Genomic DNA, 57,671 nt, shown 5'->3' on the forward strand with positions numbered 1-57,671 from the left:
TCAGGCTATTGCCCATAATCAGCTCTTTACTATTCAGATAATCGGGCAAAATGGCGTATTTCAACGGCCCGAACAAGGTAGATTGCGCTCCCATCATAAACAGGCAAGCCAACAGCAGAGGAGCGGACTGAATCAGAAAACCGTAAGCGGCTACCAACATAATCAAGATTTCCAATATCTTAATTATGCTGGCAAGTTTCGCTTTATCGAATTTGGTGCTAAATTCACCGGAAATCGAAGAAAACAAAAAATAGGGCAAAATAAACAGCAATGCCCCCAAATTCAGCATTTGGCTGGGCTGCAGCCAAGCATTATCGCCCAAACCGTAAAAGCTAATAGACACAAACAGTGCGGTTTTAAACAGATTATCATTGAATGCGCCGAGAAATTGCGTGCCGAAAAGCGGCGCAAAACGGCGACCGACAGCGAAATTAAGATTGTCTTTGATCATGTTTCTCTTCCGCCGCAGAATCAACCGGCTTGGATTTACCCTCTTCAGGATGATATTCGTCATCGTCCATAATAATCCGGTGCGCCGGGCCTTCCAAATCATCAAACTGCCCGTTTTTGCCTGACCACCAGAAAAAATAGCCGATTAAAAATGCCAGAATGATACTCAATGGTATCAGAATATAAATGCTTTCCATGGTTTACATCATTCCTGTCATATCGCCCAATATCAGCGATTGTGTGCCGATTCTTAAAAATTCGTTACGCAAGCTGCCGATTTTCTCCGATTCTTTATAAAGATTAATCCGGTCTTTTTCCACGCGCCAGCAAAACGGCTGCGTTAAATCGCCAAACTCTTCCAGCACTCTCAAAGCCGCCTGATCTTGAGGCTTCGTTTCGCTTTGCAGCTTAACAATAAAACGCCCGCTCTGCGGGTGTGCGTTTTCATCATCCGGCAACATAATAAAAAAGCCTAAATGCTCGCCCGCTTGGTTATGAATACTGAAATAATGCATGGCTTAAAAATGCCTGTCTGAAAAATCATCAAACATGAGAATTTAAACCCCTTTAAGCCAAGCTGCAAGACACAGATTATATTCGGCTTGTAAACAATATGTTATTTTGTTAAGCCGTTTGCAAAATCTAACAAATAGGAATATTACGGCTTATAAATGCTAAAATTAAAACGTTTTTTCTTATTTCAATTATCATCGCATCTCTCAGTGCCTGCCAAAGCCTGCCTAAATTTTCAAACAATTACGCCGATTACGATAAGCTTCCGCTCAGCGAAGCCGAGTTTTTAAAACGCACCGCAGATATTCAGAAAGCTGCCGCCAGACTTGAACCTCAACACACGATTTATTTCGACAAAGATTGGCAAGAAATAGAAGGGGCTGATCCAAAAGCTTATATTGCACTCTACAACAAACACAGATGCTCAATCATGAAGAATTTGTTAACGCCAAGGACGAATGGCTGATTCCGTCGGAGTTCGCCTTTACCCGCGCACAATTTCCAACTATGCATACGATGAATTTGAATCTCTTCAATATAATCAAGAGTTCGCGCTGAACCAACCGGCAAGCAAGTATTCCGTGCTTTTCCCCTCGTAAGATTTATTGAGCCGCACGGCTTGATTGTTGTCTCACACAAAAACAAACAAAACAAGAAAGGCGTACTCAACCGGCAAGGCCGATGGGGAGTACAACCTGAATTTGATGAGATTTACCTCTCCGAAGAAGAGCCTTCCATCGCAGTAAAAAATGCCCAAGGCTGGGGAACTTACGATTTCAGCGGCAAGCAGATTATTCAGCCATAAACATTTGTTTTCAGACAGGCATTATTCCCAACAATGCCTGTCTGAAAACTTGTTTATTACGCAGCTTCAAATTTTTGCATATCTACCATCTCGCTTTACCCCAAAATAGACTCTTAAACTTAAGCCGCCTACGACATTTGCATACCATTAATCTTTAAACAATTAGCAAAAAATATAATTTGTTTACAATGTTTATACAAAAGCAATGAAACTATATTAAACCAATAATAATGGCGGTTTGCTGTTCTACAACCTATCGACTGTTTGAGTCTGACCACATTGATTATTGCTTGAATAATCCAATCAAACCATACACAAACTAAATTCCAAAAATAAAGATAATTTTAAATTGAGAAAATATATAAATAAGTTTATTATAATTATCAAAACTATATCAAAATAACTAATTCGCAATACAACGGAAAAAGGATTTGCATTATGAAAAAATATTTATTTGTTTGTATGTTATTTCCACTTGCCCTTACCGCTTGCCAATCCAGCTCGCCAAGATTTGTCCACTTAGAGCAGCCTGAATATAACCACGGCAAGCTCTATATTTATCGCCCGCATAACTACAAAAACGCCAAAGTTGTTTACGAAGTTTATGCCGGAGACATCAAAATAGGCCATATACACAATGGCCATCACATCCATAAAGATCTCCCCTTCGGCATCCATAAAGTCCATTTAAAAAATGCACAAACATCACTAAACGTACCTCTACGTATTGATGAAATAAAATGCCTGCGCCTCACATTTAACGAACAGCAGCAGCCCGTGTTGCAAAAAATGCTCTATGAACAATGCAAAGTAGACATTCTGTCCACCAAATCATCAATATAGTAAGCAATAAGCACTAAAATTACAAACTTTCATATCCTCAATAAAGGGAAAACTATGTATTTTGTCCCCCTGCCCAACCGGAACGGCATGCTTCAGGTATCGGATACCCACCAAATCTATTGGGAAGAGTCAGGCAACCCAAAAGGCATTCCCGTGATCTTCCTGCACGGCGGCCCCGGGGCGGGAGCATCGCCTTCATGCCGTGGATTTTTCGACCCCACCGCCTACCGCATTATTATCATTGATCAGCGCGGCTGCGGCCGCTCCCTGCCTTTTGCCGAAACCCGAGAAAACACCACTTGGGATTTGGTAGAGGATATTGAAAAAGTCCGCGAAATGCTCGGCATCAACAAATGGCTGATATTCGGCGGCTCTTGGGGCAGCACGCTCTCGCTGGCCTATGCCGAAACCCATCCCGACCGCGTGCTCGGCCTGATTTTGCGTGGCATTTTTCTGTGCCGCCAAAACGAAATCAACTGGATTAACGAAGCCGGCGGCGTCAGCCAAATTTATCCCAAGCAGTGGCAAAACTACATTGCGCCCGTACCGAAAGAAAAGCGTGGCAACCTTGTTCAGGCTTACCACGAAATGCTGTTTTCCAAAGACCACACCGTTGCTCTTCACGCAGCTAAAGCCTGGGCAGATTGGGAAAGCTGGCTGATTCAGTTCGAGCCCAAACCCGTAGATGAAGATGCAGAAAAATCCCTCGCGATCGCCCGCATCGAAAACCATTATTTTATGCACTTGGGCTGGCTGGAAGGCGAACGCGCCATTTTGCGCAATATCCGAAAAATCCGCCACATTCCCACCATCATCGTGCAGGGCCGCTATGATATGTGCACCCCCATGCAAAGCGCTTGGGATTTAAAACAAGTATTCCCCGAAGCAGAGCTTCGTATAGTCCAGGCTGGCCACTCCGCTTTCGACAAACCCTTATCTGCCGCCCTAATCAAAGCATGCGATGAATTTGCCGCCCGCCTGCAACACAACGAAGGGCAGGATTATGCAGACTAAAGCAGATTCTGATAAGATTCAGCAGTTTTAAACCATTTAGCAACACACTTTCAGACAGGCATATGCCTGTCTGAAAAACATTCCAGCAGAAAGCAGCCTGATCATGACTAAAAAACGCGTGCTCACCGGTGTTACCACTACCGGCATTCCCCACTTGGGCAACTACGTCGGCGCCATCCGTCCCGCCATCCGCGCCAGCCAAAACGAAAACACAGAATCTTTTCTCTTTCTGGCTGATTATCACGGCATCATCAAATGCCACGACCCGGAAACCATCCACCAATCCACCCAAGCCGTAGCCGCCACCTGGCTGGCCTGCGGCCTCGATCCCGAGCGCACCACGTTCTACCGCCAAAGCGATATTCCCGAAATCCTCGAATTAAATTGGATTCTCACCTGCATTACCGCCAAAGGCCTGATGAACCGCGCCCACGCCTACAAAGCCGCCGTGCAGGATAATCTCGACAAAGACCAGGAAGACCAAGACCATCAAATCGAAATGGGCTTATACAGCTACCCCATCCTGATGAGTGCCGACATCCTTATGTTCAACGCCCACGACGTACCCGTAGGCCGTGACCAAATCCAACACGTTGAAATGGCGCGCGACATCGCAGGCCGTTTCAACCACCGCTTCAAAGAGCTGTTTGTGTTGCCTGAAGCCAAAATTGAAGAACATGTAGAAACCCTGGTCGGCTTGGACGGCCGAAAAATGAGCAAAAGCTACGGCAACACCATCCCGCTTTTTGAAACCGAGAAAAAGCTGCAAAAATCAGTCAACAAAATCATCACCAACCTGAAAGAGCCAGGCGAACCTAAAGAACCGGGTGAAAGCCCATTATTTGAAATCTACAAAGCCTTCGCCACCGAGCAGGAAACCCAAGAATTCACTCGCATGCTGGCCGAAGGCTTGGCCTGGGGTGAAGCCAAAAAAATCCTCGGTGCCAAACTCAATGAAGAATTAGCGCCCAAACGCGAACGCTACAACGAGCTTACCGCCAACCCCGCGCAAATCGAAGACATCCTGCAAGCCGGCGCCGCGCGTGCACGCAAAGAAGCCCGCATTTTGTTGGATAAAGTGCGCGATGCAGTAGGCATCCGCGCGCTGAAATAACACGGCCGCCACGCAGCAATGCCTGTCTGAACACTTTTTTCAGACAGGCATTGCATATTAGAAAATATCAACTTTCACAGCTATAATACACACCTTTCATTGTTTTCAGCGAAACCCACACCATGAAACACATCCACATTATCGGCATCGGCGGCACCTTTATGGGCGGCCTGGCAGCAGTTGCCAAAGAAGCAGGCTTCAAAGTTACCGGCTGCGATGCCAAAATGTATCCGCCGATGAGTACCCAGCTTGAAGCTTTAGGCATAGGCGTACACGAAGGATTCGATGCCGCGCAGTTGGATACCTTTCAAGCCAATGTTTATGTAATCGGTAATGTGGCCAAGCGCGGCATGGACGTGGTTGAAGCCATTTTAAACCGCGGCCTGCCTTATATTTCCGGCCCGCAATGGCTGTCTGAAAACGTATTGCAAGGGCGTTGGGTGCTCGGCGTAGCGGGCACACACGGCAAAACCACCACCGCTTCCATGTTGGCCTGGGTGTTGGAATATGCCGGTTTGGCTCCCGGCTTTCTGATTGGCGGCGTGCCGCAGAATTTCAGCGTATCCGCCCGCCTACCGCAAGCGCCGCGCCAAGATGCGGATTCCGTTTCGCCGTTTTTCGTCATTGAAGCCGACGAATACGACACCGCATTTTTCGACAAACGCTCCAAATTTGTTCATTACCGCCCGCACACCGCTATTCTGAATAATCTGGAATTCGACCATGCCGACATTTTCTCCGATTTGGCCGCCATCCAAACCCAATTCCACCACTTGGTGCGCACCGTTCCCGCCGAAGGCCTGATCGTCTGCAACGGCACTGAGCAAAGCCTGCGCGACACACTCGATAAAGGCTGCTGGACGCCTGTCGAATTTTTCGGCGGCAAAGAAGGCTGGCAGGTCGGCGCAGTAGACGCAAACGGCGCGTTTGACGTGTTGCTCAACGGCGAAAAAGCCGGCCATGTGGCTTGGGACATTATCGGCGAGCACAACCGCATGAACGCGCTGGCCGTGATTGCAGCCGCCCGCCATGCCGGCGTGGACGTAAAAACCGCCTGCGAAGCCTTGAGCCGATTCAAAAATGTGAAGCGCCGCATGGAAACCAAAGGCCAAATCAACGGTATCACCGTTTATGACGATTTCGCCCACCACCCCACCGCCATTGCCACCACCGTTGCTGGCTTGCGCCAAAAAGTCGGCAGCGCGCGCATTCTGGCCGTATTGGAGCCGCGTTCCAACACCATGAAACTGGGCACCATGAAAGCCGCCCTGCCGGCAAGCCTGAGTGAAGCCGACCTGGTATTCTGCTATTCCGGCGGAGTAGATTGGGATGTGGCCGAAGCCCTGTCACCGCTCGGCAGCAAACTGCATGCCGGCAGCGATTTCGATGCCTTTGTTGCCGAAATCGCTAAACAGGCGCAAAGCGGCGACCATATCCTGATTATGAGCAACGGCGGCTTCGGTGGCATTCACGACAAGCTGCTCGCTCAATTGAAGTGATTCGCCCAAGCAAATACACAATGCCTGTCTGAAAGTTTCAGCTTTGCAGAAAACTTTCAGACAGGCATTTCTATTTATTAAATCGTAATCACACGGCAGTTATATTCAGGCTTTAAGCATGCATAACGAAACCACGGTGAAATAACCATTCGCTGCACACAACCGCGCCTCACTCGGAAACCGCGCCGCCGTCCGAAAGCCCGTTCAATTCATCCTGTGCTTTTTTCACTTCGGCTTCCAAACCTGCAATGCGCTCAAGATAGCGTACATAATTGCGTTCGTTGCCGTAGCGTACTTTTTTCCCTTCTTCCAAAGCGCGCTGCGCATCTTTCACTTTTTTCTCCGCAGCCTGATAAGCCGGATCGGGAGCAGGCTCGGGTGCAGGAGCCGGCGGCGTATAGTGTACCGGCTTGGCCGGTTCTGCCGAATAAATGCTCGGGCGGCCTATATCGGCTTTTTTGCAATTCGCCGAACCTGCATTCTGCGTATACACTTTATTGCCGTAGCGGTCGGTGCAGGTAAACACTTCCGCGTGCGCAAAAGGCAGCGTAACCCAATACAGCAAAGACAAAATCAGAGCTTTTTTCATACGTTTTTCCATGTAAATTATTTTTTGATTATAGCCGAATCCGCCTCCCAACGGTTCGCAGCCCGTTTCACGCCCTGCACAAGTTGTGTAAAAAGGCGGCATATTCGGTAAATGCCTGTCTGAAAGCTTTTTCAGACAGGCATTTATCTTCAATAAATCCCAAATGTAAAGCCGCATACAAGCCGCCGGTATGGTAGAATATCGCCCATTTTTGACAACAGCTTTTTAGGGTATCTCAACATGATTTCTACCAACGGCATAACCATGCAGTTCGGCGCCAAGCCGCTGTTTGAAAATGTATCCGTCAAATTCGGCGAAGGTAACCGCTACGGCTTGATTGGTGCCAACGGTTCGGGCAAATCCACCTTCATGAAAATTCTCGGCGGCGATTTGGAGCCGACCAGCGGCGAAGTGGCCATTGAAAACGGCGTGCGTTTGGGTAAGCTGCGTCAAGACCAGTTCGCTTACGAAGACATGCGCGTATTGGACGTGGTGATGATGGGGCACACCGAAATGTGGGCGGCAATGACTGAGCGCGACGCCATCTATGCCAACCCCGAAGCCACCGAAGACGACTACATGCGTGCCGCCGAATTGGAAGCCAAGTTTGCCGAATACGACGGCTACACCGCCGAAGCTCGTGCAGCCGAGCTATTGAGCGGTGTAGGCATCGAAGAATCATTACACAACGCCCAAATGAGCGAAGTGGCTCCCGGTTTCAAATTGCGCGTGTTGCTGGCGCAGGCATTGTTTTCCAAACCCGACGTATTATTGCTCGACGAGCCGACCAACAACTTGGACATCAACACCATCCGCTGGCTCGAAGGCGTGTTGAACCAATACGATTCAACCATGATCATCATCTCGCACGACCGCCACTTTTTAAACGAAGTGTGCACCCACATGGCCGACGTAGATTACAACAGCATCACCATCTACCCCGGAAATTATGATGATTACATGCTTGCTTCCGCACAATCCCGTGAACGCGCCCTGAAAGACAACGCCAAAGCCAAAGAAAAGTTGCAAGAGCTGCAAGAATTCGTGGCGCGCTTCTCTGCCAACAAATCCAAAGCCCGCCAAGCCACCAGCCGCTTGAAGCAGGCCGACAAGATTAAAGCCGAAATGGTGGAAGTGAAACCCTCCACCCGACAAAACCCGTATATCCGATTTGAAACCGACGAAAAAGCCAAGCTGCACCGCCAGGCAGTGGAAGTGGAAAGTTTGGCAAAATCTTTTGAAAACACCTTGTTCAAAAACCTCAGTTTCATGCTGGAAGCAGGCGAGCGTTTGGCTGTTATCGGCCCGAACGGCGCAGGTAAATCCACCTTGCTGAAACTGTTGGCAGGCGCATTCAATCCCGAATACAGCGAAGGTATCCAGCCCGATGCCGGCACCATCAAATGGGCGGAAAAAGCCAATGTCGGCTACTATCCGCAAGACCATGAAAACGATTTCGATGTGGATATGAACCTCACCGAATGGATGCGCCAATGGGGTCAGGAAGGCGACGACGAACAAGTTATCCGCGGCACACTCGGCCGTTTGCTGTTCGGCAGCAACGACGTGGTGAAACAAGTGCAAGTGCTTTCAGGCGGTGAAAAAGGCCGTATGCTCTACGGCAAACTGATTCTGCTGAAACCGAACGTGCTGATTATGGACGAGCCGACCAACCACATGGATATGGAAAGCATCGAATCCTTAAACATGGCATTGGAAAAATACAAAGGCACCTTGATTTTCGTATCGCACGACCGCCAGTTTGTATCTTCACTGGCCACCCAAATCATCGAGCTAGACGGCAAAGGCGGTTACGAACATTATCTGGGCGACTACGAAAGCTATTTAGAGAAAAAAGGTTTAGTGTAAAGCCCAACTCAATCCACAAATAATAATGCCTGTCTGAATAACTTTCAGACAGGCATTATTAAAGGGGCTAATCTAATTCGGCCCATATTTTCAAGTTAATTCACTATATGGAATTCCACCATGTTCAATAAATAAAGTGGCTTTCAAAGTTCAACCGCTTTATCTTTTCAATGCTTACAATACTTTCACTATGCTTTCGCACAAATAGCGGATATTGTCTTGTGTGATACCCGCCACATTGATACGGCCTGAACGCACAGCGTAAATTGCAAACTCATCTTTTAAGCGGTCAACTTGTTCGGGTGTTAAGCCTGAAAATGAGAACATACCGTTTTGTTTCACGATAAAGCTGAAATCCTGCTTCGCGCCATATTCTTTCAGCAAATCTACAAATTGCTGACGCATCTCTTTGATACGGCCGCGCATTTCATCCAGTTCGGCAATCCATTGCCCTTTCAAGGCCTCGTCTTTCAACACCAAAGCCACTGTTGCACCGCCGTGCGAAGCCGGGTTGGAATATATTGTGCGGATAATGGTTTTCACTTGGCTGAACGCGCGGTTGGCTGTTTCTTCATCGGCAGCCACCACGGTAAACGCACCCACTCGCTCGTTGTACATACCAAAATTTTTGGAATAAGAGCTGGCCACCAGCAATTCTTTGTTCAGCTTGGCAAAAGCACGCAGGCCGTAAGCATCTTCTTCCAAACCATTGGCAAAACCTTGATAAGCAAAATCAAATAATGGCAGCCAGCCTTTTTCGGCAGACATTTTCGCCAAGGTTTCCCATTGTTCGGGCGTCGGGTCGATACCTGTCGGGTTATGGCAGCAGCCGTGCAAAAGCACCACATCACCCGCTTCGGCTTGGCTCAAATCTTCAATCAAGCCGCCCCAATCCAGGCCATGCGTGGTTTTATCATAATAGCGGTAGTCGCGGATATTAATGCCCACAGCTTTAAAAATCGCATTATGATTCGGCCACGTGGGTGATGAAATCCAGATGTTTTTAGCGTTGGTTTGACGTTTGATAAATTCAGCCGCCACACGCAACGCGCCCGTGCCACCCAAGCTTTGCGCAGTCTTGGCTCTCTTGGAAGCAATGATTTCACTGTCTGCACCAAAGAGTAATTTTTGCGTTTGTGCGTTGTATTCCGCTACACCGTCGATGGTTAAATAATTTTTGGTATTTTCAGTTTCCAACAGACGCTTTTCAGCCTCTTTCACGGCTTTTACAATCGGGGTTTGGCCTTTTGAGTCTTTGTAAACGCCAATACCCAGATTGACTTTATTTTCGCGGGTTTCTGCTTTAAATGCTTCGCCCAAACCCAAAATGGGGTCGGCAGGTGCGGCTTCGATTTTGTCAAAAAACATGATAAATACCTTTTTACACAGATGAATAATCGTTAATGATAATGCCTGTTCGGTTATACTGCTAAAGCAGTAGGCTTGACAAGCCATTACAGCAAATTACTTACAGTTTTTTTCAGACAGGCATTTGTATAGCTGTGAAAATCAATATTTCATGCAAAACGAGTAAATCCTTAAGATGATCTAAAGTAGAAATAAATAATCTCCGTTTAATATGTAAAATATTTTTTCCAATTTATAAAGGAGAAACTTATGCGTAAAGCCATTGCTCTGCTATTACTGCCACTAATTGCCGCTCCGGCATGTGCCGAACCTTTGAACTACAATGTAGTCTCTTTTTCGGAAAGTGCAAGCACAACTGCCGATAACGACTTAATGCGCGTTATTTTTGCTATTGAAGAAGAAGGCAAAGACCGTCACGCGGTCAGCAACCGGATCACCCACCGTCTCAACGCGCTCAACGCTCGAATTTCAGCCAACAAAGCGTTTAAAGGTGCGGTAATCAATCGCAGCACCCAACCTCATTACGATGAAAAAGGCAAAATAACCGGCTGGTACGACAGTGCGTATGTCAGCGTGGAAAGCAAAGATTTTCAAGCATTAAACAAACTGATTGCCGCCGGCCAAAACGATGCTGCCGTAATGCGTTTAAGCTTTACAGTATCGCCTGAAAAACGCAGCGAAATCACCAATGAGTTGAGCAAGCAAGCTTTAAAAAATTTTAAAAACCGCGCCGAGGTAATCAGCCAAACTTTAGGTTTTAGGGGCTATAAAATCGTGAATATCAAAATCGACAGCAATTTCCGTACACATCAAACTGCGGCCATGAAATCCCAAACTATGGAAGCTGCACTTTCCGCCGCACCGGAAATGACAACCGACAACCCGGGCACCGAAGAAATCATACAAACCGTAAGCGGTTCTATTCAAATGTAAGCATGATGCCAAACCCTACCGGGATAACCTTTCATCGAAAAGCATTAATTAGCCCGTTTATTTATGCTATGTTCTTTAAAACTCAGAAAGTGTGAATTTTGATCAAAACCCAACATACTATTGTGCGGGCCTTCACATTATCTTCCGTCTTACTTTTACTCGGCGGTTGTAATGTCGTTGCAGAGATGGCCGGCCATGATACGGCTTCTCTCAACCAAACCGCCGCCAAACAATACCGCCAAATGATGAGGATTGCCGACGGCCGCTATCTTGTAGATACTGAGTCGGAAACTGCCCGCCGCGTCCACCGAATTTTCAACTGCATGAAACCCTATGCAGAACAATCAAACCAAACCGGCACGCCATTCGACTGGCAGATAACAGTTATCAAATCCAAAGAGCTGAACGCATGGATTATGCCCGGTGGAAAAATGGCGTTTTACACCGGAATGGCCGACACGCTTAAGTTAAGCGATGGAGAAATCGCAGCCGTTATCGGCCATGAAATGACCCACGCATTAAAAGAACATGGCAAAAAGAAAGCGGGTCAACAAGTGCTCACCCGACTTGCCGGCAAAACGGCAGGCATCGCTTTACAGGCCACCACCGGCGTAAGCGGCGGTTTTGCCAATCTCGGCACAGATGTCATTACTCACTATGGGGTTAAAATGACCTATTCGCGCAGTCAAGAAAATGAAGCCGACAAAGGCGGCATGCAATTGATGGCACAAGCAGGTTATCATCCGCAAGAAGCCGTGAACCTGTGGAAAAAAATGGAAAGCCTCAAAAGTAACCATAATTTTAAAAACATAGTAGCCTCAAGCCACCCTACCAATAAGCAGCGGATAGACAATCTGCAAAAATTGTTGCCCGAAGCAACAAAATATTACAAACCAAACGGCGCATGCAGCCAAACCGCAAACCAACCATAACGATATTTTCAGACAGGCATTTGATGATTAATGCCGAATTTGCAGGAGTTTATATACATGAAAAAAACCACCTTTACAGCCTTGATCGCTACGATAAGCTTAAGTATGTCGGGCTGTACCGGAATAGCCGACGTCGTCGGCTATGACACAGCCACACTGAATCAGGCAGCAGCCAAACAATACACCGGCGTTGTGACTGCCGCGCGCAATAAAAACATGATCGATAACACATCTCAAACTTCCCGCCGGGTACATACCGTGTTCAACCGCATGAAGCCTTATGCCAACCAAGCCAACAAAACCGGCGTGCCTTTCGTATGGCAGATGACTGTTATCAAATCGAATGAAATGAATGCTTGGGCTATGCCCGGCGGCAAAATGGCCGTTTACACCGGCATCGTTGACCGCCTGAAACTCACCGATGACGAAATCGCTGCCGTTGTCGGCCATGAAATGACTCATGCCCTGCTCGAACACAGTAAAAAAGCCGTCGGCCAGCAAGTCTTAACAGGTTTGGCTGCCGACATCGGCGGTGCCGTATTGCAGTCTTCCACAGGTGCCAGCAGCGACATGGTTAATTTAGGCACAACACTGGTCAGCGATCTGGGCATCACCAAACCTTTCTCGCGCAAACAGGAAGACGAAGCAGACGAAGGCGGCCTGCGCCTGATGGCTCAAGCCGGCTACAATCCTGAAGCAGCCATCACAGTTTGGGAAAAAATGAATCGTGTAGCAGGCAGCAACGGCGGCTTGGGTACCATATTGTCCACCCACCCATCTAATAATGCCCGCATGAAAAACCTGCGCAGAATGATGCCGGAAGTCATGCCTATTTACGAACAAAGTAAAAAACGCTGATAACCCGGCACTCAAAACCGTCCGTTTGGTTTCGGGCGGTTTTACTTTTGCCAATCCCCACTAAACCACACTACAGCCGCTTCGCGCCCGGTTATCCGGCCTTTCACAGCAAATCCCATGAAGCTTTCAGACAGGCATCACCCTCAAAACACCACTTCGTGAATCAAGCAAAAACTAAGCTTTATAAACTCTTCCTGTTTCATAAAATTTAGTTTATGATAGCTGGTAAGTCCGCATGACTACATGCGGTTTCAGAAGAAAAACACGCATAAAGGAACAAATGATGTTAGAAGCCTATCGCAAAGCCGCCGCAGAGCGCGAAGCTCTGGGCATTCCCGCCCTTCCGCTCACCGCCCAGCAAACCGCCGATTTGGTTGAATTGCTGAAAAACCCGCCCGCAGGCGAAGGTGAGTTTTTGGTAGACCTGCTCGCCAACCGCGTGCCGCCCGGTGTGGACGATGCCTCCAAAGTCAAAGCATCTTTCCTCGCAGCCGTAGCCGAAGGCAGCGCAACCAGCCCGCTGGTGTCTCCCGAATACGCAACCGAACTCTTGGGCACCATGCTCGGCGGCTACAACATCCACCCGCTGATTGAGCTTCTCGACAACGACAAACTGGCGCCCATTGCCGCCGAAGGTCTGAAACACACCCTGTTGATGTTCGACTCTTTCCACGACGTTCAAGAAAAAGCTGAAAAAGGCAATGCACACGCCAAAGCCGTTTTGGAATCTTGGGCCAACGCCGAATGGTTCACTTCACGCGAAAAAGTGCCTGAAAAAATCACCGTTACCGTATTCAAAGTAGACGGCGAAACCAATACCGACGACCTCTCTCCCGCTCCCGACGCATGGAGCCGCCCCGACATTCCGCTGCACGCGTTAGCCATGCTGAAAAACCCGCGTGACGGCATCAGCCCCGACAAACCCGGTGAAGTCGGCCCCATCAAGCTGCTGGAAGAATTGAAAGCCAAAGGCCACCCCGTTGCTTATGTGGGCGATGTAGTAGGTACCGGCTCTTCCCGTAAATCCGCCACCAACTCCGTAATCTGGCATACCGGTTTGGACATTCCTTTTGTACCGAACAAACGCTACGGCGGCGTATGCTTGGGCGGCAAAATCGCTCCGATTTTCTTCAACACTCAAGAAGACTCAGGCGCATTGCCGATTGAGGTTGACGTATCGCAACTGAAAATGGGCGATGTAGTCGATATCCTGCCTTACGAAGGCAAGATTGTGAAAAACGGCGAAACCGTTGCCGAATTCCAATTGAAATCACAAGTATTGCTGGACGAAGTACAAGCCGGCGGCCGTATTAACCTGATTATCGGTCGCGGCCTGACTGCCAAAGCCCGCGAAGCTTTAGGCTTGCCCGCATCTACCGAATTCCGCCTGCCGCAAGCACCTGCCGAAAGCAATGCCGGCTTTACCTTGGCGCAAAAAATGGTCGGTCGTGCCTGTAGCCTGCCCGAAGGCCAAGGCGTGCGCCCCGGCACTTACTGCGAACCGCGCATGACCACCGTGGGTTCCCAAGACACCACCGGCCCGATGACCCGCGACGAGCTGAAAGACTTGGCTTGCTTGGGCTTCTCCGCCGACTTGGTGATGCAGTCTTTCTGCCATACCGCCGCTTATCCGAAACCGGTGGACGTGAAAACCCATAAAGAGCTGCCCGAATTTATTTCTACCCGCGGCGGCGTGTCTCTGCGTCCGGGCGACGGCGTGATCCACTCGTGGCTGAACCGCTTGCTGCTGCCCGATACTGTCGGCACCGGCGGCGACTCGCACACCCGTTTCCCATTGGGTATTTCCTTCCCGGCAGGTTCCGGCTTGGTGGCGTTTGCCGCCGCCACCGGCGTAATGCCTTTGGATATGCCTGAATCCGTATTGGTACGCTTCAGCGGCAAATTGCAACCGGGCGTCACTCTGCGCGACTTGGTCAACGCCATTCCGTTGTACGCCATCAAACAAGGTTTGCTGACCGTGGCCAAAGCCGGCAAGAAAAACATCTTCTCCGGCCGCATCTTGGAAATCGAAGGCTTGCCCGATTTGAAAGTGGAGCAAGCATTTGAATTGTCGGATGCCTCTGCCGAACGTTCTGCCGCAGGTTGTACTGTGAAGCTCAACAAAGAGCCGATTATCGAGTACATGAAGTCCAACGTGGTGTTGATGAAAAACATGATTGCCGACGGCTACAAAGATCCGCGCACGCTGGAGCGCCGCATCAAAGCCATGGAAGCTTGGCTGGCAGATCCTCAGCTCTTGGAAGCCGACAAAGACGCGGAATACGCGGCCGTGATCGACATCAATATGGACGACATCAAAGAGCCGATCATTGCCTGCCCGAACGATCCGGACGACGTGTGCTTCATGTCTGAAAAATCCGGCACCGTGATCGACGAAGTGTTCATCGGTTCGTGCATGACCAACATCGGCCACTTCCGTGCCGCTTCCAAGTTGTTGGAAGGCAAGAGCGATATTCCGGTTCGCCTGTGGGTGGCGCCGCCGACCAAAATGGATGCGCAAGAGCTGACCAACGAGGGCCACTACGGCGTATTGGGTCGTGCCGGTGCGCGCATGGAAATGCCGGGCTGCTCATTGTGCATGGGTAACCAAGCACAAGTGCGCGAAGGCGCTACCGTGATGTCCACTTCCACCCGCAACTTCCCGAACCGTTTGGGTAAAAACACCAACGTGTTCTTGGGTTCTGCGGAATTGGCTGCCATTTGTTCGAAACTGGGTAAAATCCCGACTATTGAAGAATACCAAGCCAACATCGGTATCATCAACGAACAAGGCGACCAAATCTACCGTTACATGAACTTCAACGAAATCGACAGCTACAATGAAGTGGCTGAGACTGTTAAAGTTTAAATGTTAAACGGTACGCTGTTAATTTTTCAGACAGGCATTAAATAAATGTTTATCTGAACAAAAACGGGATAATTAATATCCCGTTTTTTTGAGGAGCTGAAGTAGATTAGCCCTAAATTTTGATAACAGCATCCGCAAACTCGAATCAAACCCGAGTATGACGAGTAGCCGAACTAATGAAAATGCCTGTCTGAAAACTACTTTTCAGACAGGAATTCTTTAAGTATCTTGAGTTCCGACCATCTTAAGAAATGAGATGTTCACTTCAAACCTGGGTATGACGCTATCTTGATTATGTAAGTAGATGACTATACCAATCAAAAAATGCCTGTGTGAAAAAAGCCCCGAATTCTTAATACGGAGCTTTTTTCACAGGCATACGATTTATTTATTCGCTTTAAACTGCTGCCACAAACGGGTTTGCAGCTTCACACCTTGCGGAGACTTCGGCAACACCACAAAGCTCTTAGCTTTAACCTGCTCATTCGGGAAAATCGAATTATCTCCAGAAAATTCTTTTTCCATCAGCTCACGCGCAGGTTTGCTGGCCGGAGCGTAAGTGACAAAATTACCGTTTTTCGCTGCCACTTTCGGATCAAGCGTGTAGTTGATGTATTTATGGGCATTGGCTACGTTTTCAGCACCTTTCGGAATCATAAACGAATCAATCCAGATACCCACACCTGTTTTAGGTGTCAGCACTTCCAGGTTCACACCATTACCCGCTTCTTTAGCACGGTTTTTAGCAATGTTTAAATCGCCGCCATAACCGATTGCCACACACAAGTCACCGCCCGCCATATCATTGATGTAGCCGGACGAACTGAAGCGTTTGATATCGCCGCGCACTTTCTTCATCATCTCGGTAGCCGCTTGCAGATCTTCTTCTCTTTCACTATTCGGGTCTTTACCCAAGTAATTCAAAGCGAGCGGATATTGCTCGGTCGGGCTGTCGAGAAAATTGATGCCGCAAGATTTCAGCTTGGCTGTATATTCGGGATTAAACACCAAATCCCATTCGTTTTCAGGCAGTTTGTCTGTTCCCAAGGCTTTGGCAACTTTATCTTTATTGATTGCCAGCGTATTGATGCCCCAAAAGTAAGGCACGGCATATTTATTGCCCGGATCGACTTTCGCCATCATGGTCAACAATTCGGGATCGATATTGTTGTAGTTGGAAATCAAGCTCTTATCCACCGGCTGATAAGCACCGGCTTTAATCTGACGGCCCACATTGGCGATCGAAGGCGCCACCAAATCGTAACCTGATTTGCCGGTAAGCACTTTCGCTTCCAGCGTTTCATTGCTGTCGTACACATCGTAGCGCACTTTCACACCGTTGGCCTTTTCAAACTCGGCCACAGTTTCCGGATCAACATAATCCGACCAGTTGTAAATATTCAGCTTGCCCGTAGCGGAAGGTGCCGCCGCTTGTTGTTCGGTACTTGCTGCACGGTTTTCTGAGCCGCTTGCTTTTTGGCCGTCTTGCGTGTTGCCGGAGCCACCGCATGCCGCCAAAAACAAGCCTGCAAAAGCAGAAACCAACAGAGTTTTTTTCATTAGTTTGTCCTTCATCGAAATAAACAAAAAAACATTCCCAAAAGTGCATCGCCTTATATCGCTTCCGCGTTTAAGGGCGCATACAACAAGAGTGGCCGGCCGCTAGTTTGATCAATACGCAAGCATGAATTCGACTACACGGCGGTTGCAGGCAATTAAACGGCAAAAACTTTGTCAATGCAAGCAAAAACAGCACAAATATCAACATTTTTTAACGCTTGTCGCATAAAAAGCAGGAAAATATTCTATTCAATTGTCATTCATGATTCCCAAGCCATCTGATTCCGCCCAAGCCTTTTCAGACAGGCATATATATGGGAAAATCGCAGGGTTAATTTTTATTTATGATAAGGGCGACACTATGTTGGACAGAGAAGGATATCGCCCCAATGTCGGCATCATCTTAATCAACGACCGCAACGAAGTATTCTGGGGAAAACGGGTTCGCGAACATTCCTGGCAATTCCCCCAAGGCGGCATCAAGCCCGGAGAAAGCCCGGAAACCGCCATGTACCGCGAGCTGCTGGAAGAAGTCGGCCTTTTGCCGCACCATGTCAGAATCCTGGGCCGCACGCGCGACTGGCTGCGCTATGATGTGCCTACCCATTGGGTGCGCCGCGAATGGCGCGGTTCCTACCGCGGCCAGAAGCAAATCTGGTATTTGTTGAAACTGATCGGCCGCGAAAGCGATGTGCATTTACGTGCAACCAGCCATCCTGAATTTGACGGCTGGCGGTGGCATGAATACTGGGCACCGATAGAAGAAGTAATTGATTTCAAAAGGGATGTTTATCAGGGCGCATTAAGCGAACTTTCCCGATTCCTGAGAAATTTGGAAAGCTTGGAAGATTTCAACATCCGCCAGCGCCTGCTTCAGGAAAAATAATTCTGAACACGGCAAATAAAACAATGCCTGTCTGAAATATGGTTTCAGACAGGCATTGTTTTATTTGACTATGTTTGGGTTTGATATAGTTCTGAAACTGGTTCATGCTCCAAAATTCAAAAATATTTAATTTCAAGCCTGTTCGTATAATTCCGGAAAGTTAATTTAGATAACCAAACCGCAAACGAATATTGACGGCTTGGCTATCAAAAAAGTTTTCAGACAGGCATATAGTTAACTATAGTAATTACTCAGCTTCACCATCATTTGTTTGAGATGCTTCATTTTCTACAGCTTGTGCTTCCAATTCAGCCGCTTCGCTCTCCAAGCCCTCTTCTTCCGGCTCTTCTGCCACCCGCTCCAAGCTAACCAGTGTTTCGCCTTCATCCAGATTAATCAGCCTTACGCCCGCTGCTGCACGACCGGTTTCACGGATTTGGTCGACTTTGGTGCGGATAAGCACGCCGCCGCTGGTAATCAACATCAAATCGTCAGTTTGGGCAACCAGTGTCGCTGCCACTAATTCCCCGTTGCGTTCGCCGGTATTGATGGCAATATTACCTTGCCCGCCTTTGCCTTTGCGGCTGTAATCCGCAATCGGCGTGCGTTTGCCATAGCCGTTTTCAGTTGCCGTCAACACTTGGAGCGTTTCATCCTGCTCACACTCTGGAGAGAATGTAATCAGGCTGACGATGCGGCCTTCTGAAGGCAAGCGCATACCCCGCAAACCGCCACTGCCTCGTCCGGACGGACGGACGCCGTTACCTTTGAACGCGGAAGTATCACCGTTTTCTTCGCCCTCATGTTCCAGCACGTTGTCTGAATCTTCGTTTTCCACTTCGTCGGCATCACCGTTACGATCGTAATATTCATTGAAACGGATCGCTTTGCCCAAGTTCGAGAACAACATAATATCGCTGATGCCCGAAGTTCTGGCCACACCCACCAGTGAATCGCCTTCTTTTAAAGCAATGGCTTTAATGCCTTGCGCCCGCACGTTTTTGAATGCGGATAATTGCACTTTTTTCACCATGCCTTGCGCAGTGGCAAAGAAAACATATTCGTCTTCAGGGAATTCGCGCACTGCCAAAATCGCGCTGACTTTTTCGCCTTCGTCCAATTGAATCACATTGTTAATCGGACGCCCGCGGCTGTTACGACCGCCTTCGGGCAATTTGTACACTTTAATCCAATGGCATTTACCGAAGTTGGTAAAACACATCAGATAATCGTGGGTATTGGCCACGAATAAGGTTTCGATAAAGTCTTCATCTTTGGTTGCCGCAGCCTGTTTGCCGCGTCCGCCGCGACGCTGTGCTTGATAATCGGTGGTCGGCTGGGTTTTGATGTAGCCGCCGTGCGTGAGCGTTACCACCATTTCTCTCGGCGGAATCAGGTCTTCGTCGGCGATGTCGCCGCCAAACGGGTTGATTTCGCTGCGGCGGCCGTCGCCGAAATTCGCTTTGATTTCTTCCAATTCTTCATGGATGATTTGTGTGATGCGCTCGGGTTTGGCCAGAATATCCAAGAAATCAATAATCTGCGCCATAATGTTTTTATAGTCGGTAACAATGGTATCCTGATCCAGGCCGGTCAGGTTACGCAGGCTCATGCGCAAGATGGCATCGGCCTGCAAGTCGCTCAAATAATAACCGTCACCTTGCAAACCGAGCTTTTCAGACAGGCCTTCGGGGCGGGCCATGCGCAAATCCAAATCGGTGCGCGAAAGCATGTCTTCAACCAAACCGGAGCGCCACGGGCGGGCCAACAGCTTTTCTTTGGCTTCCGGCGCATCGGCGGATCCTTTAATCAGGCGGATCATTTCGTCGATATTCGAAAGGGCTACGGCTTTGCCTTCTGCAATATGCCCTTCATGACGCGCTTTTTTCAGGCGGAACAGTGTGCGGCGGGTTACTACTTCGCGGCGGTGGCGCAGAAACTCGCCCAAAATCTGCTTCAGATTCAGCAGGCGCGGCTGGCCGTCGACCAAAGCCACCATATTGATGCCGAAGCTGTCTTGCAGCTGGGTGAGTTTGTAGAGTTGGTTTAAAACCACTTCAGCATTTTCGTTGCGTTTCAGCTCGATAACCACGCGCATGCCCGATTTGTCGGATTCGTCGCGCAAGTCGGAAATGCCTTCCAGCACTTTATCGCGCACCAATTCGCCGATTTTTTCTACCAGCTTGGCTTTATTCACCTGATAGGGAATTTCATCAATGATGATGGCTTCGCGTTCGCCGTTTTTACCAATCGGTTCGATATGGGTTTTACCGCGCATCACCACGCGGCCACGGCCGGTTTTGTAGCCTTCGCGCACGCCGCTTAGGCCGTAAATCGTGGCGCCCGTTGGAAAATCGGGCGCTCTGATAATGCTGATTAATTCATCAATATCGGTTTCGGAATCAGACAATAGCTTCAGACAGGCATCAACGGTGTCGGTCAGGTTGTGCGGCGGGATATTGGTTGCCATACCTACGGCAATACCGGAAGAACCGTTTACCAACAGCGCAGGGAAACGGGTGGGAAGCACCAAAGGTTCATGCTCGCTGCCATCATAGTTGGGACCGAAATTTACAGTTTCTTCTTCGATATCCGCCAGCATTTCATGCGCGATTTTTGCCATGCGGATTTCGGTATAACGCATCGCCGCCGCACCGTCGCCGTCAATCGAGCCGAAGTTACCTTGGCCGTCTACCAACATATAACGTAATGAAAAAGGCTGTGCCATCCGCACAATGGTTTCATAAACCGGACTGTCGCCGTGCGGGTGATATTTACCGATTACGTCGCCGACGATACGGGCAGACTTTTTATATGCACTGTTCCAATTGTTTTTCAGCTCGTGCATGGCATACAGCACACGGCGGTGCACAGGCTTCAAGCCGTCGCGCACATCCGGCAGCGCACGCCCCACAATCACGCTCATGGCGTAATCCAGGTAGCTGCGGCGCATTTCTTCTTCTAGGCTGACGGGGATGGTTTCTTTGGCAAAATGATGGTCGTTGCGTGTGGTTGCGTCGGTCATGGTAAGTCTGACAATTAATCGAGAAAAATTATTCGAATTTTAGCATAAACCGAGAATAAAATCTTCTTTGCCTTCATGCTTTCAGACGGGCTTTCCAACAGGCAGATTTTTTATTCCGAAACGATAAAAATCGATATATCGGGGGTTTCAAAGCTTACCCACAAAAGCTGTGGATAATTTTGTGGACTACTTGTGGGATTTTTACATTTTTCCCGATAAATCAGGTATCGCACCAAGCCTGATTAAAAATTAGTCAATTTAATAAAATTGATATTTTTCAAAAACTTAAAATGATTTTCAGCTTGTCAAGGGCAAAAATTAAATTTTTTCTTAGTGTTTCGTAAAACTGTTTTGTCAATGTGGATAAGCAAAAAAAATTTTAAATTTAACGCTTGACAAATACCCAAAGCAGCGTAAAACCTTATCACTCAAAGGTTAACCTATTATCACCATGCAAATTGAACAAAAATTCCCAGTATGCTGGCTGTTTTGCACAGTCATCGACAACTTCGGCGACATCGGCGTGAGCTGGCGTTTGGCGCAGATTTTAAGCCGTGAATACGGCATCGCCGTACACCTCTGGCTGGACGATACCGACGCGCTGCGCACCCTTTGTCCCGATCTGCCCGCCGGCCTGCCCTGCCGCTACCAAAACATCCATCTTTACCCGTGGCAGCCGGGAAAAAACGCAGAATATTTAAATGAAGCGCCTGCACCTGATCTGGTTATCGAAACATTCGCCTGCGATTTGCCGGAAAACGTATTAAATGCCATCCGCACACACCAAACACTTTGGCTCAATTGGGAATACCTGAGCGCCGAAGAATGGGCCGAAGCCATGCACGGCAAGCCCTCTCCTCAAGCCGACGGCCAACAAAAATACTTTTGGCTGATGGGGTTTACCGAACAAAGCGGCGGATTACTGCGGGAAACAAACTATGCCGAACTCGTTCAATACCCGATAGAAGATTTCAGGCTGTCCTTATGCCTGTCTGAAAAAACCGCGCCCGAATGGCTGCTGTTCGGCTATGAAAGCCCGGTTTGGCAGCAATGGCTGGAAACCTGGCGGCAAAGCAGCCAACCGATAACACTGCTGCTGGCTGGCAATCAGGTGATTCAAAGCCTCAAACGCTCCGGCGCCCTGCCCGCAGACGCGCTGCAACACAGCGGCGACACTTTTCAGACAGGCATGGTCAAACTGGTGCGCATACCCTTCATACCGCAAAGCGATTTCGACAAACTGCTGCACTTATGCGACGGCGCAATCGTGCGCGGCGAAGACAGCTTTATCCGCACCCAATTTGCCGCCAAGCCTTTTTTCTGGTTTATCTATCCGCAAGAAGAAAACGCCCACATCGACAAACTGCACGCCTTTTGGCAGAAAGCAACAGCCGGCTGGCCGGAGCATTTAAAACAAGCCCACCAAAGCCTTTCAAACGAACTCAACGGCGCAACCACCCTCAACGCAGCAACACGTCTGGCCGCATGGCAAACCCTGATGCAGCATTTTCCCCTTTGGCAGGCACAGTCGGAAAACTGGCGCAGCTATCTGTTCGCACAAAGCAGCGCCTCAGAAAAGTTGGCAGCATTTATCAAACGCAGTTCCAACGTAGATATTTTTCCACCGCAACACAGCATAAGGGATTAAAACAACAGGCAATAAATTGCCAAACCCTAAAAAAATAAGCTAAAATGCTGCGTTATTTTGTTTCAACATTTAAGTGAGAATCATCTGATGAAAACCGCTCAAGAACTGCGCGCCGGCAACGTATTTATGGTAGGCAACGACCCGATGGTTGTGCAAAAAACCGAATACATCAAAGGCGGCCGCTCCTCTGCCAAAGTAAGCATGAAACTGAAAAACCTGCTCACCGGCGCCGCAACCGAAACCATCTACAAAGCCGACGACAAATTCGACGTAGTGGTTTTGGCACGCAAAAACTGTACATACAGCTACTTTGCCGACCCCATGTACGTATTCATGGACGAAGAATTCAACCAATACGAAGTTGAAGCCGAAAACATCGGCGACAACCTGAAATTCATCGTTGACGGCATGGAAGACGTATGCGAAGTAACCTTCTACGAAGGCAGTCCGATTTCCGTTGAATTGCCTACCATCATCGTACGCGAAGTGGAATACACCGAGCCTGCCGTTAAAGGCGACACTTCGGGCAAAGTGATGAAAACCGCACGTTTGGTCGGCGGCACTGAAATCCAAGTGATGTCTTACGTTGAAAACGGCGACAAAGTGGAAATCGATACCCGCACCGGCGAATTCCGCAAACGCGCTTAATCTGCATGATTGCTTTGAGCGCCCGGTTTAGATACCGACATTAAAAATGCCTGTCTGAAACTTTTCAGACAGGCATTTCTTCTACTATACAGTAACGGACGCGACCTCAAATACCGAGCTTCTCTTCCAAACGCACCTTGGCTTCGAGCCACTCTTCGCGGGTCATGCTGTACATCACGGTATCGCGCACGCTGCCGTCGCGGCGGGTTTGGAAGCCGCGCAATACGCCGTCTTTTTTCGCACCCAACCGCTCGATGGCCTGCTGCGAGCGGGTGTTGAGAATGTCGGTGCGCCAGCCTACGGTGCGGCAGCCCAGCGTTTCAAACGCATGGTGCAGCAGCAGGTATTTGCAGGTGGTGTTGGCGCGGCTGCGCCAGTAGCTTTGGGCATACCATGTGTGGCCGATGTCGAGCCGGCCTGCGGGGATGTTGATGTCGTGGTAGCTGGTGCTGCCGATAACTTGACGGTTGGTTTCGTCAATCACGGCGAAAGCCAATCGGTTTGGCTTGTTCAGGGCTGTTTCGATATAAGCGGCCACGCGTTCGGGCTCGGGCGCTGAGGCAAACACCAGCCGCCACAATTCTCCGTCTTCAGTCGCTTGGCACAAACCTTGCTCGTGCTGCGCCCCCAATGGCTCTAAGCGGATGCGGTTGAGGCTGAGTGTGATGGGTTCGGGCGGGTTCATTTTTTATCCTTTCTTGATGCGGATGCCTGTCTGAAACCGTTTTTCAGACAGGCATTTTTGTTTATTTGCTCACTGCTTCCAACACTTCCTGCGCGTGCCCCGCCACTTTCACTTTGCGCCATTCGTGTTCGATTTCGCCTTGTTTATTGAGCACGAAAGTGCTGCGTTCGATGCCGAGCGATTCTTTGCCGTAGAGCTTTTTCAGCTTAATCACGTCAAACAGTTTGCATACGGTTTCGTCTTTGTCGCTCAGCAATTCAAACTGAAAGCCTTGTTTGGCGCAGAAATTCTGGTGCGACTTCACGCCGTCGCGCGAAATGCCCACCACGGTGTAGCCGAGCGCTTTGAATTGGTCGAGGCGTGCATTGAAATCCAGCCCTTCGGTGGTGCAGCCGGGCGTGCTGTCTTTCGGGTAGAAATACACAATCAGCGGCAGATGTTCGGCCGATGCAAAATCGTTGCCGGAGCTGGAAGGCAGGGTAAATTCGTATTTCATGTTTCATCCTTGAATGTGGTAATTTTTTTAAGAATACCCGCTAAATATATCACAAGCTTAAAGTTGCAAATGAAAAACCCAACTTTCAGACAGGCTTGTATAATGCACTTAATCTGACTCGCATAAGGACAGCACGATGGTTGTATTACACAGTTTGCTGGGCATGGCGGTATTGATTGCCATTGCCGTTTTATTATCCACCGACCGCAAAGCCATCAATATCCGCACTGTGGCGGGCGCGTTTCTGATTCAGGTGGCATTGGGTGCGTTGGTGCTTTATGTGCCGCAGGGGCGCGATATGCTGGGCGAAGCTTCCAAAACCATTAGCAATGTAATCGCTTATGGCAACAATGGCGTGGATTTTCTGTTTGGCGGCTTGGTGTCGGAAAAAATGTTTGAGGTGTTTGGCGGCGGCGGTTTTGTGTTTGCCTTGCGCGTGTTACCGATGATTGTGTTTTTCTCATCATTGATGGCCGTGTTGTACTACATCGGTGTGATGCAGCTGCTCATTAAGGTAATCGGCGGCTTTCTGCAAAAAATGCTGGGTACCTCAAAAGCAGAATCGATGTCGGCGGCGGCCAATATTTTTGTGGGGCAGACTGAAGCGCCGCTGGTGGTGCGCCCGTATATCCGCAGAATGACCGAGTCGGAGCTATTTGCCGTGATGAGCGGCGGTTTGGCTTCGGTGGCAGGTTCGGTGCTAGCCGGCTATGTGCAGATGGGCGTGCCGCTGCCTTACCTGATTGCCGCTTCGTTTATGGCTGCACCGGGCGGCTTGCTGTTTGCCAAGCTGTTAGTGCCAGAAACAGAACGAACGCAAAATGACGCGGAAGTGTTGGCGGAAAACGAAGATGAAAAACCCACCAATGTAATCGACGCAGCAGCCAGCGGCGCGGTTACCGGCGCGCAGATTGCCATTGCTGTGGGCGCTTCGCTGCTGGCTTTCGTGGCATTAATTGCGATGATCAACGGTATTATCGGCGGTGTCGGTGGCTGGTTCGGCCACGGCGATTTGACTTTGCAGGCGATTTTGGGCTGGTTGTTTTCGCCGCTGGCTTGGGTAATCGGCGTGCCGTGGAGCGAGGCGGGAATTGCCGGCTCGCTAATCGGGCAGAAAGTGGTGATTAACGAATTTGTGGCTTATTCCGAATTTGTGAAATATTTAAAACCCGAAGCCGCCGTGCAACTGAGCGACACCACCAAAGCGATTATTTCTTTTGCTTTGTGCGGCTTTGCCAATTTGGGTTCGATTGCCGTGTTGGTCGGCGGCCTGAGCATCATGGCGCCCAAACGCCGCAAAGATGTGGCGCGACTGGGCATTAAAGCGGTGGTTGCCGGCTCCCTATCCAATCTGATGAGCGCCGTGATTGCCGGTTTGTTTACCGGTTTGTCGGGCGCATCGGTGCTTGGCTGAAGTAACAACCCGATGCCTGTCTGAAACCCGATTTCAGACAGGCATCTTTATATTTAACCGCCTCGCGTTATAATGCCTGTCTGAAAACGGGCGGCGCGGCATTCCGCGAAGCCGAAACCAAAGGACAATCATGCATACACAAGTTGTTTTAAACATTTTGCAGCAACTGCAAAACCGCATCTGCGCGGCGCTGGAAGCGGAAGACGGCGCGGCGCGTTTTGTTGCCGACCGCTGGCAGAGCAAATTGGGCTCAGGCGAAAGCCGCGTATTGAAAAACGGCGCCGTGTTCGAGCAGGCGGGCGTGAACTTTTCCCATGTGAAAGGCGCCGCCATGCCCGCCTCGGCCACCGCACACCGCCCCGAGCTGGCCGGCGCGCCGTTTGAAGCAATGGGCGTATCGTTGGTGATTCACCCGAAAAACCCGTATGTGCCCACCAGCCATGCCAACGTGCGCTTTTTCATCGCCTATCCCGAAGGCAAAGCGCCGGTATGGTGGTTTGGCGGCGGCTTCGATTTAACGCCGTTTTATCCGTTTGAAGAAGACATCCTGCATTGGCACACCGTAGCGCGCGATTTATGCCACCCGTTCGGCGAAGGCGTGTATGAAGAATACAAAAAATGGTGCGACGATTATTTCTATCTGAAACACCGCAGCGAAACCCGCGGCGTAGGCGGCCTCTTTTTCGACGATTTAAACCGCTGGGATTTCGATGCCTGTCTGAATTTTATCCGCGCGGTAGGCGAAGGCTATATCGAAGCCTATGCGCCGATTGTAGCCAAGCGCAAAAACACGCCCTATGGTGAACGCGAGCGGCAATTCCAACTTTACCGCCGCGGCCGCTATGTGGAATTTAATCTGGTGTGGGACCGCGGCACCCTCTTCGGCCTGCAAAGCGGCGGGCGAACGGAGAGCATTTTGATGTCGATGCCGCCGCTGGTGCGCTTTGAATACTGTTACGAGCCGGAAGCAGGCTCTCCGGAAGCGCGGCTGAATGAATTTTTGAAGCCGAGGAATTGGCTGGAAGAATTGGCTTAAAACGCGTAAAAATGCCTGTCTGAAAAATGTTTTCAGACAGGCATTTTGATTTTACGTATCATTAATGAGCTTTTTGAGCACTAGCCCACCAAATTATAGCAGCAACGACGATGATTCCACCGACTACAACCGCTGCACCACCACCAGAAACTTGCTCTAATTCATGTTGGTTCAGAACTTGCATGATAAAACTCCTAAATTCCCATAATTAATGATGTAAATTCAAACTAAGTTGAAATTATCCCAGCATCATAAATGCTTACTATCTAAGACAAGTTAAATATCGTTTGGTTCAAATGTTATAGACAATAAAAATGCCTGCTTAAAACATGCCGTCAAACAAGCATTTGCAATGCAACTTAAGTATTGGCGAACCAACTTAAAAATCGAATGTCTACCATATTCCGACTTAATCCGGTTATCTTGAATTTCAGCAATCTTTACCACAACCGGCCCGCCCGCTGGCGCCGCCGAACAGAGCGAGGTTTTTGGGAAAACAAGGCCGCTCCCGGAGCGAAGAGACTAGCGGCCGCCCCGAAAATCTCGCGCAGTGAGGGCAGTTTGCGCAGCAAACCGGCAACCGCGGTCGCCTTTCTTTGCTTACTTTCTTTGGCGAAGCAAAGAAAGTGAGTGGCCGCGCGGCCATGAAGCGCAATCTTAACCAACAGGAAACTGAAAGGGTAAACAGATTGCTTAATTTGGAAGACAATGCCCGAGTCGAGCCAAAACATACCAATCTTTCTATCAGGTAGGTAGCTCACAAAAATCAAAATGCCTGTCTGAAACCACTTTTTCAGACAGGCATTGCCCATTCCGCCTACTTCAACACTTCCCTCAAGCGCTTCAATTCCGCCCACGCTTCGGCCTTTTGCAGCGGATGGCGCAACAGGCGGGCGGGATGGGGAACGGTAAACACAGGCAGGCCGCCGCACAGTTCGTCCATCATATCCGCCTGCTCGGGCGCGGTGAAAAACTGGCCGAGAAACAATACGGCCTGCGGCTCGGCAAGCTCGAGTTCGGCACGGATGCGCGGCAGTGCGCGGGCGAGTTTGGCGGTGTCGGGATTGGGGTTGAACTCGGTAGCGTCAAGCCAGCTGGTGGGGTGTGTTTGCTGCATGTCCATGCCGATGGCGGCCAGCATATTGGCCAAAAGTTCGCCCACTTTGCCGCTGAAAAGCCGCCCTGCGATATTGTCTTCCGGCGACGGGCAGATGCTCACAATCATGAGCTTGGCCGGGCGAACGGTTTCAGACAGGCGTTGTTTGTGGCGGGCTACGGTGTTGTCGGGATCGGGTTGCGGCTCCGCCGGAACGGCCTGTTGCGCCGCCTCATCGGCTGCGGCTTCCCGTTCTTTCTGACGCAGGGTTTTCAAGCCCAATGAAGCCAGTGTAGCCGCATGCGCGCCTGAAATCGGTGCAGTCGGCGCGGCGCGGCGCGGTGCAGCGGTTACTTGTGATGCAGGCTCGGTCGCGGGAGGAAGCGGCTTCTGTTCCTGCGCAGAGGCTTGCTGTTGCTTTTCCGGCGGCGCAGCAAGCTTTTCGGCGGCGCGAACGTCAACCGCAACCGCCTGTTCGGATTCGACGGGCAACACTACGGCGCCGCGTTTCAGCCACATGGGGCCTAATCCGAGCGCTTCGTGCAGGTGAAGATAGCGGCTGCTCAGCATGTTTTCTCCATAATCAGGGCGTCTTCGCGCCGGTTGCCGGGTAGGGAATAATAATCACGGCGGCGGCCTGTTTGGACAAATCCGTGTTTCAGGTATAAAGCTTGCGCGCTTTCGTTGCCGGCGCGCACTTCCAGATAATAATGCGTTGCACCTTCTTTAATGCCTGTCTGAAACCATTCTGCCATCAGGGCGGTGGCGATGCCGCGACCACGGTGTTCGGGCGCGGTGGCAATCAGGTGCAGCTCGGATGTTTCAAACAGCGTGTGCCACACGATAAAACCCAACACAATGCTCTGTTGCTCGGCCAGCAGCACGGTTTCGTGTTGATTGGCCAGTGCACCGGCAAACTGCGCTTCTGACCACGGCGAAGGGTTGCACATGCGGTCGATAGCGGCAAGCGTCGGGCAGTCGGCAGCGGCGGCGGGGCGGATGTTCACGGTTTACCCCTGCGCTTTGCGCTCGGCCTGCTCTTTTGCGGTGAGCGCGATTTTGTTGCGCACATAAAGCAGCTCGGCAGCCGCTGCGTCTTGAGCGGGATAGCGGCCGCTTTGCGCCAAGTTCAAATAGGTTTCGGCAGTCGGCATATCAGGCGTGCCGTCAAACAGCGGCGGCTCTGGTAAGGCGAAAGCATTGCCGATGCCTTGCGGGTTTTGGGTATTTGCAGGTAAGGCGGTGTCTGCCGCTTTGCCTACTTGGTAATCGCTCAGCCGGCGGTGGTGTTTGGTATCGAACCATGCGTAAAACACTTCGCCCATGCGCGCGTCGGTTACGGCCAATACGCATTCTGCATCGGGAATCTGGTAGGCAACGGCATCCAAACAGGGGATGCCAATCAATAATGTGCCATAAGGCGCAGCCAAACCTTGCGCCACCGCCGCGCCGATACGCAGACCGGTAAACGCACCCGGGCCTTGCGCATAAACGATTGCGCCCAAGTCGGCAGCCGCGATGCCCGCCTGCTCAAGCAATCGGCCGATTTGCGGCAAAATCAAATCGGACTGGCGGTTGCCCGCTTCTTCATGAAACAGGAATGTTTGCCCATTGGCGCGCAGGGCGAGGGATAAAAACGATGTGCTGGTATCAATAGCGAGCACAGGTTTGGAGAAATCGGCTTGCATGGTCATTCAGATTGTTTTTTCAGACAGGCATTATAGCATTTAGGTGCTGTTTCGGATGTGCTGAAATAGAGTAGAATACCTTATCGTTTTTTCAGACAGGCATATCACGGCAAAAATGCCTGTCTGAAATATTTCTCACATTCAGCACCATTCAAATCATGTATATCGGACGTTTCGCCCCCAGTCCTACCGGTCTGCTCCATATCGGCTCGCTGCTTACCGCGCTGGCTTCTTATGCCGATGCCAAATCTCAAGGCGGCAAGTGGCTGGTGCGCATGGAAGATTTGGATCCGCCGCGCGAAATGACGGGCGCGGCGGACGATATTTTGCGCACGCTGGAAGCGTTCGGCTTTGAATGGGACGGCGAAGTAGCCTATCAAAGCCGCCGCTATGCCTTGTATGAAGCCGCGCTGGCCGATTTAAAACAGCGGAACCTAGTTTATCCCTGCTATTGCAGCCGCAAACGCTGGCAGGCAGCGGCAACCGCTGGCGCAGACGGTTTTGTGTACGACGGGCATTGCGCGGTACAGGGCTACACACCGCCGCCAAACGCGAAAACACCTGCCTGGCGCCTGCGCGTGCCGGATGAAACCATTGGATTTGATGACGCGGTGGTCGGGCATTATGCGCAGAATCTGGCGCGCGATATCGGCGACTTTGTGTTATTGCGTGCAGATGGTTTTTGGGCATATCAGCTGGCTGTGGTAGTGGACGATGCCGAACAAGGCGTTACGCACATCGTACGCGGGCAGGATTTGCTGGTTTCCACCCCGCGCCAAATTTGGCTGCAACGCTGTTTGTGCTTCAACACACCACATTATGCCCATCTTCCACTACTGGTGAACTCTTTGGGCCAGAAGTGGTCGAAGCAGACACTGGCTCCAGCTCTAGATACGAAAAAACGCGAAGATTTACTGCGGCAGGTCATGACTTATCTGAATCTGCCTGCTGCGCCCGCAAAAGTTCACCCGCGCGAATTGCTGGATTGGACGGTGACACATTGGAACCTAGACAAAGTGCCGAAAACAGCGGTTAAAACCGAATAAGCTGTTCATACCATGTAAAGCTTATCCCACCCTAATCTATATTCAGACAGGCATTCCGTTATATAGCGTAGTACTCTGTATAACAATGCCTGTCTGAATATTATTAATTTAACTATTAACGACTCAACTACGCCAAACATTAAGTATAAAAATAAATAATAACAAGAAAAACTATCCGTCAAATAAATAAAACGTTAAAAATAAATTTAAGAATTATAGTTTTGTTTTGTGTTATGTTTTATAAAAATGGATTATTTCCGTATATTTTTTGTTTAATTTATATTTATTTGATTGGTATAATCGAATAGCATTGTCAAACACATTCCGATAAGCGCCGGTTGTTCATAATGATTGAATTAACCTTTTTAGCTTTTATAAATGTTTTTACTATATTTCAGGCAGGCATTACCCGAATCAAACAGCCCGCCGCTCCCATTAATTTAATAAAAACAATCAATATAATAATTTCAATAACAATCACGGACAGCTATAAATTTACAGCCGGCCGATAAATAAACAGAGAGGTTAATTATGAGCGTTACACAATGGTTTGAAGTGAACGGCTACGACAGCCGCAAAGCAAATGAGCAAGGCCGCTTCAGCACCAACAAGCAATCCATCACATTCAAAGGTCAAGTTGACCCGGCCAGCACCGATGTGAAAATCTATACTTATCGAACAGCCAAAGAAAACAACGGCGAAACCGCAATACGGGAGTATTTTACAACCGTTGACAAAAGCCAAATTAAGGAAGACGGCACTTTCACCGCATACGGACTTACCGAAATGAGCGGTGATGTGCGCTTCGAGCTGCAAGCGGCATCTGCCTCAGGCAATGTAACCGTAACCCGTATCGCCGGCACGGTGGACGGCAATAACCAAAGTATGCAGGTCATTTCCGAAGATGCCGTAATGCGTTCAGATTATAACGGCAACTGGCACAGCTATTCGCGCGACATCGACATCAAAGGCAAAGTAGAAGCCGGCAGCGAAAACGTGCGCGTTAAAGTGGACCGCGAACACTACACCATCAAAGACATTGACGGCGAAGGCAACTTCACTCTATCTCTAAAAGATTTGAACGCCGGCCAACACACGTTTACCTTAAAATCCACCGACGCCGACGACAACCAGGGTAAAGACATCTATATCATCAGCACAGGCCGCAAATACGGCGGTGGCGCAGTGGTCATCGACCAAGATGAAAACGCATTTATGCGCAAAGGCCAAAAAAACCTGAGCGGCAACGTGTTAACTGATTATTTCGTTGAAAAAGGTGGCAAAGACCCAGGCATCTTGAGCTTCAGCGTTAAGGGCAAAAGTGCCTCTGTGGGCGAAGAATTAACCATCGACGGCGTGGGCACCATCCAAATCGACTTCGGCGGCGAATATGTGTTCAAACCGGCCGAAGGCTTCAGCGGCCGCGTACCCGACATTATTTACCAAGTGGCCAACGGCACGGACACCGATTATTCGGTATTGTCGATCCGCGTAAACGACACCGGCGGCAACGCTTACGGCGAAAGCATCATAGTGGCCGACAATGCCGACGGCGCCAACAACGAACTGCAAGGCCGCTTGGTTAATGATGTATTAATCGGTGACACGCGAAACACTTTCAATAAAGGCACAGGAGATGACACCGTTGTATATACGGTAAAAGCCACCAACGACACCATCGAGGGCAACAACGGCCACGACATCCTGTTCGGCGACAACATCAGCACCGAAAAGCTCAACTTCACTGCGCCCGACGGCAGCACAGCCTACGAAGCCCTGCGCGCTTATGTGGAGCAGAATCTGGGCAACAACAGCGATGACGCCGTGCGCAGCTTTATCGCAGGCAACTGGGCGACCCTGCTCGACAGCAGCAGCAACGGCGGTAACGACATCCTGCGCGGAGAAGTCGGCAGCGATATCCTCATCGGCGGCGCGGGCGACGATTTCCTCGACAGCGGCGAAGGCTATGACAAATATGTGTTTGTAACCAACAGCAACAGCGGCCACGACACCATCAAAGATTTCAATCTAGAAAAAGACAAACTGGTGTTTACCGAAGCCTTGAGCGATAAAAACGCCTCTTGGAATGACGCCACCCACACGCTGACCTTTACCGGCGTGAAAGACGGGCACACTTATAAAAACACCATCACATTCCAAAACTTTGAAACCGGCATGACACTGGAAGACGTGTTGAAAACACAAGAAGTATTGGGTTAACCGGTTAATCCAGCCGTAAAAAATGCCTGTCTGAAAATATTTTCAGACAGGCATTTTATTCAACCGCTCTCAAACGCCCGTAAGCCCAAACACCGGCGATCAAACAAAACCTCAAGAATCCGACCTCAACCACGCCTGTGCGGAAGCCACATCGTCGAAATATTTGGGGCGCTGATTGGTGAGCAAGCTGGAAATATGTGTGCCTAAGCGAATCCATACATCATCCACCACAATCGCAATACGGCCGAATTCATCTTCATGCTCGCGCAAAAACTTAAGCTGCTCGATCGCCATATCGATTGTAAAATCTTTAAGCATAGATAAATCCAGCAGCAAATCCGGACGGTGGATACGTTTAACCGTACCCAGCGCGGCTTCTTCAAAGCTGCGGAAATCTTCCAGCGTAAACTCATTGTAAAGCGCAATGTCCAAGCCGTAGTCTTGTTCTCGGATCGAAATCATTTTGTTCTCCTTATCTTTTTGTATTTACTGAACATCGCAATGCCTGTCTGAAACCGCTTCGGCATGCCGCTATTTTTTCAGCGCACTCAACACGCCGCTCAACACTATGATAACCATCCCCAGCCATTCTTGCCAGCCGATTTTATCGCCCAGCCAGAAAATACCCACCAGCGTGGAAAACGCCACCGTCAGGTAAGCCAGCGCGGCCACCGTGAATTTCCGCCCCACTTTATAAGCATGCGTCATTGCCAGCTGCGCGCCCAATGCCGAAGCGCCGATGCCCAAAATATAAAGCCAAGCCGCGCCCGAAGGCATATGCCAGCCTGAAACCGTTGCCCATGCCGCCCCCATTACCGTGCCGACCAGCGAAAGATAAAACACCACCCGCCAAGCCGGTTCGCCCAACAATGAAAGCTCCCTCACCTGCAAATACGCCCAGCCCGCCAGCAAACCGCCCAGCAAACCCACCAAAGCGGCTACCTCCTGCCCACTTTTAAACGAAGGGTTTAGCAGCAATACCACGCCGGCAAAGCCCAGCACCAGCATCAGCTGCGTATAGGCCGGGATTTTCTCCTTCAGCACCAGAAACGACAACAAAGCCAAAAAAATCGACGAGGTATAGCTGAGCGTTACCCCCGTAGCCAGCGGCAGGTGTATTACCGCATAAAAAATGCAAAACATACCCAAAGTGCCCGAAATACTGCGGTTCAGATGCGCTTTAAGGTGTGGTGTGGCAAATGTTTTTCCCTGCGCTTTGGCCATTACACCCAGCACCACAGCCGAAAACGCCATACGCCAAAACACCAATTCTCCCGTACCGAAACCATATTGCCCGGCTTCCTTAATCCATAAATTCATCAGCGTAAAAAGCGCTGCCGCCACCACCATCCAGCCCGATCCAAGCATATCTCGTTGATTCATTTGCATATTGAACACTATTAACAGATTAAATATCTTAACATGTTTTCAGACAGGCATTACGTTTCTTTAAAAAAGCGCCTTAGCAGCCCACTTTAATATAAAAGGCCAAACAAACCATCATTATTTAGTCGAAATTGATGTATTTAAAAGACATTAATTTCTGCGAAATTTCAATAACGTGGCGTAAATTCGAGTTAAACAGGTTTGCCTATTTCTCCTACTAGCCATAGTATGGAAATCTGCCAGCGGCATGGTGCGGCTGGTCATTATCCATTTTTGGAGAGAATAAACATGAAAATAAAATCTTTACTGTCTGTTGCTGCTGTTTTAACTTTAGCTGCCTGTGTTGTACCTGTTTCCAACCAAACTCCCAGCCACGATCATAGCCATCATCATGGCCACAGCCAAGCTCAAAGCGGTGCGGCAACTCAATTTACTTGCCAAAACGGCCTGTCTGTTCAAGTCCGCCAATTGAGTGACAGCAAAATCGAATTGACCTTAGATGACAAACGCGCTGTATTGACTCAAACCCGTTCTGCTTCAGGCGAACTCTATACCGCCAATAAAGGCCTGTTCGGCAGCGGTGCCCAATGGCATTCAAAAGGCGGCGAAGCATTCTTCAGCTTTGCTGATCCTTACGGCAATAAAGTAGAGACTTCTTGCAACGCTATGTAAGCAGCATTTCATGATGAAAACGCATCCTCTTTTACAGGATGCGTTTTTTTGTTTGATACACTTCAAAATATCTTTTCAGACAGGCATTCAGTTTACACGCATCAGCCTACCGGCTTCCATCCGCCATATTTGATCGGCTAAAGCCTCGGCATCCTGCGTGTCGTGCGTAATCAGAATCAGCGGCACACATTGTTCTCTGGCGAGAGCACCCACTTCCTGCCTCATTTGGCCGCGCAAATCCGTGTCGAGTGCGGAGAAAGGCTCGTCGAGCAACAAAAGCTTCGGCCGGTTGGCCAAAGCGCGCGCCAGCGCCGTGCGCTGCTTTTGACCGCCGGAAATTTCACTAGGATAATGCGCGGCCACATGTGAAAGCTGCATTCTCTCCAACCACGAAGCAGCCTGCACCTGAGCATGTTTCTGTTTGGGGTTGGCAAGCCCTCTATTGAGGCCGAACGCAATGTTTTGCGCCACGGTTAAGTGTGGAAACAGTGCGTAATCCTGAAACACCAGCCCCACCCGCCGCTCTTGCGGCGGCAGGTGCCGTTTGCCGTCAAACCACTGCTCGCCTTGAATACGGATATAACCCGAATCAGCTTTTAGCAAACCTGCGAGCATGTTGAGCGTCAGCGTTTTGCCGGAACCCGACGCGCCTACAATGGCGATATTCGGTGAATCCGACTGCAATGAAACGTCTAATTCAAATGCGGTAAATTTTTTCTGCAAAGAAAAATCAAACAGCATCACGCTTTCCTTTCCTTACCGCCTGCCACACGGCCGATGGCCAACAGAATCACCACACACACCACTGAAATCAGCAATACCAAACTGTTCGCTAGCGAATCGTTACCCGCTTGTACCGCTTCGTAAACAGCAATGGAAAGGGTTTGCGTTTCGTTAGGAATGCTGCCCGCCACCATCAGCGTGGCGCCGAACTCGCCCAAAGCACGTGCAAACGCCAATAACACGCCGGCCAAAATACCGCGCCATGCCAAAGGCAGGCTCACTCGGAAAAATACGGCGGCAGCCCCCAAACCAAGCGACCGCGCGGCTTGTTCGAGCTGCGGGTTCACATTTTCAAATGCTGCCCTTGCAGGTTTAAAAATAAGCGGAAAGGTTACCACCATTGCGGCAATCACAGCGCCCTGCCAGGTAAAAATCAGCGTGATGCCGAAATGCTCTTGCAGCCAACTTCCCAAAGGGCCTTTACGCCCAAGCAGCACGAGCAGGTAATAGCCGAGCACGGTTGGCGGCATAACCATCGGCAAAGTGAGCACCGTATCTAAAAAATCTCGTCCCCAAAATTTTAGGCGCGCCAAAGCAAAGCCCGCCGCAGTGCCGACAATAATATTAAGCAGCGTAGCCAGCCCGGCTACTTTCAAGGAAAGGTAAAGGGTTATGAAGATGGGTTCGGTCATAGAGTAAGTTAAACTTTTTCAGACAGGCATAGGTTTTATAATCGAAAAGCTTAAAAATAAACAATTTGAGAGGTCTGAAATCACCATTGCCGCCACGGGATGCCGCCGAACACAGCGGGCTTTTCAGAGAAAGCAAAACAGGTTTTGAATTCCAGCAACACCGGCTGACACTCGGGCCAAGCCCGAGTATGACGAGTGTATTATTTTTAAGTTGATTCACCATAGCCACAATCACTATGAATTTCAGACAGGCATTGTGCCTGCTAACACAATGCCTGTCTGAAAATCACCGAGGTTAAGGTTTCGTGAAACCGTATTTTTGTAATACTGCCTGCCCTTTAGTCGAAAGAATGTAATCGGCAAAGCGCTTGGCTTCAGCTTGTTGTTTGCTGTCTTTCGCCACGGCAATCGGGTAAGTAGCCGGCTTGTCCAGCGGCACAGTCCACAACACTTTCACTTTGTCATTCTGAATCTGCGCATCGGTGTTGTACACAAAACCGGCTTCCACTTCGCCGCGCGCTACATAATCAAGCGCCTGGCGGACATTTTGGGTGTTGATGATTTTCGGGGTAATCGAAGCCCAAACACCGGCTTTTTCCAAAGCGGCTTTAGCATAACGGCCTGCAGGCACGCTGTCCGGGTTGCCCACGGCAATGCGTTTCACGCTACTTTGTTGCAAGTCTTTCAAACCCTTAACCGTCAACTTGCTGTCACCGGGCGCCACAACCACCAAGGTATTGCGGGCAAAATTTTTGCGCGTAGCCGGCACAATCAGGTTTTGCTCGACCGCCATATCCATGGTTTTCTGATCGGCAAATGCCAATACATCAACCGGCGCACCTTTAGCCGCTTGCTGCAATAAAGCACCGGAAGCGGCGGTGTTCAGTTTGATTTTGGCATCGGGATATTGCTTTTCGTATTGAGCGGCGATTTCTTTAAAAACATCGCTTAGGCTGGCAGCAGCCGATACGGTAATTTCAGCCGCAAATGCAGCCGGCATAGCGGCGGTGAGCGCCAGTGTAAGTAGTGTTTTGCGAAGATTCATATTGTTTCCTTTTTTGGTATCGGTTCCATAAGCGAATGTGTTTATAACATGCGGCAAATCCGCTTTTTATACCACTTATTGGTTAATACTAAAGTATTATGATTCAGCGCTAAAAAATGCCTGTCTGAAGATTATTCAGACAGGCATTCTTAAAGATATATACTATACAACTACAAAAATGTTTTGCGCCGACTGTTCGCTATCCAATGCAAGCTTGGCAAACGCAACTGCACCGCCGCTTCCCGATCCGTCGGCATCATAATAAAGAGTGCCTTTATCATAAACCAAACGTGTTCCCGCCGTGGCTTTATCAGCGCCGAATGCCAACATGGTATCGGTAATGGTATCCATGCCGAACACAAGGCTGCTTAAGCCGATTTTGTCGGTACCGGACTGAAAATCGGTGATGGTATCGATCGAACCGTCAAGCTGGGTATTGAACACAAATGTGTCGGCACCCGCTCCGCCGGTAAGCGTGTCGCTGCCTTTGCCGCCGATAATCACATCATTACCTGCTTTGCCGTTGATTACATTATCGGCACTGTTGCCGACAATGCGGTTGTCTCCGTCATTACCCGTGCCTCTGATAGCGGTCTCTCCCAGCAAAGTAAGGTTTTCGAGGTGCTCGGAAAGCTCAAAATTGTTTGTGCTCACCACGCTGTCGTCACCTTCGTTTTCTGCTTCGACTATGCGGTCATACACGCTATCAACGTGATAAATATCATTGCCTGCACCGCCCGCCAGCGTGTCGTTACCCGCGCCACCGTCGAGAATATCGTTGCCTGCACCGCCGTTGATGGTATCGTTGCCTGCTCCGCCCTCAATCAGGTTATCCGCATCATTTCCAGTCAACTTATCGCTGTAACGCGAACCAATCAAATTTTCAATCTGTGTGCCGTAGCCGATAAAAGCCTGACCGACGGTATAGATGCTCTTCACGGTTTCTTTGACATAATCACCTGCGGCTTCAGACCAAACTTTGCTGTTTCCAATGCCGAATGCCTGAGGCACATTAATCAACTCGTACCCCTGATGAATGAAGTAGCGGCTTTTTTCTCCGATATAGTTCCACGAACCAGGCACCAGGCTGGCGGTCACACCCGCCCATGCGTCTGAAGCATCGAATGTATCGGTGCCTTTACCATCCCAGATATACACGCCACCGTCGCTGGTACGGTTGAAGCTGGAGAAGGTGTAGATGTCGTTACCGCTTTTCTGACCATGATTAACGCCAAAGTTGTAATGCAGCGCTGCCAGATCGAAAACGCGTAAATCAAGCGTACCTACGCTGTCCCCGGGTGTATAAGACATCAAGGTATAGCTGAACTCGTCTTCTTCCGCCGCCAGATCTTCGCTTTTATTCAGATTGCTTTTACTGTCGGGATTATCGCCGCTGTCTTCATTGAAAGGATGCTCGAAGCCAAAACTGTGCATCACTTCATGCAACAGCGTAAGGGCACCGTTATAGTGGCTAAACGCATCATCTTCTGAAAACAATTGGGTCGATAAATGTACGTCACCGCCCGGATAAGCATAGCCCGCGGTATCATGGTTATCCCCCAAGTTTTTTTCGGAGGAAGTCATATCGTCCAGATAAAGCACCATATCCGCCGATTCGACGTCATCGGTTTCGATTAACGTGATACCGGCATATTTGGTATAGCTTTCAAACAAAGCCCGAATATCGTTTTTCTGATTCTCACTAAACGGCATACCGCCATTGAGCTTCTCCCCTGTTCTGCGGTCAATTTTGCTTTCGGGGTCAAACGCGTAATGAACAATCAAAGCGCTGCCGGGCCCGCGCCAGTTGGACGTGTTATCGAGATAGCCGAAAGAAAGGCCTTTATCCTGAAAACTGCCGTCGCCCAATGCGCGGATAAAATAGGGCAGATTTTTGTTGCCCGATTCGCCTATATCGCCGCCATCAGGCGTTTCTTTTACGGCATAAGTATCCCTGTCTGAAACGGAGATGACTTCGCCTTCCGCATTTTTGGTGTTCAACACGGCGCTCACGGTTTGGTCGGTATCGGCATAAAGGTCGCTATTTTTCACTTTCACACTGAAAGTTTTGCCCTTACCGACCGAAGTGCTGTATTCGGTGCCGTTTACGGTAACAATAACCTTATCGCCGATTTTGCCGGCCCCGCTTACCGCACCGCTGATTTCTGTTACCAGCGCATTTCCGGCAGCAGCATCCACGCTGTAGTTGCCGTTTTTATCTTTCAGCAGCAAATCGTGAGAAAAAGCAACGCTCACACTAGATAAATCCGCATCCTGAGGGAAGCCATGATGAAGCTCGTACTCTCCATTACCGCGTTCAGTAACAAAAGAAAACGCACTTTCGGCATATTTCACCCAAACACGCTCGCCTTCTGCTTTGGCCAAGTCATTCAGATTAGCCTTGAAACTGAACGAACCGTCTGCACTATTGACGCTTGCACGGTAAATCTGGCTACCGATGCCTATTTCCAAAGCGCTAATCCAACCGTTTTGAATATATTTCTGAAGCGCAGCATTTTCACTTGAAATCTTGCCACCAAGCGTAACAATGTCGTCTGCCCTGCTCTCTCCGACCACGTCGCTTCTCCCCACCACGGGATTCAAGCGGATTTGTGCGGCTACTTCGTTTTGCAGCTTGTAGCTCTGACTCACCGATTCCGCTCCGTTTGCCGACGCCGTTACCGCGTGCTTGCTGCTGCCAACCAAATCGGCAGCGTTGACTTTCACACTGAATGTTCCGTTGGACGCAACTGATGCCTGATACGTTTTACCGTTCACATTAATCTGCACTTCATCTCCGGCAACAGCACCTTGTGCAGAACCACTGATCGTCACCGGAGCCTGAGCTTCGGTTACGTTCAATACACCGTCGCCGGTAATTTTATCAAGCTTTAAAGTGATTTTCCGGTCTCGGTTTTCATTAGAAGAAGAACCTCCTCCGCCCGAACTGCCCGCCGCAGCGGCAATAGCACCGATACCCAGCAACACACCTGCACCAATTGCCGCTTTGGTTCCTATGCCCGCCTCTTCCGCCAGCATCGGCTTACCCTGCAACGGCGCGACTGTTGTTTCACCGTTTACGAAATCAGCATAATATCGGTAATATCCCTTGATTTCCGCCACCGGCTGCCCACTATTTTGCGGTAGCAGAAGCAAATCTTCGCCTTCCTGCTTGGCAATTACATCAACCAAATTACCTTCCGCATCATACACAGCAAAAACTTCACCACTATGCGCCTCCACTTGTGCAGGCAGGGCAGCATCTGCATAAATTATCTCCGAGCTATTGTCTTCGCGTGTGATTTTCAGTTGATAATTGTTCATTTATTTCATCTCTAAAAGGTGACACTAATTTAACCATAGCAAATAAACTTATTTTTGATACAAGGCAGCAAGGTGCAGCAACGCCGTAGCAGAAATAAAATTTATTTGCGATACCACTATTTCGACAGGATTATACTTACACCAACCATCTGAAACCAATGGTTTTTATCAAATAACCATCTGGCATCGTGGTGACATGCCTGTCTCCGCTACGGCATTGATTCGTTTTGCCCGGCTTCTTTCCCAAAAGGCTTTTTCTGCCAATATGCTTTGTTCTCATGCCGCTCCGCACCTAGCGATAAAGCCTCTTCCGGCTCAAAACCAACTAGCCGGGCTCCTTGCAAATCGGTGCGTAAAAGCTGAATGCCATGTGCCCGCAAACGTGTTTTTACCGCTTTTGCCGGATGCCCGTAAGCATTGGCAAAACCGCTGGAGGCAATAGCATATTGCGGTGCAACCGCGTTTAAAAATGCCCCGGAAGAAGCGCTACTGCTGCCGTGATGGCCGAGTATCAGCACTTGGCTGTATAGCCCGCTGCCGTAACGCGAGATTAATGCCTGCTCACCCCGCTGGCTCAAATCCCCTGTAACCAGCAACGCTTTTTCAGCCGCCACTACACGCAACACACAGCTTTGTTCATTGTCATCACCCGCTTTTTCAGACAGGCTTAAAAATTCAAAATGCACACCATCCCAATCCCATGCTTCCGCCTCATGGCAAGACAGTGCATTTGGGTAAAATTCAGGTTGCCCCGCCCACAGTGTTGCCGGGCTGAATGCCTGTCTGATAAGCATTGCGCCGCCGTCGTGATCATTATCATGATGTGAAAACACGGCTCCATCCAGCTTATGCACACCCATTGCACGCAAGCTCGGTATCAACTGCGTTTGCGCCGCTGCTTCCGTGCCCGTATCAAACAACAGCGTTTTAGAAGCAGTATGAAAACTCACAGCCAGCCCCTGTCCGACATCCCACACCATAATCTTCAAAGCCTGTTTCGGCACGGCAGGCGGGCGGTAAAAAGTAAAACCTGCCAACACAACAAATGCCCACGGCTTCAGCCCCAGCCCCCGAGGCAACAAAGCCACCAACACCGCAGCAACAGCCAGCCACAACAAACTTACCGGCGCCGCAGCCATACTCCACTCAGGCGCCCAGCTTCCCAGCCAAAACAATGCCCGCATCGTATATTCGCCCGCACCTGCCGCCAGCATTTGCAAAGGCTCAACAGGAAAAGCAGAAGCCGCCAATGCCAACGGCACCAACACCCATGAAAACCACGGTACAGCAATCAAATTTACCAAAGAGCTGATTAAGGGCAACGCCGCAAACATAAATCCCAGCGCCACCAAAGATACCAGCAACAACGCGTACTGGCCGCGCCAAAACACAACCTGTCCTTTTTCTTCCAGCCGCCAAGCACTTACCCACAGCAAAGCAGCTACTAAACCAAACGAAAGCCATGTGCCCACACCCAGCACAGCCAGCGGATCAAACAACAACACCGCGGCAAGCGCCGCCCACCAGGCAAACCAAACCGACTGCCCTTTCCTCGAATGCCAAATCCAGGCAAATGCCGCCAACATCAACACCGTGCGCTGAGTCGGCACACCAAACCCTGCCAGCAGCGCATAAGCAAATGCCGCCGACAAACCAACAAGCAGCATCACCGTGCGCGGCCGTTTAAATGAAAACGGCAAACGGCGCAACACCATCCGCGCCAGCAATGCCGCCAGCAACCCCACCATGCTGACATGCAGGCCGGATATGCTGACCAAATGCGTCAAACCCAAAGGGCGGAATGCTTGCCAAGCCCGATTCGGCAGCGCACTTTGCTCGCCTATACTCAAAGCCCGCATCAATGCCACACCCTGTTCAAATCCCTGCACCTGCTGCCAGTTGCCGCTAACAGCCGCGCGCAGCTGCTGCAAACCGATCTCCTGTCCCTGCCCGATACGCTCACGTTCTTTCCCAACCGTTCCCGTACCGCTCAATCCATTGGCCAAAGCCCATGCCTCCCGGTTAAACCCACGCAGATTCACCTCGCCCACAGGCGCCCTCACCCGCACTTTCGCCCGCCACACACTGCCTATCGGCCAGTCGCGAAGCGAATAATCGGAAAGCTGAACCCGCCATTGCCGCCCGGAAAAATCCTGCACTTGAGCTTCAAAACGCACCCACCGCTCTTCCCGCTGCGGTAAGCCCGTTACCTTAAGCGTCAGCATATTTGCTTCAACCTGCGCGACCGGCCATTGGTTTGCCAGCACGAGCTCTGTGCGCCATGTACCGTAAACGGCGCCCAAAAGTGCCACCAGCAACACAGCCGCCACACCACTACGCCGCGCAGCAAGCAGCAAACCCAAACCTGCCATAGCCGCAACATACCAAGCGGGCACGGCCGGCAGCGCAAAAGAAGCTGTAATTCCAACCACCCACGCAGGCAGACAGCGTTCAAAAAAGCGCACGTTTTCCCTTTTTATCTTTGAAATATAAAAGTGAATATTATCATCTTATTGATTATTTCAATAGAACAATGCCTGTCTGAAAATATTCAGACAGGCATTGCATCCGCTACACCTTACAGCCCTAAAGCACCACTGATTTGCGGCCAATAAAACAAGCAGGCAATAGCACATACGGCCACCACGATACCCGCCGCATTGATGCTGCTGATTTTTTCCTTAAACGCCAGCGCCCCCACCAGCGTACCGAGCACAATCACACCTATATTCATTCCCGCAAACACCAAAGTCGGGCTTTCGCTCATCACCTGATGGGCGCGCACATAAGTAAAGATATTGGCGAAATTCAAGCAACCCAATACCATGCCGCCGAGGATTCCGGCAGCGGTCCATTTCACGCCTTTAGCAAACAGATAACCAAACATCAGTATCCCCGCCAAACAGAAAGCCACCAAAAGATTGCCGGAAAACGCCGTGCCGCTTTTAGCCACCTGTTTGAACAGAATATCAATCACACCGTAGCCTGCCCACACGCCGAGCAGCAAGCCGGCATTTGCCATCATTCCTCCTGATTTTTTCCCGCCTCCGGATTTCCACAAAAGGCAGAACAATGCCGTAAACGCCAGCGCCAATCCAACCGCCCGCCCTTGCGTGAGTGTTTCACCGAAAATCAGAAACGACGCGCAAATCGGCAGAAACAACGACAATCTTTGTGCAGCATCCGACTTCACAATCCCCGCCCGTTCAACCGAGCGCCCCATAATCACAAAAACCGTGGGCAACAACACGCCCAGCGCACCAAATACCCACCAAGTCGGCAAAAAGCTGCGCCAAGTGCTCAAATCAGGTTTGAGAAAAATCATACACAGCGCAATCGCCACCAAATAATTCACAGCCACCGCCTGTTCGATGTCGATTTTCTTCGCACGCGCCATTTTCAGCAAAACCGACACGGCCACGCTGCACACAATACTGCTGATAAGAAAAACCATTTTTTCACTTCCGCCAAAAGCTTTCAGACAGGCATTCATGCCCACAACAAAACCGGGCTTACCGCCCGGCTATATTATACGGATTCACAACATCATCCGCCTAAATCTAAAAATCAGTTGTCACAACCAGCCTTCCACCGATACCGGCTGATTGTCGTTAAACTTGATGAAACCGACCACCACACGGTAAATAAACCACAGGCCTACTATAAACAACACAATCAAACCGATGCCGATAAACGATGTAATCCAGCCGATTAGGCTGCCGGCCAGCGCAATCCAAAACGTTTTAATCAGATACTGCATATGGTCGTAATAAATTGTTCCGGCCATTTCATCACGCTTGATATAGGCAATGATCACGCCCACGATGGCCGTAATACCCACCAAAATCGAGGCTGCATAAAGTATATAAACCGCCAAAGCATAATTGCGCATATTTTCAGAAACCGCCGGCGAGTGTATTGAGCCTGCAAAATGCTCAGGCGCAGCCTGTTGTTCGGCTGTTTCAACCTCAATATTCTGCTCTTCGTTGTTATTGTGATTTTTCATTTCGTCCATATTCCTCTCCAATCTATTTTAATGGTCAACTGCCACATTCACGCTGACAGGGTTCAGGGTTTGCAAAGCCTGCGGAGAAACAGCCACAAGAAAACCGCGCTTGCCGCCGTTGATATAAATTGTATCTAAAGCCCAGATACTTTCTTCCACATAAACCGGCAATGCGGTTTTGGTGCCGAAAGGGCTGGTACCGCCTACCAAAAAGCCCGTCCACTTATTGGCCTGCTTCGGATCGGCAGGGTCGATATGTTTCATACCGAGTGTGCGCGCCAGATTGCGTGTGGAAATCTGTTTATCGCCGTGCATCAACACAATTAAGCCTTTTTTCTCTTCGTTTTGCAGCACAATGGTTTTTACCACCGCATGCTCGGCAACGCCCAAACACGCAGCCGAATGGGCTGTGCCACCGTGTTCGACATAATCATAAAGCTTAGGTTCAAAATGAATATTATGCTCGCGCAAGAAGCGCACAGCGGGGGTAACGGGATAATCAGGCTTAGCCATGGCAAAATTTTTAAAAACGATAACCTGCCTTATGTTAACATAGCTTTCCATTCAATAACCATTCTCACCCAAAGGAAGAAATATGACCATTCAATACTTCGGCCAAACGCCCCGCCTTTCAGAAGCCACTGTTGCCAACGGTTTCGTATTCCTTGCGGGCATGGTACCTGAAAACACGGAAGCGGACGCCGCCGAACAAACCCGCAACGTACTCGAGCAAATCGACCACTGGCTCGCACGGTGCGGATCCGATAAAAGCTATATTCTCGAAGCCACCATTTTCCTGCCTGATATGGCTGATTACGACGCCGTAAATATTGCTTGGGACGCTTGGGTAACCCCCCATCACACGCCTGCCCGCGCCTGCGTGGAAGCCAAACTGGCCAAACCGGAATGGAAAGTAGAAATCAAAGTTTCCGCCTTGCAGATTCATAAATAAATCCATGTTGACCAAATAAACCATGCCTGTCTGAAAAAAGTTTCATACAGGCATGGTTTACGATATTGAATCAATTTGAAATCAATGCGCTTAAACCGTTAGCAGATCTCGGCTACTACCTCACAAACGCCTTGCATAGAAACCGGCAACCGTGGTCGCCTTTCTTAATTCATTTGCTTTGGCGAAGCAAGAAAATAATAGGCCGCTCGGCCCTTTAGCGCCATCTTAACAACAGTATGAAACAGATAAGATTTAAAAGAACTCGTTGTCATACTGATTTGTAAATTGACCCACTATGCTTTTATTTCCCCTGCTGAGCCAACAGCTCTTCATCAATTTCATCGGCCCGTAAAGCCGCAGGGCGTTTTCGATGGCGTTCTGCAAACTGCACAAAAGCCGGGCGCGGTTCCAGCAATTTAAATTGTACATACCAGCCCACATAAGCGGCCACCAAAAGATCAGCCGCGGTAAACGTGTCGCCTGCTAAATACTCCCTGTCTGTCAACGCAGCTTCCAAAGTATCGAGCAAATCGGCTTCCGTGCCGAAACCCGCATTTTCAGATTTCGGCAAAGGCGCACCACTTGTTTTGGCAATCATCAACTGCTCTAGTGGCGCCATAAAGCTGATCCAGCGGTAATAAGCACCACGTTCAGGGCTGCCTACCGGCGGCGCAAGCTTCTTTTCCGGCACCAAATCGGCAAGATACATGCAGATTGCCGCCGTTTCTGTCACTACCACATCACCGTGCTTTAGCGCAGGCACCTTGCCCATCGGGTTAATAGCGCGGTACTCAGGCGCTTTCATACTGGTGCCGTATTCGAGCAACACGGTTTCATAAGGCAATCCGGTTTCTTCCAGCATCCAGCGGGCTATACGGCCGCGCGACATGGGGTGTGTATAAAAGGTTAATTTCATTTGCCGCTCCTCAATTCCGTTAACAACATTCTCATAGCATAATTCAGTATAACAGCTTGCTATGACAATTTCAGTCAGCAGTAAAATGCCTGTCTGAAACCTTTTTTCAGACAGGCATTGCCAAGCAATTAATGATATAGTCTGTTTTAACATTTCCCTTAGGAATAGCCCCGTCATGCAACCCACATTAGCCATTACCTCGGGCGAACCTGCCGGTATCGGCCCCGACATCTGCCTTGATTTGGTACACGCCGCCCTACCCTGCCGCGCCGTTATTTTGGGCGACATCAATCTGCTGCAACAACGTGCGCAAATGCTTGGTAAATCCATCACAATCAAACAATACGATCCGGAAAGCCTGCCTGAAAAAGGCGTACTGGAAGTATGGCATATTCCTTTAAACGCACCTTGTGAAGCCGGCAAGCTGGATGTTGCCAACGCACCTTACGTGCTTGACCTTTTAGACACCGCTTATGAAGGCATAGAGCGCAAACAATTTGCCGGCATGGTTACCGCGCCGCTACACAAAGGCATCATCAACGATGCGGGCGGCCCATTCTTCAGCGGACACACCGAATACCTAGCCGAAAAATCCGAAGCCAAACAAGTAGTCATGATGCTGGCAGGCGGTGGTTTGCGCGTTGCGCTGGCCACCACCCACCTGCCTTTAAAAGACGTAGCCGCCGCCATCAACGCACCGCTGTTGCACAATATCGTCCGCGTGCTGCACCACGATCTACAACATAAATTCGGCATTGAAGCGCCCAGCATTCTCGCCGCCGGCCTCAACCCGCACGCCGGAGAAGGCGGGCATTTAGGAAGCGAAGAAATCGACATCATCATCCCCGCATTTAAAACCCTGCGTGCAGAAGGTATCGATATCCGCGGCCCCTATCCTGCCGACACCCTTTTTCAACCCTTCATGCTGGAACACGCCGATGCCGTGCTCGCCATGTATCACGACCAGGGCTTACCTGTGTTGAAATACGCGGGCTTCGGCAACAGCGTCAACATTACCCTCGGCCTGCCGTTTATCCGCACCTCCGTTGACCACGGCACAGCCCTTGAGCTGGCAGGTACAGGCAAAGCCCGTTCCGGCAGCCTGATTGCCGCAGTAAACACGGCTTACGAAATGACCGCTGCACGGAATGCATAGTTAGGCAAAACCATGTACACATAAACACAATGCCTGTCTGAAAAATTTTTCAGACAGGCATTTCACAATCTTCGTTATCTTCGGTTTACTTCACTTTAATAACACCGCTCAGTATCCAATACAAATTTTTCCAAACCGTACAAAGTTTTTTTGCAAAATTAAATCCGCATAAACTATTATGCGGATTCGTATTTGGTGGGCCCGGTCGGGTTCGAACCGACGACCAAGGGATTATGAGTCCCCTGCTCTAACCCCTGAGCTACAGGCCCGGCTAGAGAAAGAAAGCGTGTATTGTATAACACAATATTCCATTCAGACAAGAAGCGAGCGAAGTTTTCAACATAACTGTGAAAATGAAAGTCATACAATGCGAGACAAAATGGCACGAAATGTAGCAGAATTCCTGAAGCGATTCACATAATGCCTACCTGAAAACCGCTCTTTCAGACAGGCATTTCCGTAACTATAGCCAATAAACTTTATTTACAATAAGAATAACAACACAATACCGTTACAGTTTTTGGCAGTCAATCAACTTATTTTTAATACAAGAGCAAGCCGCAGACAGTACAAGTAGTACGGGACTGATTTTGTTGCTGCTTCAGCAGCTTACAAAATCGTTCTCTTTGAGCTACAGCGCAGCAACGACGTAGTAAAAATTAAGTTGATTGACTATGCTGTTACTATGCAAGGGTTTAACCATATTCCACCATAGCACAAAAATAAAGCACCCGGCTTTGTTGAGCCGGGTGCTTTATTCAGTTTTTCAGACAGGCATTTAAACCCTGCTGAAAATCAATGTGGCATTTGTACCGCCAAAACCGAAGCTGTTCGACATCACGGCATCCAGCTTCATCTGCTTATTCTCACGCAAAATAGGCAGATCGACCGCCTCTTCATCAATATTCTGAATATTGGCACTGGCGCATACAAAATCATTCTGCATCATCAAAATGGAATAAATTGCCTCATTAGAGCCCGCCGCACCAAGTGCGTGACCGGAAAGGGATTTGGTAGAACTGATAAAAGGCACATCTTTTCCATTAAACACCTTACGGATGGCTTCCAATTCTTTGGTGTCGCCCACCGGTGTGGAGGTGCCATGTGCATTGATGTAATCCACCTTACCGCCATGTTGTGCCAAAGCCATTTCCATGCAGCGCACCGCACCTTCACCTGAAGGCTGTACCATATCATAGCCATCGGAAGTAGCGCCGTAACCGGTGATTTCACACAAAATCTTAGCACCGCGCGCTTTAGCATGCTCGTATTCTTCCAGCACCAAGATGCTGCCGCCGCCGGAAATCACGAAGCCGTCTCGGTCGGCATCATAAGCACGGCTGGCAGTTTGAGGCGCATCATTGTATTTGCTCGACATGGCGCCCATCGCATCAAACAACATGCTCATCTGCCACGATACTTCTTCACCGCCGCCGGCGAACACAATATCCTGCTTACCTAACTGAATCAGCTCGGCCGCATTACCGATACAATGCGCACTGGTTGAACACGCAGAGCTGATGGAATAGTTGACACCCTTAATTTGATAGTGCGTAGCCAAACAAGCTGAAACGGTGGAAGCCATGGTTTTGGTTACGCCGTACGGGCCGATGCGTTTCACGCCTTTTTCACGCAAAATATCAGCAGCTTCAACCTGAGCAGAAGAAGAAGCCCCGCCACTACCGGCCACAATGCCCGTACGGGGGTTAGACACCATTTCCGGAGTTAAGCCGGCATTCTCAATAGCTTCTTTCATAGCTATATAAGTAAAAGCGGCAGCATCACCCATAAAACGTATGGCTTTTCGATCAATATGCTCTTTGGTGTCGATTTTAATGTTGCCCGCAACATTTGAGCGCAGACCCATTTCCTGATAAACAGGATCAAATTCAATGCCTGATTTTAAGTTCTTGAGTGATTCAAGCACTTCTTGGCAGTTGTTACCCAAGCTCGACACGATGCCGATACCGGTTACCACTACTCGTTTCATGCTACATCTCCAAATAGTAAAGCGAATAAGGTTTTGAATTTTCAGATTAAAGCAAACATACGGTCTGTTGCTTAGAAATCGTCGGTGCTGGTAAACAAGCCAACACGCAAACCGTTGCCTTCATAGATTTTTTTACCGTCTACACTCATTTCGGCATCGGCAATACCCAACACCAACTTGCTGTTCATTACACGCTTCATATGGATGTGGTAAGTGATTTTTTTGTGTTTCGGCAAAACCTGCCCGCTGAATTTAACTTCGCCGCAGCCCAATGCACGTCCGCGACCGGGCGCGCCGCTCCAACCTAAGAAAAAACCAACCAGCTGCCACATCGCATCCAAGCCCAAACAGCCCGGCATCACAGGGTCGCCTTGGAAATGGCAATCGAAAAACCATAAATCCGGATGGATATCCAATTCAGCAATGATTTCGCCTTTGCCGTATTTGCCACCATCTTTAGTAATGCTCACGATTCGATCAATCATCAGCATATTGGGCAGTGGAAGCTGGGCGTTACCGGGACCGAACAGGTTGCCCTTCCCGCATTCGAGTAATTCTTCTTTGGTATAGCTGTTTTGAGGAACAAACTGGGTCATGTTAATCCTTGAAATGATAATGATATGACTAAAACAAAGTCAGTTTTATACTTTATTTATAGATTAAGAAATTTATAGATTAAGAATTGAATAATTCTACTGTCGGCTTTGTAACAACGTCAAGAAGCGTACTGTCTGTTTTGCAGCAACTTACTTTTCTATATCATCCGATTCCGCTTCAATTTTACAGAATTCAATTCAGCATATCCAAATAACATTATTAAAGGTTTTACTTTTCAAACAAACATTTCATCTGTTTGAGAAACAAACAGCTTCGCGCCCGGTTAACGGAACGAAACAATTTACACTACCGCCTAAAATTTCTGTAAAATCGTGCCCTCGCTGAAAATCAAACCGAAACAGAAGCAAACAAATTTTAAGTTTTAGCAAATCGGCCATAGCGGCAGACTCAACGCGTGCTCAGGCCGAAATTTTATTTATATATCTCGATTTAATTCGGATATCTCAAATTTTTAATCATCCTGAATTAAGGAGCTTCACATCATGACTGATAAATTGATTCTTGTATTAAACTGCGGCAGCTCTTCGCTGAAAGGTGCCGTATTGAATAACACAAACGGCGACGTGCTGTTGAGCTGCTTGGGCGAAAAACTGGGCTTGGAAGATGCTTACATCACATTTAAAGCCAACAGCGAAAAACACAAAGTATCTCTGGAAGGCCGCACCGATCACACCGGCGCCGTAGAAGCTTTGATGGAAGAACTCAAATCCCGCGGGCTGGACAGCGACATCTCTGCAATCGGTCACCGCGTAGTGAGCGGCGGCGAAACATACAGCGAATCCATTTTAATTGATGAAAATGTGATTGCCGGTATTGAAAAATGCATTCCGTTGGCGCCGCTGCACAATCCGGCCAACCTGCTCGGTATCCGCGCTGCGCAAAATATTTTCAAAGGTCTGCCGAATGTAGCCGTGTTCGATACCGCGTTCCACCAAACCCTGCCCGCCCATGCCTACACTTACGCCTTGCCGCGCGAACTTTACCGCAAATACGGCTTACGCCGTTATGGTTTCCACGGCACCAGCTACCGCTTCGTAGCTGATGAAGCCGCCCGTTTTTTAGGCAAAGACAAAAACACTCTGCGCATGGTTATCGCCCACTTGGGCAACGGCGCGTCGATTACTGCCGTTGCCAACGGCAAATCCGTTGACACCAGCATGGGTCTGACTCCGCTGGAGGGTTTGGTAATGGGTACGCGCAGCGGCGATGTGGACGCCAGCGTATTCTCTTTCCTGGCTGAAAATGCCGGTATGGACATTGCCCAAGTTACCGATTTGCTCAACAAAAAATCCGGCCTGCTCGGCATTTCCGAAATTTCGAGCGACTGCCGCACGATTGAAGAAGAAGCGGCTAAGGGTCAAGAAGGCGCGGTTTTGGCTTTGGAAATTTTTGCCTACCGCTTGGCAAAATATGTAGGCAGCATGGCTGTGGCGGCAGGCGGCATTGATGTGTTGGCGTTTACCGGCGGCATCGGTGAAAATTCCGACATCATCCGTGAAAAAGTGCTGAACTATGTTGCTTTCTTAGGTTTCAAACTGGATAAAGAAGCCAATCTGCAAGCGCGCTTCGGTAATGCCGGTGTAATCACAACTGCCGACAGCGCTGCAGTAGCAGTGGTGATTCCGACCAACGAAGAGCTGATGATCGCTCAAGATACGGCAAGACTTTCAGGTTTGTAATCTCTCTACCGCCGGATTAAATGCCTGTCTGAAAAACTTTTCAGACAGGCATTCTTATCATTTCGCCACTTATCCGGCATCTTGTATGAATGCCTGAATATCATTTTTTAGCTGTATAGTGAATTAACAACCAATACTTGACTAAATTTAAATATTGTCAACAATTACATCTTGTTTCAATGTCTGCCTGAAAACGTTCAGACAGGCATTTATCAATTCATTAACATAAAAATCAAATAGTTAAAAAAATTAGTTTGTATAATTCCGATTTTGCAAACATTGACTTAACTATAAATTTTCAGTATAAATCTTAACTTTTGGTATAAATATTCCAAAAACCAAGCCGGAAAACATGGTTTGTGTTACCCTAATGCTTATCTTATTGGAATTAATTCCAATAAGAATCAATTTGATAAAACATACAACCTCCCATTTCCGACTCCGACAAACACAACCTTCATCAAGAGGTACATTATGAATCCGATGTACATTACCTTCGGGGTGTATCTGGTCGCCGTATTGCTGATCGGTTTGGTCGCCTATTTCTCTACCCGCAACTTCGACGATTATATTTTGGGCGGCAGAAGCTTGGGCCCGTTCGTAACCGCCATGTCTGCGGGAGCTTCCGATATGTCGGGCTGGCTCTTGATGGGCTTGCCCGGTGCGATTTATGCTGCGGGCTTGAGTGAAGCCTGGATTGCCATCGGCCTGACCATAGGCGCATGGCTTAACTGGCTCTTGGTATCGGGCCGTTTACGCGTACACACCGAATACAACAATAACGCCTTAACCCTGCCCGATTATTTTCATAACCGTTTCGGTGCGCAAGGTCGGGCGATTAAGGTAATTTCCGCCACTATCATCTTATTTTTCTTCACGATTTATTGTGCTTCGGGCGTAGTAGCAGGAGCGCGCCTGTTCCAAAGCCTGTTTGGCGGCATGACTTACCAGCAAGCCATCTGGCTGGGGGCGGGCGCAACCATTGCCTACACCTTTATCGGCGGCTTTCTCGCAGTCAGCTGGACGGATACTGTGCAGGCCACACTGATGATTTTTGCGCTGATTCTGACACCGGTTATGGTTTATCTGGCTTTGGGCGGCGCAGACGAGGTGGATGCCGCTATCGCAGCCGCCACACAATCCAGCGGCCAGATGTACAGCAGCCTGCTCACCGGCACAACATTTATCGGCATCATTTCCACCGCCGCTTGGGGCTTAGGCTATTTCGGCCAACCGCATATCCTAGCGCGCTTTATGGCGGCTGAAAATGTAAAATCGCTCGCCAGCGCGCGCCGCATCGGGATGACTTGGATGATTCTGTGTTTGGCCGGCGCCGTAGCCGTTGGTTATTTCGGTATCGCTTACTTTGGCGCACACCCCGATCACGCCGGTGCAATGGGTGGTAATAACGAACGCATATTCATCGCCTTAGCGACCATTCTGTTCAACCCCTGGGTTGCCGGCGTGATTCTTTCCGCTATTTTGGCGGCGGTAATGTCCACCTTATCTTGCCAGCTTTTGGTTTGCTCCAGCGCGATTACCGAAGATTTCTACAAAGGCTTCCTGCGCCCTGCTGCTGCTCAGAAAGAGTTGGTTTGGGTTGGCCGCATTATGGTGCTGGCGGTTGCTGTGATTGCGATTTTGATTGCAGCGAATCCCGACAGCAAGGTTTTGGGCTTGGTTTCTTACGCTTGGGCAGGTTTTGGCGCGGCATTCGGCCCTGTGGTGATTTTGTCTGTATTCTGGAAACGTATGACCGCTTCCAGCGCATTGGCAGGCATGATTGCCGGAGCGCTGACCGTGGTGGTTTGGGCAGAATGGGTAAAAAAACCCGCTTTGGCCCTGAAAGAAAGCGGCTGGACCACCATTTACGAAATCGTGCCCGGCTTCATCGTATGCTGGCTGGTGATTATGCTTGTGTCTTTAATCAGCAAAGCACCGAGCCGCGAAGTTCAGGAGCGTTTTGAAAAAGCGGATGCGGATTATCAAGCAGCAAAATAATTGAAATCCATTTACCGGGCCTGTCTGAACGTTTTCAGACAGGCCTCTTATTTCACTTGTTTCAAAACAAAGGTTGATGCCTGTCTGAAACCTTGATGACACCTGTTCTTTACACTGGCTCTGCCGAACAAAGCTGAATTTTCAGGAGAACGGGAGCCATTTTAAGCTGTTCGTGATTAAGCCGCTTGCTCAGCAACAGCAACGCCATACGCGAGCATACTACCTTTTTGCTTTCCGTTAATTTTTGCAGTTTTCAGACAAGCATTAACATGTATTTAAGTAAATTACGGCAACATAGTTTAACATTCACCCCTTTGGCAGAGTTTCCTGTTTGCGCGGCTCAAACAACATGCCGCACCTGATATTCCGCCGTTTCACATTCAAACGCACAACACTTAATCATTTTAAAGAAGGGAAATTAGTGAAAAATAAAATTGTTCATTTTTTCAGCTTGGAACCCGCTTCCGGCATTATGTTGATGATAGCCGCCGTATTGGGCATTATTGTCGCCAACTCGGCTTTATCCGAACACTATTTCGGCATACTGGGTGCTTACGTTGGCGGCATGAGCGTATCACATTGGATTAACGACGGGCTGATGGCGGTGTTTTTCCTGTTTGTCGGCTTGGAAGTAAAACGCGAATTGCTGCAAGGCGAGCTGGACACCAACGCAAAAAGAATCCTCCCCGGCCTAGCAGCATTTGGCGGATTGGTTTTGCCGGCGCTGATTTATGCCTTATTCAACAGCCATAACCCTGAAACCATACGCGGTTGGGCGGTACCGGCGGCAACGGATATTGCGTTTGCTTTGGGCGTGTTGGCATTGCTGGGCAGCCGCGTACCTGCCTCGTTAAAAATCTTCCTCACTGCACTGGCAATTATGGATGACCTCGCCGTTATCGTGGTTATCGCTCTTTTCTATACAGAAAGCATTAATTTCCTTTATCTGATTCTGGCCGGCATCACATTGGCCGCCCTCTTCGCGCTAAACAAAAAAGGCATATTGAAAACGGCGCCTTACCTGCTTTTAGGCTTACTGCTTTGGTTTTTCGTGTTGAAAACAGGTATTCACGCTACGTTGGCCGGTGTATTACTGGCGTTTGCCATTCCCTTGCGCGTGCCCGACAGCATCGAAGAAGCGCCTTTGCTGACTTGGGAACATGCTTTGGAAAACCCGGTGGCATTTTTTGTGGTGCCGGTATTCGGCTTCGCCAACGCGGGCGTATCTTTTGCGGGACTGGATTTTTCGGTGTTGTTTGAGCCCGTGGTGCTGGGCATCGCAGCGGGTTTGTTTGTCGGTAAACAGATAGGCATTTTCAGCGTGGTTTGGGCAACTGTGAAAATGGGCTGGACAAGCCTGCCTGAAAACGCAAGCTGGCTGCAAGTTTACGGCGTGGCGCTGTTGTGCGGTATCGGCTTTACCATGAGCCTATTTATCAGCCTACTGGCCTTTACCGATCCGGCTATTCAGGATTACAGCAAAGTCGGCGTATTCTTGGGCTCTATTTTCTCCGGCGTGGCCGGCTATCTGGTTTTGCGCTATGCGGGAAAAAACAGCATGGCTTGAAGTTTTAACTGATAAAACCACATAAACACATAAAGAAAAAGGTTGCGCCCAATATGGGTGCAACCTTTTTTATCGGCAACTTATGTTTCAGACAGGCATTAAATGCCTGTCTGAAAACCGATTGATTTATCTACTCAACAACGCTTTTGCACCGGCTTCCGCAACGCTTTCATCTTCATCCACCGTGCCGCCGCTCACGCCTACGCTGCCGACTATGGTACCCTTTTTATCAGTCAACAGCACGCCGCCGGCAAAAATCACCAAGCCGTCGTTGGTGGTTTCAATGCCGTAAAGCGGCTGGCCGGGCTGCGCGGCTTTGCCCAAAGCGCGGGTGGACATATTAAAATAACGTGCCGTGCGTGCTTTGCGCTCGGCAATATCAATGCTGCCCAAAAAAGCATCATCCATACGGGCGAACGCTTTTAAGTTTCCGCCCGCATCCACAACGGCCACATTCACAGGTACTTTTATCGCTTCCGCCTTTTTCACCGCCGCCTGTACCACCGATTGCGCCTGCGAAAGCGTGATATCGCCCGGTAAAGTTTTTACCGGCTCCGCAGCAGAAGCGGAAAAGCCGGCAGCCAAACAAGCCAATGCTGCTAAAGTTCTGGAATAACGCATATTTCTCTCCTTATTTCTATTTCTCGTTAAAAACACACCAATATCGTGCGATAAGCGCTAGATACACCACATGCGCTTCACGCCGATTTTTTTATTTTGCTATCATGAATTTAACATTTTTATACAGTTATTACCAATAAAACTCATAAGCCTAGATATTTAAACGATAAAACCATCCGCATCTGAATTAACTCAACTATCTTTCAAAAAAACAGCGTCCGGCGCAATATTAAACAGGGGTTTACTGTTAAAATTGCATCATTCTGTTGCATCTGATTGAGCACAATTCCAAACGTGCCGTTTCCAATCATCAACACACCGGCCTGCCCTTACCCGTGCTTTCAGACAGGCATATTATTCTTTACCCTGATTTAACATTCTAAATTTCCGGAGAAATTCATGTTCGCTTTCGCCCGCACCCAATCCGACCTGCACAGCCGCATCACAGCCGCTTACCGCCGCGATGAAACCGAAGCCGTGCAAGACATGCTTCAATGCGCCCAAATGTCGCCTGAAGAACAAAGTGCCGCCGATGCCCTCGCCCGCCGTTTGGTAACACAAGTGCGCGAAAACCGAAAAAAATCATCCGGCGTCGACGCCCTGATGCATGAATTTTCCCTTTCCAGCGAAGAAGGCGTGGCGCTGATGTGTTTGGCCGAAGCCCTGCTGCGCATTCCCGACAACGCCACACGCAACAAGCTGATTCAAGACAAACTGTCCGACGGCAATTGGAAAAGCCACCTCAACCAAAGCCCTTCCCTGTTTGTGAACGCCGCCGCCTGGTGCTTGCTGATTACCGGCAAACTCACCGCCCCCTCAAGCGAGCAAAGCCTGAGCGCGGCACTCACGCGCATGCTGGGCAAAGGCGGCGAACCTTTAATCCGAAAAGGTGTGGACTACGCCATGCGCATGTTGGGCAAACAGTTCGTTACCGGGCAGACCATCGAAGAAGCCTTACAAAACGGCAAAGAGCGTGAAAAACTCGGCTACCGCTTCTCCTTCGATATGCTCGGCGAAGCCGCGATGACACAGGCCGACGCCGACCGCTATTATCAGGATTACGTCAACGCCATCCACGCCATCGGCAAAGATGCAGCGGGTGCGGGCGTGTATGAAGGCAACGGCATTTCCGTAAAACTTTCCGCCATCCACCCTCGCTATGTGCGCGCCCAGCACGAGCGCGTGATGACCGAGCTGCTGCCGCGCCTGAAAAACCTGT

The 57,671-nt window shown here is 49.5% G+C and carries 52 protein-coding genes and 1 tRNA gene (2 of these 53 only partly in view); 24 read left to right on the top strand and 29 right to left on the bottom strand.

The features are described 5' to 3' along the window. The 3 genes in view from HMPREF9370_RS07775 to HMPREF9370_RS07785 are tightly spaced (at most 3 nt apart) and all read right to left on the bottom strand, a layout consistent with a single transcriptional unit that may run on beyond the window. Window positions 1-451 carry the beginning of an MFS transporter gene (locus tag HMPREF9370_RS07775; protein WP_009116882.1) on the bottom strand. 857 nt of this gene lie to the left of the window's left edge, so 451 of the gene's 1,308 nt are visible here — the first part of the coding sequence; the start codon lies at window positions 449-451; the stop codon falls past the left edge of the window. Further along, window positions 432-647 (bottom strand): cbb3-type cytochrome oxidase assembly protein CcoS, encoded by a 216-nt coding sequence (gene ccoS / locus HMPREF9370_RS07780; protein WP_009116883.1) that lies wholly within the window; start codon window positions 645-647, stop codon window positions 432-434. The genes HMPREF9370_RS07775 and ccoS overlap by 20 nt, the downstream gene beginning before the upstream one ends. 3 nt (window positions 648-650) lie before the next feature. Beyond that, window positions 651-965: an HLGFF motif protein gene (locus HMPREF9370_RS07785; protein WP_009116884.1), complete on the bottom strand. Its 315-nt coding sequence runs from the start codon at window positions 963-965 to the stop codon at window positions 651-653. Window positions 966-1,582: 617 nt separating this feature from the next. On the opposite strand from HMPREF9370_RS07785, the gene HMPREF9370_RS07790 reads away from it, so the two are divergent. The 5 genes from HMPREF9370_RS07790 (at window position 1,583) to mpl (ending at window position 6,238) form a co-directional block, all read left to right on the top strand. Continuing rightward, the gene (locus tag HMPREF9370_RS07790; RefSeq protein ID WP_009116886.1) at window positions 1,583-1,768 is read left to right on the top strand and encodes a WG repeat-containing protein; all 186 of its coding nucleotides are present in this window, start codon (window positions 1,583-1,585) and stop codon (window positions 1,766-1,768) included. 438 nt (window positions 1,769-2,206) lie between these two features. Then, entirely contained in the window at window positions 2,207-2,611 is a 405-nt protein-coding gene (locus tag HMPREF9370_RS07795) for a DUF2846 domain-containing protein (RefSeq protein WP_009116887.1), read from the top strand. A gap of 54 nt (window positions 2,612-2,665) precedes the next feature. Continuing rightward, the gene (pip, locus tag HMPREF9370_RS07800; RefSeq protein ID WP_009116888.1) at window positions 2,666-3,625 is read left to right on the top strand and encodes a prolyl aminopeptidase; all 960 of its coding nucleotides are present in this window, start codon (window positions 2,666-2,668) and stop codon (window positions 3,623-3,625) included. A gap of 103 nt (window positions 3,626-3,728) precedes the next feature. Beyond that, entirely contained in the window at window positions 3,729-4,739 is a 1,011-nt protein-coding gene (gene trpS / locus HMPREF9370_RS07805; RefSeq protein ID WP_009116889.1) for a tryptophan--tRNA ligase, read from the top strand. Between the two features lie 122 nt (window positions 4,740-4,861). Beyond that, window positions 4,862-6,238 carry a UDP-N-acetylmuramate:L-alanyl-gamma-D-glutamyl-meso-diaminopimelate ligase gene (gene mpl / locus HMPREF9370_RS07810; protein WP_009116890.1) on the top strand — a complete coding sequence of 459 codons (1,377 nt, stop codon included), beginning with the start codon at window positions 4,862-4,864 and terminating at the stop codon, window positions 6,236-6,238. A gap of 169 nt (window positions 6,239-6,407) precedes the next feature. Here mpl and HMPREF9370_RS07815 read toward each other — a convergent pair whose 3' ends face one another. Beyond that, entirely contained in the window at window positions 6,408-7,004 is a 597-nt protein-coding gene (locus tag HMPREF9370_RS07815; RefSeq protein WP_009116891.1) for a DUF4124 domain-containing protein, read from the bottom strand. Between the two features lie 63 nt (window positions 7,005-7,067). On the opposite strand from HMPREF9370_RS07815, the gene HMPREF9370_RS07820 reads away from it, so the two are divergent. Further along, complete coding sequence (locus tag HMPREF9370_RS07820; protein WP_009116892.1) at window positions 7,068-8,696, top strand: ABC-F family ATPase; 1,629 nt, start codon at window positions 7,068-7,070, stop codon at window positions 8,694-8,696. A gap of 174 nt (window positions 8,697-8,870) precedes the next feature. Here the strand turns inward: HMPREF9370_RS07820 and HMPREF9370_RS07825 are convergent, their stop codons facing one another. Then, a complete protein-coding gene (locus tag HMPREF9370_RS07825) occupies window positions 8,871-10,064 on the bottom strand; it encodes an amino acid aminotransferase (RefSeq protein WP_040667060.1) in 1,194 nt (397 codons plus the stop codon). Between the two features lie 249 nt (window positions 10,065-10,313). Here HMPREF9370_RS07825 and HMPREF9370_RS07830 point away from each other — a divergent pair, with 249 nt between their 5' ends. The 4 genes from HMPREF9370_RS07830 to acnB all read left to right on the top strand — a co-directional run bounded on the left by HMPREF9370_RS07830 (window position 10,314) and on the right by acnB (window position 15,656). After that, window positions 10,314-10,997: an SIMPL domain-containing protein gene (locus tag HMPREF9370_RS07830; RefSeq protein ID WP_009116894.1), complete on the top strand. Its 684-nt coding sequence runs from the start codon at window positions 10,314-10,316 to the stop codon at window positions 10,995-10,997. A 98-nt stretch (window positions 10,998-11,095) separates the two neighbouring features. Beyond that, on the top strand, window positions 11,096-11,929 hold the full coding sequence (locus tag HMPREF9370_RS07835; RefSeq protein WP_244963441.1) for a M48 family metallopeptidase: 834 nt from the start codon (window positions 11,096-11,098) through the stop codon (window positions 11,927-11,929). Between the two features lie 57 nt (window positions 11,930-11,986). Next, complete coding sequence (locus HMPREF9370_RS07840; protein WP_040667062.1) at window positions 11,987-12,787, top strand: M48 family metallopeptidase; 801 nt, start codon at window positions 11,987-11,989, stop codon at window positions 12,785-12,787. A 283-nt stretch (window positions 12,788-13,070) separates the two neighbouring features. Next, window positions 13,071-15,656 (top strand): bifunctional aconitate hydratase 2/2-methylisocitrate dehydratase, encoded by a 2,586-nt coding sequence (gene acnB, locus HMPREF9370_RS07845; RefSeq protein ID WP_040667064.1) that lies wholly within the window; start codon window positions 13,071-13,073, stop codon window positions 15,654-15,656. A 384-nt stretch (window positions 15,657-16,040) separates the two neighbouring features. On the opposite strand, the gene HMPREF9370_RS07850 is transcribed toward acnB, so the two are convergent. Beyond that, window positions 16,041-17,216: a polyamine ABC transporter substrate-binding protein gene (locus tag HMPREF9370_RS07850; protein ID WP_040667065.1), complete on the bottom strand. Its 1,176-nt coding sequence runs from the start codon at window positions 17,214-17,216 to the stop codon at window positions 16,041-16,043. Window positions 17,217-17,577: 361 nt separating this feature from the next. Here HMPREF9370_RS07850 and HMPREF9370_RS07855 point away from each other — a divergent pair, with 361 nt between their 5' ends. Further along, window positions 17,578-18,102: an RNA pyrophosphohydrolase gene (locus tag HMPREF9370_RS07855; RefSeq protein WP_040667562.1), complete on the top strand. Its 525-nt coding sequence runs from the start codon at window positions 17,578-17,580 to the stop codon at window positions 18,100-18,102. A gap of 247 nt (window positions 18,103-18,349) precedes the next feature. Here the strand turns inward: HMPREF9370_RS07855 and gyrA are convergent, their stop codons facing one another. After that, a complete protein-coding gene (gene gyrA / locus HMPREF9370_RS07860; protein ID WP_009116901.1) occupies window positions 18,350-21,127 on the bottom strand; it encodes a DNA gyrase subunit A in 2,778 nt (925 codons plus the stop codon). Between the two features lie 451 nt (window positions 21,128-21,578). Between gyrA and earP the strand changes: the two genes are divergently transcribed. Both earP and efp read left to right on the top strand, forming a co-directional pair. Further along, a complete protein-coding gene (earP, locus tag HMPREF9370_RS07865; RefSeq protein ID WP_009116902.1) occupies window positions 21,579-22,775 on the top strand; it encodes an elongation factor P maturation arginine rhamnosyltransferase EarP in 1,197 nt (398 codons plus the stop codon). 87 nt (window positions 22,776-22,862) lie between these two features. Further along, window positions 22,863-23,423: an elongation factor P gene (efp, locus tag HMPREF9370_RS07870; RefSeq protein WP_009116903.1), complete on the top strand. Its 561-nt coding sequence runs from the start codon at window positions 22,863-22,865 to the stop codon at window positions 23,421-23,423. 106 nt (window positions 23,424-23,529) lie between these two features. Here the strand turns inward: efp and HMPREF9370_RS07875 are convergent, their stop codons facing one another. Then, complete coding sequence (locus HMPREF9370_RS07875) at window positions 23,530-24,108, bottom strand: GNAT family N-acetyltransferase (protein WP_009116904.1); 579 nt, start codon at window positions 24,106-24,108, stop codon at window positions 23,530-23,532. A gap of 61 nt (window positions 24,109-24,169) precedes the next feature. Then, on the bottom strand, window positions 24,170-24,604 hold the full coding sequence (locus tag HMPREF9370_RS07880) for a peroxiredoxin (RefSeq protein ID WP_009116905.1): 435 nt from the start codon (window positions 24,602-24,604) through the stop codon (window positions 24,170-24,172). A gap of 136 nt (window positions 24,605-24,740) precedes the next feature. Between HMPREF9370_RS07880 and HMPREF9370_RS07885 the strand changes: the two genes are divergently transcribed. Both HMPREF9370_RS07885 and hemF read left to right on the top strand, forming a co-directional pair. After that, window positions 24,741-26,018 (top strand): NupC/NupG family nucleoside CNT transporter, encoded by a 1,278-nt coding sequence (locus HMPREF9370_RS07885; RefSeq protein ID WP_009116906.1) that lies wholly within the window; start codon window positions 24,741-24,743, stop codon window positions 26,016-26,018. Between the two features lie 130 nt (window positions 26,019-26,148). Then, window positions 26,149-27,054 (top strand): oxygen-dependent coproporphyrinogen oxidase, encoded by a 906-nt coding sequence (gene hemF, locus HMPREF9370_RS07890; RefSeq protein WP_009116907.1) that lies wholly within the window; start codon window positions 26,149-26,151, stop codon window positions 27,052-27,054. 61 nt (window positions 27,055-27,115) lie between these two features. Here the strand turns inward: hemF and HMPREF9370_RS11825 are convergent, their stop codons facing one another. From HMPREF9370_RS11825 to tsaB, 5 genes are all read right to left on the bottom strand, one after another. Beyond that, window positions 27,116-27,238, bottom strand: coding sequence for a class IIb bacteriocin, lactobin A/cerein 7B family (locus tag HMPREF9370_RS11825; protein ID WP_009116908.1), 123 nt, complete (start codon window positions 27,236-27,238; stop codon window positions 27,116-27,118). Between the two features lie 256 nt (window positions 27,239-27,494). Further along, window positions 27,495-27,911 (bottom strand): hypothetical protein, encoded by a 417-nt coding sequence (locus tag HMPREF9370_RS07895; protein WP_156792987.1) that lies wholly within the window; start codon window positions 27,909-27,911, stop codon window positions 27,495-27,497. Next, the gene (locus tag HMPREF9370_RS07900) at window positions 27,872-28,720 is read right to left on the bottom strand and encodes a uracil-DNA glycosylase family protein (RefSeq protein WP_009116911.1); all 849 of its coding nucleotides are present in this window, start codon (window positions 28,718-28,720) and stop codon (window positions 27,872-27,874) included. Before HMPREF9370_RS07900 ends, HMPREF9370_RS07895 begins: the two co-directional genes overlap by 40 nt. After that, window positions 28,714-29,157 carry a ribosomal protein S18-alanine N-acetyltransferase gene (gene rimI, locus HMPREF9370_RS07905; protein ID WP_009116912.1) on the bottom strand — a complete coding sequence of 148 codons (444 nt, stop codon included), beginning with the start codon at window positions 29,155-29,157 and terminating at the stop codon, window positions 28,714-28,716. Before rimI ends, HMPREF9370_RS07900 begins: the two co-directional genes overlap by 7 nt. A 3-nt stretch (window positions 29,158-29,160) precedes the next feature. Beyond that, window positions 29,161-29,838, bottom strand: a complete 678-nt coding sequence (gene tsaB / locus HMPREF9370_RS07910) for a tRNA (adenosine(37)-N6)-threonylcarbamoyltransferase complex dimerization subunit type 1 TsaB (protein WP_040667565.1) — start codon at window positions 29,836-29,838, stop codon at window positions 29,161-29,163. Between the two features lie 158 nt (window positions 29,839-29,996). Between tsaB and gluQRS the strand changes: the two genes are divergently transcribed. After that, window positions 29,997-30,884 carry a tRNA glutamyl-Q(34) synthetase GluQRS gene (gene gluQRS, locus HMPREF9370_RS07915; protein WP_009116914.1) on the top strand — a complete coding sequence of 296 codons (888 nt, stop codon included), beginning with the start codon at window positions 29,997-29,999 and terminating at the stop codon, window positions 30,882-30,884. A 531-nt stretch (window positions 30,885-31,415) separates the two neighbouring features. Further along, window positions 31,416-33,104: a calcium-binding protein gene (locus HMPREF9370_RS12565; RefSeq protein WP_009116916.1), complete on the top strand. Its 1,689-nt coding sequence runs from the start codon at window positions 31,416-31,418 to the stop codon at window positions 33,102-33,104. 111 nt (window positions 33,105-33,215) lie between these two features. Here the strand turns inward: HMPREF9370_RS12565 and HMPREF9370_RS07925 are convergent, their stop codons facing one another. Both HMPREF9370_RS07925 and HMPREF9370_RS07930 read right to left on the bottom strand, forming a co-directional pair. Beyond that, window positions 33,216-33,566 (bottom strand): SpoIIAA family protein, encoded by a 351-nt coding sequence (locus HMPREF9370_RS07925; RefSeq protein WP_009116917.1) that lies wholly within the window; start codon window positions 33,564-33,566, stop codon window positions 33,216-33,218. A gap of 69 nt (window positions 33,567-33,635) precedes the next feature. Then, window positions 33,636-34,493 (bottom strand): DMT family transporter, encoded by an 858-nt coding sequence (locus HMPREF9370_RS07930; RefSeq protein ID WP_009116918.1) that lies wholly within the window; start codon window positions 34,491-34,493, stop codon window positions 33,636-33,638. Window positions 34,494-34,778: 285 nt separating this feature from the next. On the opposite strand from HMPREF9370_RS07930, the gene HMPREF9370_RS07935 reads away from it, so the two are divergent. Continuing rightward, window positions 34,779-35,162, top strand: coding sequence for an MliC family protein (locus HMPREF9370_RS07935; RefSeq protein WP_040667068.1), 384 nt, complete (start codon window positions 34,779-34,781; stop codon window positions 35,160-35,162). Window positions 35,163-35,249: 87 nt separating this feature from the next. Here HMPREF9370_RS07935 and HMPREF9370_RS07940 read toward each other — a convergent pair whose 3' ends face one another. The 8 genes from HMPREF9370_RS07940 to ybaK all read right to left on the bottom strand — a co-directional run bounded on the left by HMPREF9370_RS07940 (window position 35,250) and on the right by ybaK (window position 45,465). Continuing rightward, window positions 35,250-35,903: a sulfate/molybdate ABC transporter ATP-binding protein gene (locus HMPREF9370_RS07940; protein WP_009116920.1), complete on the bottom strand. Its 654-nt coding sequence runs from the start codon at window positions 35,901-35,903 to the stop codon at window positions 35,250-35,252. Continuing rightward, window positions 35,903-36,577 (bottom strand): molybdate ABC transporter permease subunit, encoded by a 675-nt coding sequence (modB, locus tag HMPREF9370_RS07945; protein ID WP_009116921.1) that lies wholly within the window; start codon window positions 36,575-36,577, stop codon window positions 35,903-35,905. Before modB ends, HMPREF9370_RS07940 begins: the two co-directional genes overlap by 1 nt. A gap of 295 nt (window positions 36,578-36,872) precedes the next feature. Continuing rightward, window positions 36,873-37,622 carry a molybdate ABC transporter substrate-binding protein gene (gene modA, locus HMPREF9370_RS07950; protein WP_009116922.1) on the bottom strand — a complete coding sequence of 250 codons (750 nt, stop codon included), beginning with the start codon at window positions 37,620-37,622 and terminating at the stop codon, window positions 36,873-36,875. Between the two features lie 162 nt (window positions 37,623-37,784). Beyond that, window positions 37,785-40,946 (bottom strand): Ig-like domain-containing protein, encoded by a 3,162-nt coding sequence (locus HMPREF9370_RS11655; protein WP_009116923.1) that lies wholly within the window; start codon window positions 40,944-40,946, stop codon window positions 37,785-37,787. 209 nt (window positions 40,947-41,155) lie between these two features. After that, window positions 41,156-43,411 (bottom strand): DNA internalization-related competence protein ComEC/Rec2, encoded by a 2,256-nt coding sequence (locus HMPREF9370_RS07960; RefSeq protein WP_009116924.1) that lies wholly within the window; start codon window positions 43,409-43,411, stop codon window positions 41,156-41,158. 113 nt (window positions 43,412-43,524) lie between these two features. Then, complete coding sequence (locus HMPREF9370_RS07965) at window positions 43,525-44,400, bottom strand: DMT family transporter (RefSeq protein ID WP_040667569.1); 876 nt, start codon at window positions 44,398-44,400, stop codon at window positions 43,525-43,527. 120 nt (window positions 44,401-44,520) lie between these two features. Beyond that, the gene (locus HMPREF9370_RS07970) at window positions 44,521-44,952 is read right to left on the bottom strand and encodes a DUF4870 family protein (protein ID WP_244963443.1); all 432 of its coding nucleotides are present in this window, start codon (window positions 44,950-44,952) and stop codon (window positions 44,521-44,523) included. Between the two features lie 27 nt (window positions 44,953-44,979). Then, a complete protein-coding gene (ybaK, locus tag HMPREF9370_RS07975; RefSeq protein WP_040667571.1) occupies window positions 44,980-45,465 on the bottom strand; it encodes a Cys-tRNA(Pro) deacylase in 486 nt (161 codons plus the stop codon). Window positions 45,466-45,547: 82 nt separating this feature from the next. On the opposite strand from ybaK, the gene HMPREF9370_RS07980 reads away from it, so the two are divergent. Then, a complete protein-coding gene (locus HMPREF9370_RS07980) occupies window positions 45,548-45,904 on the top strand; it encodes a RidA family protein (RefSeq protein ID WP_009116928.1) in 357 nt (118 codons plus the stop codon). A gap of 301 nt (window positions 45,905-46,205) precedes the next feature. Here the strand turns inward: HMPREF9370_RS07980 and HMPREF9370_RS07985 are convergent, their stop codons facing one another. Then, the gene (locus HMPREF9370_RS07985) at window positions 46,206-46,820 is read right to left on the bottom strand and encodes a glutathione S-transferase family protein (protein ID WP_156792988.1); all 615 of its coding nucleotides are present in this window, start codon (window positions 46,818-46,820) and stop codon (window positions 46,206-46,208) included. Window positions 46,821-46,995: 175 nt separating this feature from the next. Here HMPREF9370_RS07985 and pdxA point away from each other — a divergent pair, with 175 nt between their 5' ends. Then, window positions 46,996-47,976, top strand: a complete 981-nt coding sequence (gene pdxA / locus HMPREF9370_RS07990; RefSeq protein ID WP_009116930.1) for a 4-hydroxythreonine-4-phosphate dehydrogenase PdxA — start codon at window positions 46,996-46,998, stop codon at window positions 47,974-47,976. A 193-nt stretch (window positions 47,977-48,169) separates the two neighbouring features. On the opposite strand, the gene HMPREF9370_RS07995 is transcribed toward pdxA, so the two are convergent. The 3 genes from HMPREF9370_RS07995 to fabA form a co-directional block, all read right to left on the bottom strand. Then, a tRNA-Ile gene (locus HMPREF9370_RS07995) sits at window positions 48,170-48,245 on the bottom strand. 509 nt (window positions 48,246-48,754) lie between these two features. Continuing rightward, window positions 48,755-49,966, bottom strand: a complete 1,212-nt coding sequence (fabB, locus tag HMPREF9370_RS08000) for a beta-ketoacyl-ACP synthase I (RefSeq protein ID WP_009116931.1) — start codon at window positions 49,964-49,966, stop codon at window positions 48,755-48,757. Between the two features lie 71 nt (window positions 49,967-50,037). Continuing rightward, window positions 50,038-50,562: a 3-hydroxyacyl-[acyl-carrier-protein] dehydratase FabA gene (gene fabA / locus HMPREF9370_RS08005; protein WP_009116932.1), complete on the bottom strand. Its 525-nt coding sequence runs from the start codon at window positions 50,560-50,562 to the stop codon at window positions 50,038-50,040. 504 nt (window positions 50,563-51,066) lie between these two features. On the opposite strand from fabA, the gene HMPREF9370_RS08010 reads away from it, so the two are divergent. The 3 genes from HMPREF9370_RS08010 (at window position 51,067) to nhaA (ending at window position 55,831) form a co-directional block, all read left to right on the top strand. Beyond that, window positions 51,067-52,263, top strand: a complete 1,197-nt coding sequence (locus tag HMPREF9370_RS08010) for an acetate kinase (protein WP_009116933.1) — start codon at window positions 51,067-51,069, stop codon at window positions 52,261-52,263. Between the two features lie 474 nt (window positions 52,264-52,737). Beyond that, a complete protein-coding gene (gene putP / locus HMPREF9370_RS08015; protein WP_009116935.1) occupies window positions 52,738-54,264 on the top strand; it encodes a sodium/proline symporter PutP in 1,527 nt (508 codons plus the stop codon). Window positions 54,265-54,685: 421 nt separating this feature from the next. Continuing rightward, a complete protein-coding gene (nhaA, locus tag HMPREF9370_RS08020) occupies window positions 54,686-55,831 on the top strand; it encodes a Na+/H+ antiporter NhaA (protein ID WP_040667574.1) in 1,146 nt (381 codons plus the stop codon). A gap of 126 nt (window positions 55,832-55,957) precedes the next feature. On the opposite strand, the gene HMPREF9370_RS08025 is transcribed toward nhaA, so the two are convergent. Beyond that, window positions 55,958-56,452, bottom strand: coding sequence for a GlcG/HbpS family heme-binding protein (locus tag HMPREF9370_RS08025; RefSeq protein ID WP_009116937.1), 495 nt, complete (start codon window positions 56,450-56,452; stop codon window positions 55,958-55,960). A gap of 399 nt (window positions 56,453-56,851) precedes the next feature. Here HMPREF9370_RS08025 and putA point away from each other — a divergent pair, with 399 nt between their 5' ends. Further along, on the top strand, window positions 56,852-57,671 hold the start of the coding sequence (gene putA / locus HMPREF9370_RS08030; protein ID WP_009116938.1) for a bifunctional proline dehydrogenase/L-glutamate gamma-semialdehyde dehydrogenase PutA. It continues 2,783 nt past the right edge of the window; 820 of the gene's 3,603 nt are visible here — the first part of the coding sequence; the start codon lies at window positions 56,852-56,854; the stop codon falls past the right edge of the window.

The sequence above is a fragment of the Neisseria wadsworthii 9715 genome, from assembly GCF_000227765.1.
Lineage (GTDB): Bacteria > Pseudomonadota > Gammaproteobacteria > Burkholderiales > Neisseriaceae > Neisseria > Neisseria wadsworthii.

Bases quoted from the DNA above. Each gene is read 5' to 3' on its own strand.
- ccoS (WP_009116883.1), bottom strand. From the start codon at position 647: ATGGAAAGCATTTATATTCTGATACCATTGAGTATCATTCTGGCATTT.
- HMPREF9370_RS07785 (WP_009116884.1), bottom strand. From the start codon at position 965: ATGCATTATTTCAGTATTCATAACCAAGCGGGCGAGCATTTAGGCTTT.
- HMPREF9370_RS07795 (WP_009116887.1), top strand. From the start codon at position 2,207: ATGAAAAAATATTTATTTGTTTGTATGTTATTTCCACTTGCCCTTACC.
- pip (WP_009116888.1), top strand. From the start codon at position 2,666: ATGTATTTTGTCCCCCTGCCCAACCGGAACGGCATGCTTCAGGTATCG.
- trpS (WP_009116889.1), top strand. From the start codon at position 3,729: ATGACTAAAAAACGCGTGCTCACCGGTGTTACCACTACCGGCATTCCC.
- mpl (WP_009116890.1), top strand. From the start codon at position 4,862: ATGAAACACATCCACATTATCGGCATCGGCGGCACCTTTATGGGCGGC.
- HMPREF9370_RS07815 (WP_009116891.1), bottom strand. From the start codon at position 7,004: ATGCGGCTTTACATTTGGGATTTATTGAAGATAAATGCCTGTCTGAAA.
- HMPREF9370_RS07820 (WP_009116892.1), top strand. From the start codon at position 7,068: ATGATTTCTACCAACGGCATAACCATGCAGTTCGGCGCCAAGCCGCTG.
- HMPREF9370_RS07825 (WP_040667060.1), bottom strand. From the start codon at position 10,064: ATGTTTTTTGACAAAATCGAAGCCGCACCTGCCGACCCCATTTTGGGT.
- HMPREF9370_RS07830 (WP_009116894.1), top strand. From the start codon at position 10,314: ATGCGTAAAGCCATTGCTCTGCTATTACTGCCACTAATTGCCGCTCCG.
- HMPREF9370_RS07840 (WP_040667062.1), top strand. From the start codon at position 11,987: ATGAAAAAAACCACCTTTACAGCCTTGATCGCTACGATAAGCTTAAGT.
- acnB (WP_040667064.1), top strand. From the start codon at position 13,071: ATGTTAGAAGCCTATCGCAAAGCCGCCGCAGAGCGCGAAGCTCTGGGC.
- HMPREF9370_RS07850 (WP_040667065.1), bottom strand. From the start codon at position 17,216: ATGAAAAAAACTCTGTTGGTTTCTGCTTTTGCAGGCTTGTTTTTGGCG.
- HMPREF9370_RS07855 (WP_040667562.1), top strand. From the start codon at position 17,578: ATGTTGGACAGAGAAGGATATCGCCCCAATGTCGGCATCATCTTAATC.
- gyrA (WP_009116901.1), bottom strand. From the start codon at position 21,127: ATGACCGACGCAACCACACGCAACGACCATCATTTTGCCAAAGAAACC.
- earP (WP_009116902.1), top strand. From the start codon at position 21,579: ATGCAAATTGAACAAAAATTCCCAGTATGCTGGCTGTTTTGCACAGTC.
- efp (WP_009116903.1), top strand. From the start codon at position 22,863: ATGAAAACCGCTCAAGAACTGCGCGCCGGCAACGTATTTATGGTAGGC.
- HMPREF9370_RS07875 (WP_009116904.1), bottom strand. From the start codon at position 24,108: ATGAACCCGCCCGAACCCATCACACTCAGCCTCAACCGCATCCGCTTA.
- HMPREF9370_RS07880 (WP_009116905.1), bottom strand. From the start codon at position 24,604: ATGAAATACGAATTTACCCTGCCTTCCAGCTCCGGCAACGATTTTGCA.
- HMPREF9370_RS07885 (WP_009116906.1), top strand. From the start codon at position 24,741: ATGGTTGTATTACACAGTTTGCTGGGCATGGCGGTATTGATTGCCATT.
- hemF (WP_009116907.1), top strand. From the start codon at position 26,149: ATGCATACACAAGTTGTTTTAAACATTTTGCAGCAACTGCAAAACCGC.
- HMPREF9370_RS11825 (WP_009116908.1), bottom strand. From the start codon at position 27,238: ATGCAAGTTCTGAACCAACATGAATTAGAGCAAGTTTCTGGTGGTGGT.
- HMPREF9370_RS07900 (WP_009116911.1), bottom strand. From the start codon at position 28,720: ATGCTGAGCAGCCGCTATCTTCACCTGCACGAAGCGCTCGGATTAGGC.
- tsaB (WP_040667565.1), bottom strand. From the start codon at position 29,838: ATGCAAGCCGATTTCTCCAAACCTGTGCTCGCTATTGATACCAGCACA.
- gluQRS (WP_009116914.1), top strand. From the start codon at position 29,997: ATGTATATCGGACGTTTCGCCCCCAGTCCTACCGGTCTGCTCCATATC.
- HMPREF9370_RS12565 (WP_009116916.1), top strand. From the start codon at position 31,416: ATGAGCGTTACACAATGGTTTGAAGTGAACGGCTACGACAGCCGCAAA.
- HMPREF9370_RS07925 (WP_009116917.1), bottom strand. From the start codon at position 33,566: ATGATTTCGATCCGAGAACAAGACTACGGCTTGGACATTGCGCTTTAC.
- HMPREF9370_RS07930 (WP_009116918.1), bottom strand. From the start codon at position 34,493: ATGCAAATGAATCAACGAGATATGCTTGGATCGGGCTGGATGGTGGTG.
- HMPREF9370_RS07935 (WP_040667068.1), top strand. From the start codon at position 34,779: ATGAAAATAAAATCTTTACTGTCTGTTGCTGCTGTTTTAACTTTAGCT.
- HMPREF9370_RS07940 (WP_009116920.1), bottom strand. From the start codon at position 35,903: ATGCTGTTTGATTTTTCTTTGCAGAAAAAATTTACCGCATTTGAATTA.
- modB (WP_009116921.1), bottom strand. From the start codon at position 36,577: ATGACCGAACCCATCTTCATAACCCTTTACCTTTCCTTGAAAGTAGCC.
- modA (WP_009116922.1), bottom strand. From the start codon at position 37,622: ATGAATCTTCGCAAAACACTACTTACACTGGCGCTCACCGCCGCTATG.
- HMPREF9370_RS11655 (WP_009116923.1), bottom strand. From the start codon at position 40,946: ATGAACAATTATCAACTGAAAATCACACGCGAAGACAATAGCTCGGAG.
- HMPREF9370_RS07965 (WP_040667569.1), bottom strand. From the start codon at position 44,400: ATGGTTTTTCTTATCAGCAGTATTGTGTGCAGCGTGGCCGTGTCGGTT.
- HMPREF9370_RS07970 (WP_244963443.1), bottom strand. From the start codon at position 44,952: ATGAAAAATCACAATAACAACGAAGAGCAGAATATTGAGGTTGAAACA.
- ybaK (WP_040667571.1), bottom strand. From the start codon at position 45,465: ATGGCTAAGCCTGATTATCCCGTTACCCCCGCTGTGCGCTTCTTGCGC.
- HMPREF9370_RS07980 (WP_009116928.1), top strand. From the start codon at position 45,548: ATGACCATTCAATACTTCGGCCAAACGCCCCGCCTTTCAGAAGCCACT.
- HMPREF9370_RS07985 (WP_156792988.1), bottom strand. From the start codon at position 46,820: ATGAAATTAACCTTTTATACACACCCCATGTCGCGCGGCCGTATAGCC.
- pdxA (WP_009116930.1), top strand. From the start codon at position 46,996: ATGCAACCCACATTAGCCATTACCTCGGGCGAACCTGCCGGTATCGGC.
- fabB (WP_009116931.1), bottom strand. From the start codon at position 49,966: ATGAAACGAGTAGTGGTAACCGGTATCGGCATCGTGTCGAGCTTGGGT.
- fabA (WP_009116932.1), bottom strand. From the start codon at position 50,562: ATGACCCAGTTTGTTCCTCAAAACAGCTATACCAAAGAAGAATTACTC.
- HMPREF9370_RS08010 (WP_009116933.1), top strand. From the start codon at position 51,067: ATGACTGATAAATTGATTCTTGTATTAAACTGCGGCAGCTCTTCGCTG.
- putP (WP_009116935.1), top strand. From the start codon at position 52,738: ATGAATCCGATGTACATTACCTTCGGGGTGTATCTGGTCGCCGTATTG.
- HMPREF9370_RS08025 (WP_009116937.1), bottom strand. From the start codon at position 56,452: ATGCGTTATTCCAGAACTTTAGCAGCATTGGCTTGTTTGGCTGCCGGC.